A 56,879-nucleotide genomic window follows, 5' to 3' on the forward strand; every position below is an offset into this window, starting at 1 on the left:
ATCCCTAACCCCCGACCCCCAACTTACAAATAGCGCTCGAAAAACTCGGCCACTCGTTTAACATAGGCTGGCCGATCGGCGAAATACGCGCCACAATGCGGCATATCTTCAACGATCCACAGTTCTTTGGGGCCTTGGGCGGCAGCATGCAAATCGTAGGCATCGATCAGCGGAATCACGGTGTCGCCAGTGCAGTGAATAACCAGCAAAGGCCGTTGACCATAGCGAATCAAGGCCTCGATTGGCCGCACCGCTTCAAAGCGATAACCATAGCGTTGCGCTGTAATCTGGTCGGCCAACGCGCGCAAGGGACGACGGGGCAAACGTCGATTAGCAAAGGCAAAATCAACCAAATTAGCCATTTCAGCAAAGCTGCTATCGGCAACCACTGCCTTAACTGCCGGTTGATCGGCGCTGCCCAACAGGCTCACAGCCGCACCCATCGAATAGCCAATTACCCCAATTTGGGCCGCTGGCATGCGCTCTTGCACATAGTTGATCGCGCCGTGCAAATCGCCAACTTCGTGGTAGGCCAACGAACAAATCGAATCATCGCTATCGCCACGCCCGCGAAAATCGAAAATTAATACATTCATGCCAGCGCGCCACAAGCCCGAGCCAATGCCCAGCAACTCATCTTTGCGCCCGCGATGGCCGTGGCAGCCAATTACAACGCGCTTGCTTTCAGGCCGCGCCAGCCACCAAGCCCGAATTTGCAGGCCATCGACCGAAGCAAATCGCACTTCTTCCCAATCAACGCCAGTTTCAAACGGCGTGAAGGCAAACAATGTTTCGCGTTTGAGCGCAGCGGTTGGGCCGCTCAAGCGATGGGCAGCATAGGCGGCAATGCCTGCAAGCGTACTAGCGGCGGCACTTAGGCCAGCTCCAAGCAATAATTTACGTTTCATACTTACTCGATACTAAAGACCATCTCAACATCGCCAATCCGAATGCGGTCGCCTGGCCGCAGATGGTGTGGTTGATAGGCGGTCATCGGCACGCCGTTGATGCTTGTACCATTAATGCTGCCCAAATCAATTAATAAATGATGATCGCCCTGTTGCTCAATCACAGCATGGCGACGGGAAGCTACGCCACGATCATGCTCAGCCAAATCGATCTCAGGATGATGATTTTGGGCTGGATCGCGTCGCCCAATGCGACATGGAAAATGAGTTAATGCCAATTCCCAAACCGCACGCGGCGAGGTAATCACCAGCTTTGGCACAGCCCGCTTGATTGCAGCACCACAACCAGCGCAAAATCGGGCATTCGGCTTATTCATCCGCCCACATTGATCGCAAATTGGGCCATTGGCCTGCGGTGGCGGCGACCAAGCTGGAGTCTGGACTGGTGGAGCCCACGATGGCACTGATTGCTGTGGCACTGGTTGCGGCACAGGCTGCGCCATCGGTTGCTGATAATTTGGCTGCTGCGGCGCACCCCACGCTGGCGCAGGATTTGGATTCTGGCTGCCCCACGCTGGCGCAGGGTTTGGATTACCCCAGGCTGGCGCTGGATTTGGATTCGGATTGCCCCACGCAGGATCAGGATTGTTAAACACTGGCGCTGGCGTTGGCATCATCGTTGGATCATCAAGCTTATCGGGCACAATAACGCCACGATCGACCGCCAACAAGGCTTGCTCAAATGAAGCCATCGTTTGAAAGCGCTTATCGCGATCCATCGCCATGGCCTTGATAATCACCTGTTCCATCTCCGGCGTAACCGATTGATTATGTCGAATTAACGAGCCATCTTTGGGCGTTTGCAGCGGCACAGGCGGCAAGTTGGTGAGCATATGCAGCAAGGTCGCGCCCAAAGCATAAATATCGGCGCGGGCATCAGTTTGGCCCTTGCCATACTGCTCTGGCGGCGCATAGCCTGCCGAACCCATCGCCACCGTATCTTTGCTTTTATTGGTTTTGTAAGTACGCGCCACGCCAAAATCAATCAGTTTAATAATGCCCTCAGGCGTAAGCATCACATTTGGTGGCTTCATATCGCGGAAGATAATTGGTGGATTTTGGGTGTGCAAATAATTCAACACCCGCGCAATTTGAATCCCCCAATTGACCACATCGCGTTGAAAAAATGGCGCATTGGTTTCACGCTGCTTATCTTCAAGCGTTTTGCCTTGCACAAACTCCATCACCAGCGTCGGGCGACCAGCCTGATCAAAAGAATCGATCACTTTGGGCAAGTTTGGATGATCGAGCGTTTGCAACAATTGCGATTCTTGGTCGAAAAGCTTGCGATTTTCGGCAATCTCCTCTGGGGCAGCCTCAACTGGTGGACGCATCTCTTTAAGTGCCCAAGTCGAGCCATCACTCATGCGCTCGCAGCGATAGACCGCGCCCATGCCGCCGCGCCCGATGAGGCCGAGAATCCGATATTGATCACGTTGTCCTTGAACTATCGTGCCATCAGGCAGCAAATCAGCAAACACAGTTTCTCCCGCCGCTACATGATTGCGTAGCTTGTATTATCAACGATTGATACGTCAAAAGTCAAAGGGTGGTGGCAATCATTAATCAAGAATTAAGCATTAAATTGCTCAAAAAGCATGCAAGAAATCATTTTAAATTGCACCTATATCTAAGTAAAGGCTCATGCTTAGCCCTGCTTGCGAGCCTACAACTTAACTTCCAGCATTGTGCCAAGCCACTTCAACTATACCACGCTCTTTCACTCGTTAGCTCTCTGAGGAGTTGTGATGACGAATTCTTTACTACTTATCTCGATTGGCCCAGTTCAAGATTTCATTGCGAGTGCACGTCGGACTCGCGACCTCTGGTTTGGTTCATGGTTGCTTAGCGAAATGGCCAAAGCGGCAGCGAAAAGTATTTATGAAACGCAGGGGAAAGAAGCACTAATCTTTCCCTATCCAACCAATCTACCTCAAGATTTAGAGCCAAACAGTGCATTCAATGTGCCCAACAAAATTCTCGTCAAAATTAAAGACGATCCCAAAGTCCAAGCAGTTTTAGCCCACCAAGCTTTAACCACTCGTTTAAATGAGATTCGTGAGGGAGCATTCGCCAAAGTAACAGGTAGGTTTGAGCAAACACAAGCCGAAGAACAAATTGATGCCTTAGTTGAATTCAATTGGGTTTCCCTACCCTTATCAAGCGATGCTAAATATGGCGAAACCCGCAAGCAGCTTGAGCACTTGATGGCGGCGCGCAAAAATACCCGTAACTTTGGCAAGGTAACGTGGGGTGATAACGTGCCAAAATCCTCAATCGACGGCGAACGCGAATCGGTGATTAATGAACGATTCTATCCACCTGCTGGTTTAGTCAATACCTCACCAGAATACGCCAAAATCGTTGCCAATCTCTATCGCAATTATGGAATCAACGTTGGCGAACGTTTATCAGGCGTAGATATTCTCAAACGTCATGGTTATACGACTATAAATAGTGACCAAACTCGATTTTTAAGCACTTCGCATATGGCAGCAGGTTCATTTTTTGAACGCCTAGAACTGGTAAATAAACAATTATTTCGCAAAGCATTTAATGAATATCTCCGAAAACTTCCCTGGAGAACAAGAAAATCTGAAAGGTTAATGCATAAAGAACCCCAATCACTGCTTGGCTATTACGACGGATCACTATTATTTACTGAAAGATTCAACGATACATTAGAAGGTGATGATTTATCTGATGCCCAAAAAGCACTCGAGACATTTTATCGAGATCTAGGAATTAAACAACGCCCCATTCCCTACTATGCCATTTTGCATGCTGATGGCGATGCGATGGGGAGTGTAATTAATTTTCAATCGGATCTAATTAAACATCAAGCTATTTCTAAGCAACTAACGCTGTTTGCAGGAGCTGTTAAAACAATAGTTGATTCTGAATTTCAAGGAGCCTTAGTTTATTCAGGTGGCGATGATGTTTTAGCATTTTTACCATTACATACAGTGTTAGCCTGCGCAAAACAATTAGCTACTACATTTGCAGAGTTGCTAGGTGAATTTAAAAATGAAGAAGGATGTTCGCCAACGCTCTCGGTTGGCATTGCAATTGTTCACCACTTGGAGCCATTATCCGATGCCTTGGAGTTGGCACGCGCCGCCGAGAAAAAAGCCAAAGGTATTGCAGGCAAAAATGCGCTGGCTATCAACCTGAGCAAACGTGGCGGCGCAGACAGAATTATCGCAGGATCATGGGTTAATGCTGAGGGAAAACTTCCGCTCTATGAACGGCTCAAAAAGTTAATTGAATGGCATCAAGTAGATCAGATTCCTCTTGGCTTTGCTTTTGAACTGCATGATTTATCCATCCGATTAAAAGACTTGCCTGCCGAAATTTTTCGCGCCGAAGCCAAACGAATTATCGAGCGCAAACATACCAGCAACGGGGTAAAAGTTGCTGATGGGATTGCTGAACAATTACTTAAAATAGTTAATGATTTATTGGAAGATGAAAATACCAAGCCGCATTCCATTATTCAGCAATTTGCTGATGAAGTAATTATTGCGGAATTTATTGACAAAGCCAACAAATTGACTACAGGCGAATAATATTCGGATCAACAGGATTTCAAGGAGTTAATTGATGTCACGAAATAAACAACGTCGTGGTTCATCCACAAGAAACCAAGAATCAGAGTCATCAAAACCCAGCACTGGTCAATGGCTGATCGAGCCACGCGACCCGTTGATTGTGCGCGATGGCCGACCATTTAACAACACGCCTGGAGCACGCGCTTATACCCAGTCGTTTCCGCCGCCATCGGTTTTAGCAGGGGTTATTCGTACCCAAGCCGGAAAAAATGACCGTGGTGAATTTAATTTATCCAAAATAGAACTTGTTAAGCAAATACAAATTTATGGGCCTTTATTATTCAAATTACCCAATCCAAATCAAGCAAAAGATGAGCCTGAATTCCTATGCCCTGCACCTGCTGATGCATTGTTATTTGAGCCTGATGTCAAAACCGCAGCCCAAGCAACAGACGATCAACTATCAAAACCTGCGACTGAATCATGGCTCCGCCGATTAGTGCCAATTCAGGCTCATACTGGGTTTAGCAGCGATTTCGATGAACTTGGCTTGGTTGGTTTAGTCGAGGCCGATCCGCGTAAGCCTGCCAAAGAGCAACCTCAATTTTGGTATTGGAAGTATTTTCTGCAATGGTTGCACCATCCAGAAGGGTTGATTGATCAAACCCAAACTTGCTCTGTTCAAAAAAGCACTGATTTGGGCATTAAAGGCTTGTCAATTGATCAACGGACGCATACCCAAATTGATCCTAATCGTCAGAGCGCTGAAGATGGTCGCTTATTTCAAACTCGCGGGCTAACTTTTACCCAAGCGAATGATGGTCAACTTGCCGAGGCCCAACGCCTAGCGTTATTCGTCAAAGCCGATTACAACCAAACCCAGCTTGCAGTCCCAGCAATCAAGCTAGCACCACTTGGCGGTGAACGCCGTTTGGCTACTTGGCATAACGTTCCAACAACCAATTGTTCTCCCTATGATCAAGCAACAATCGATGAAATTGCTACAAAAATTGGGCAAACAGGATTTTGTCGCCTGATTTTGCTCACCCCAGCGATGTTTAGCGAAGGCTATCGACCAACGTGGCTATGCCGTGATGTTGATGGCGTACAGCCAAAACTTGAGGCAATTGCAATCAAACGCGCTCAAGTTATTTCAGGCTGGGATTTAGCAATTCGTAAGGCCAAACCAACTCGCCGCCTAGCTCCCGCTGGCACGGTCTTTTTTCTAGATTTAGATGGGACTTCAACAGCAATTGAAACTTGGGTTCGCAAGCTTTGGATGCAATGCATTAGTGATGATGTACCGAAACCAAATGGATCTGCCAATACAGATAACCAAGAAAAAGAAGTGCATCCAGAGCAAGATCGCCGCGATGGCTTTGGCTTGGCTGTATTTGGAACTTGGGATGGTGAATTTGTTAAACTTAAGGAGCTATTCGATGAATCGTAAACCAACTATTTCCGCACCAGATCCTATAGAGTATCAAGCGCCAAGCGAATTTACCGTTGGCGCACACACCTATATCACCGAAACCCGCAGCTACAAGCTGATCACTCCATTATTTGGTGGTGGCGTTAAGGCTGGTGTAAACGATCCAATCACACCAATTCGCGCTAGTGGGATTCGTGGCCAGCTCCGCTTTTGGTGGCGGGCGATTCGTGGTGGTGGTTATAGCACCATCGATGAATTACGTGCAAAAGAAGCCGAGATTTGGGGTAGTGCCAGCTCGAATAGTGATTCCATCGAATATCAACACCTTTTAAGATCTGTACAAATTAACGTTACTGAGGTTATTCACAGCCAAAACAGGGAAGGAAAGTATCAAATTACTCCGTATAAAGTTATCCCAACCAATCAAGACCCTAATAAATTCATGCCCAGATTTAATCAAAAAACGCCCATCCCTGTCCCTGAATATGCCACATTTCCTCTACAACCAACAACCGATGAAGCACAAGAGATTGGAGAAACAGGTAATTATGATCAAATTAAAAACCTTACCCATAACATCCATTTCGATTTAGAGATTACATATCACAAATGTTTTGAACTTGAAATTCTAGCAGCATTGTGGGCTTGGGAAATGTTTGGCGGCGTTGGTGGTCGTACACGACGTGGATTTGGTTCAATCACCCGAATTGACGGTAGTGAGAAACCGTCATCTGTAGAATCAGCTGAAGGTTGGTTAAAAGAGAAGATCGATGGTTATGCTTTAAAAACCTCCGAATGGATCGAGTATGTACCAAATATTGTTGAAAGTTTTCGTAATAATCAAGTCTTTTTATCTAAAGAGAAATCATTCGATATAAATATATGGATTTCATTAATTGATAAATTGAAGAAATTCCGACATCAACGAATTCAGGATGGAAGAAAATTTGGTAGAAACTATTGGCCTGAGCCAGATTATATACGGAGAATTACTAAGAAAAGATCGTTTACTCATAAAAAAGATATTGTTACAATTAGTAAATTCCCACGTGCTACCTTTGGTTTACCAATAATATTTCACTTTGGAACAAATGGCGATCCTGATGATACAACATTAAATCCTAAAGATTTTGAACGATTTTCAAGTCCTTTAATCATAAAAATAATTCAATGTGCTGATAAAAGTTATCTTGGAATTGTCTTAGTTTTGAGCAAAACTAGAGTTCCTAACCAATTAAAGTTAACACAAGGAACTCAAGAGCTTGCAGATCCAGACAATAATACCAAGACATTTCAACAAAGGTTAACTATTAACGAGGCAACACAAATTAAAAAAATTGAAAATAATCAAGCAGCAGGTTCATTGCTAAATCACCAAACCGATATCCTTGAAGCATTTTTAGCCTATCTTAAGGAAAAGATGCCGAAAGAAAAATAATTACTATCCTTCAAAAATTCTTACTTAAATTAGGAGCATAAATCATGAATCTCACCAAACTTGTTTTTGTCCATGCCCTTTCACCACTTCATGCTGGCACTGGCCAAGGCGCTGGGGTCATCGATTTGCCGATTGCCCGCGAAAAAGCCACCAACTTGCCCTATTTGCCAGGTTCATCACTCAAAGGCCCGTTGCGTGATCGTGCGACTGATATACTGGAAAATAATGTAACACACCGAATTTTTGGGCATTCAGAAGCTGAGAATTTGACCATGGGAGCGGTGCAATTCTCCGATTTACATCTGCTTTGTCTGCCTGTGCGCAGCTTGTATGGCACGTTCGCATGGGTTAGCTCGCCCTACATTCTCAATCGATTTGCGCGCGGGTTAGCCGATACTAATCATTCTCAGCTGAGAGAGTTAGCGCCTATCCAGCTTGATGAAGCAACTCAATGTCTTGTAACCCAAAAATCAAGTCTCACTGCAAATACCAAAGTGTATCTTGAAGATCTTGATTTTATTGCAAAAGATCGACCTGAAGTTAATCAATGGGGATCATTCATCGCTAAGAATCTTTTTGACTCAAATAAAAAAGACGAAAAATATTGGAACGACCTTTTTCTGCAACGCCTGTGCATCGTTCATGATAATGTTTTGAGCTTTTTACTCAACACTGCAACTGAAATAACCGCCCGCATTAGCCTTGATGATAATAAAAAAACTGTTAAGCAAGGCGCTTTATGGTATGAAGAAGCATTGCCAGCAGAATCGATTTTGACTGGTTTGATGTTGATTGCGCCGCCAAAAGCAAACCAAACATATTTGGATGCAATGGCCAGCGATCTTGAGAAGCTTTGCGAAAAACCAATTCAGCTTGGCGGCAAAGCAACCGTCGGGCGCGGTATTTGTCGCGTAATTGTGAAATAGGAGCAATAGCATGAGTAATTCAGTTTTTCAAACCCGCGATCAGAAATTTGCATCAGTAATTTATCAACAAATTCAAGAAATTAAGCAACAACCTGTAGCTAATCAGAAACGTTATGGTGTAATAGCCCATCAATTACCTATATTAATTAGAACTGCTGGTCTTGCTCAAACTTTAGTATTTATTAGTTCAAGGAGTAAGAAAAAGGAAACTGGCAAAGAAGATGAATTTAGTTTATTCCTAAGTCATCTTACAAAAACAATAAATCTAGATACGCCAGATATCGTTCAATATACCATTCAGGTAGATCTATCAAGTTATATGTACATAACACAACAGTTGCTTGATGCGTTGTTATGGTATAAACGCTTTGCCCAAAGCATACTTGGGGTTGATCCAACCGATCAACTCGATGAAAAGCAGGGAGATGAAGAATGAGAAGTAGTTTAAAGATTAAATATGAGCACCTTTCAATCGAAAATAAGCCTATTGATTGTAATGCAGGCTTATGGCTTGATCGGTATTTGCCCCAACAAGACGGAAAATCTTCAATTAAACCTGATGAATGCACATCGGATAATCCATTAACTGAACATTTTTGTAGAGTTGCCAACATCGCCAATAAACAAGACCAAACTGGAATCTATGAACGGTTTTTTAAGCGCTGGAAGGCTAGTTTACGCGCCATAGATGGAATTTGTTTGCTAGAAGCAACCGTACTTGGCCGGATGGTGGTTGGGCTAGGGGCCGAAAGTGTGCTCGAAAACTCAATTGCTTTGCAGCACACCTATGGCATGCCTTACATTCCAGGCAGCGCCTTGAAGGGATTGGCATCAAGTTTTGCTCACCAACGCCTTGGCCAAGGAGCTGCCAATGCTGATAGCCTCAACGATTGGGCGAAGGGTGGCAAATTTCATCGCGAATTATTTGGCACAACCGAGCTAAGTGGCTGTGTAAGCTTTTACGATGCCTTGTATATTCCCAACTCTGCCAAAGAACATGGCGGCCCCTTGCATCCTGATGTGATTACGGTGCATCATCCTGAGTATTATCAAGGCAAGAAAAAGCTTAATCCCGGTAATGATGAGGCCCAAAGTATTCCGCCAGCCGATTGGGATAGCCCGACAATTATTTCGTTTCTCAGTGCCACAGGTAAATATTTGGTAGCACTCAGCGGAGCAGAAGGTTGGCGTGATGCCGCCCGAACTATCCTAGCCAATGGCCTCACGCATATGGGTGTTGGCGCAAAAACCTCAAGTGGCTATGGACGGATGAAACTTGCAGACTATCAAGGTTAATTAGGTTATTGAAAGGAATCAATCATGGCAAAAATTAAGGCAATTAGCTTCTTAGGGATAAATAATTATCAATACACGAACTATACACTCAATACACAAATTGCAACAACCCATAAATTCTTTGGCGCAACACTAACCGAGTTCTTCCCTGAGATCGATGAAATCTATATTGTTATGACAAAAGAAGCAAGAGCAAAACATTGGGATAGTCCTGAAGCAGATAATTTACAAAAAACACTCGCTAAACAAACAATTATTGCCACACCAATCGACATCAAGTCAGGCCAAAATGAAGCCGAGTTATGGGAAATATTCGGCAAAACTATTAAAAGAATTAATTCCGATGATCAAATTATTTTTGATATTACCAATGCTTTTCGCTCACAACCTGTTTTAGTCTTGATTATGGCAGCATTTTTGAAAGTCGTTCGCAATGTAGAGATAAAAGCGTTAGTTTATGGTGCATTTGAGGCCAAAGAATCTATTATTCTTCCTAATGGAGAAATTAAATTCCCCAATGATGATCCAGCAACGAAAACTCCGGTTTTCGACTTGACTCCATTTTTAACCCTGCTTGACTGGACGACCGCCACCAATACCTTTCTCCAAACTGGCCGCGCAGAGCAATTGACCAAGCTGGCAGAATCGTTTGAAAATCAAGCCGTCAAAGATTTTGCTGAGCAAATGCAAACCCTCTCCCAGGAATTGCTAACCACTCGCCCAGTTGGCGTGATTCAAGCTGCCTCGGGCTTTGAGCAAGCCTTAGCCAAGGTTGATGTCGCTGTTCAACAAGACCCAGCAATGCAGCCATATCAACAATTGTTGGAACGCATCAAGGCTGAATATAGCTCGTTTGCGATTGTCGATGAACCAGTTGCAGCATTAACTGACGCTTATACGGCAGCTCGCCATCAACAACGAGCTTTTTTAGCAGTTCAACTTGATATGATTAAGTGGTATCTCGAAAAGGGATTGCCAATTCAAGCCATGACTTTAGCCCGTGAGTGGTTGGTTTCGCTAGCTATGTATTATCAAGGTTGCGACGGATTATTTGAGCATTCACAACGTGATACGATCAAATCTTGGATTAGTAATGCTCGCCATTCCACTAACCGATCTATTCAAGGTAAGCTTAAGATCTATGTCGCCGAAATACATGAGATTTGGAAAAATTTTATCTTTGATGCCTCAAGTGACGGAAGTTTAGTAATTAATATCCCTAATCTTAGAAATGATATAGCCCATTGTGGAATGGATGAACCTAAGGCTCAGACAGCAAAGTTTATCATTGAAAAAAGTCAAGTTTTATATGATAAATTGAAAAGTATTCTTCATTAATTATTATTTTAACTCAAGGAGTCTTATATGAAAATTCTTTTATCTCTAGTCGGAGCGCAACCCTTGCCGAATCTTATCCCTATCTATCACCTTAAACCAGATTTAGCAATGCTGATTTATACTAATGAAACAGTTAAAAAAGCGAATAACACCGTAGATCTTTTAAAATCAAAAAATATTGAAACTGAAATTGTATCTACGAATTCTTATGATATACCGATGATCACCCAGCAGATAGAAGAAAGCATTTCTAAGCTGAAAGAAGGTAATGAAATTTATTTCAATGTTACTGGAGGAACTAAACCCATGTCTTTTGCCGCTTCTCAAGTGGCACGGAAACATAACTTTCCTGTGGTTTATCTTGAGAGTGAAGCAGGAAAAAGTAAATTGTATACATATGATTGGAAAGATTTTGAATTTCATCTAGTGCAAGAAACTTCTATACCACCTTATATAACCCTAGAGGATTGGCTAGATGTTCATTTAGGTTTAGGAAATTGGTCTATAGAGCAAGCAAAAGAGCCTTTTGAACAAGCAGTTATCGCTATATTAGAGAAAAATAATATTGAAATATTATCGGCTATAAGTTCTTTGTCTGGACAACTTGAGCTAGATGTCATTTATCGTAATGGTAATCACTTCGGCATTATTGAGATTAAACATGGTAAAAAAGGTACAAAAATTGAAGGTACGAGACAGCTTAATACAACGGGTTTACAATTAGGTATTTATTCGAATAAAATACTGATTATTACGGAAAAACCCGGCAAATCCCAATTAGCACTAGCAGATGCATCAAATGTAAAAATTATTTCAATCAATTTTGATGGTTCAACTATTGATGAAGAGTCTGAAGCAAAAATATTAAATACTATTAAGAGATAATGTTTGAGTGGAATTTACCAAAGGAAAGCCTATGCTCCTGATTAACTTTGCCCACCCATTGACTGATGCGCAGTTTAGCCAAGTAGTAACAATCGTTGATGAAACGCCGCAACTGTGTTTTGTCGATACCCAAGTTAGCCGGATGCGGCCTTTGGCTGAGGTTGCTTACGATTTAGTCGAAAGCGTTGGCTTGAAAACCGCCGATTGGCAAACTGTGCCGATTATTATCAACCCTCCAGGTTTGGCTCCGCTGGCCTTGGCGGTTATCGCTGAGCTGCATGGGCGTTCAGGCTATTTTCTGCCAATTATCAATATGCGGCCTGTACCAAACACAACTCCCACAGTGTTTGAGGTGGCTGAAATTTGCAATTTGGATGCGATTCGCCAAGTTGCGCGCACACGGCGCATTCCCAAACTATAGTACCAATGTAGGGCATAGATGAGTTTGATTCTATGCCCTGCGCTTGAACTTAGCTAAAGCGCCCAACATAGACCGTTGTGGTGTATAAAAAGGCGACGTTGCCCGCAACTTGATGCTGTTCCCATGCGTCGATGAGGCCTTGACGCAAGGCTTGGTAGCTTGGTTGCTCAGGCGTTGGCGTGTACGACGACGAAAATGCGCGGCCAAGCAAGCCAGCTTGATCAAAATATTGGGCATTTTGGGCGGTGTAGCAGGCTGGTTGCTGGCCAAAAAAGTCGCTAATCAATTGCGGCTCGATATTGGTGTGTTTGACGCTCGAATAATCGGTGCCAAATTGGTGTAAGAGCGCTTCGTATTGACGCAAAAATGGCGTAGCATCAAGCGCGCGTTGGTTCCAAATTAGCGCAACCCAGCCTTCAGGCCGCAAAATTCGCTGCCATTCGCGGCGCGTAGCATTTGGCTCAAACCAGTGAAACGCTTGGGCTGCCGTAATCCAATTGACGCTCTGATCAGCTAAACCAGTGGCTTCAGCACTACCATCAAGCGCCTGAAATTGCGGATAACGCGCTGCAAGTTGTAAGCTGGCTTCGCGCATCGGCGCGTTTGGCTCAATGGCATACACCGTTGCGCCATGCTCTAATAATTGCTCGCTCCAAATGCCCGTGCCAGCCCCAATATCGGCCACGATTGAGCTTGAGCCAAAGCCATGCTGCTGGTGCAATGGCCCAAAAATTTCGCTCGGGTAGTTCGGGCGAAATTGCACATAATCGGCAACCCGATTGCTAAACCGTTGACGGTTATCGCTCATTGTCGGTCTCCTTCACACTACACTTAGCTGCGAAAGCTATACCACCATTCAACCACCAGCAACGCCAACGCCAAGCCAATCAAAATTGGCCATAATGGCGTGCCTTGGGGTGCTAAGCGGTCGCCCTCAGGCTGAGCAATTTGACTGATTGTTGGTTGGCTTTGTTGCTGAAGATTCGATTCTTGGGGATCGCCAAAATTAACCGCTATCCCGCCGCGATTGCTGCCAACCACCCGATATAAACCAGCTTGGTTCAGCCGTTGATCGAGCGCTTGCGTCTGGCCATCAGGGCGAGTTAATGGTGTATTCGGGGCAAAACTGCCAGCGGCCAGCTGCTCAGGCAACGATCCGCCCGTGAGGTTGGCAATGCTCGCTGCGGTCAACAAGGGGAAGGCCAATTTGGCGCTGAGATTAGCATTATCCAAATTAAACAACCAAACAATGGTTGCTTGCTCTTGCCACGTGCCACGCAACACCAAGGGCAGTTGGGTATCGGTTTCGATCACACTGGTCAGACCAGTTGGAATATTCTCGCGGGTCATTGGGCGGCGACCGCCCCATTGCACACTCGACAGATCGATGCCAGCAAAATCGGCATCAAGCACCGCACTGCTTGCCTGTTCGCCTAAAATGCTATCCTCGGTGAGCAAACGCTCGTCGCGCGGTGGATTGACAATCAACAGCGCACTGCTGGGCAATTGCGCAGGCAATACACCATTCAGCACGGTCAAATCAACCCGCTGATTGCTAACACCCGTGCCAACACTCAGCTCGATATTCGGCAAACTGCGCAGCATACGTTCCAGCGGCGATGGCGTTAATGTTGCCAAATGCACCCGCAACGAGCCAGAGCGATCAAGCGACACCAGCGCCCGATCATCAACCGCATAATCGTCGTTGGGGCTAAGTTGCAATTCGGCCAATTCGCCAGCGACCACTTCCCATGTACGTTCTTCACTACCACCAGGCTGAATCACGATATTTTGCTCGGATTCAAGCTCGCCATCAAGCAATAAGGTTAATGTGCGGGCTGCTGGCAAATCGCTAAAATTAGTCACACGGGCATAGAGTGCATTGCGTTGGTTGGGCAAGCGGCGGCTAGCAAAGGTCACAATCCCGCTGTTGGCAGTGCTTTCGCCCAGCGTGCGCCACTCCAATTCGGCGGTAACCGAGAGCGCTGCACTACTGGCAGGCAAGACTCCATCGCTCAAAACTAGCATTTGATTTTGGCGATCGTTGGCGAGCGTGGCGTTGGCAATGCTCAGCGCTTGAGCCAGATTGGCGTTATTGCCAGCAGGCGCAAGCTCGGCCACAATTTGGCGCAATTGTTGGCGCTCTGCATAGCCACCATAACCGAGTAAGCGGGCTTCGTGGTTCAGCTCAACCAAAGCCACACTATCGTCACGGCCCAAATCGCCAAGCAAAGCTTGGGTTTGTTGCTGGGCTTGCGCAAAGGTGCCATTCGCCAGCATGCTCGACGTGGTATCGAGGATAATTACGACATGGCGCGGATCGTTGACTCCAAAAATCCAGCTTGGTTGGGTCAAGCCCAAGGCCAAACATGCGGCAACCAAGAGGTGTAACGCCAATAAGAGGGTTAATGGCAATTTGCGTTGCTGGCGCTCAGGTGGTGGTTTGAGCGCCGCCCACAGCCGAATTGTGGGAATTCGCAGGCGCTGACGGCGCTGCCGCACCATATGCAAAATTGCAATGATTGGCAACGAAATTAAGCCAATTAAGCCCAATGGGACAAGCAAATTCATAAGGCTCGATGCTTCACAAGCATCTCGGTGCAGGCCCAGATGATTGCGCTGAATGAACAAACAGCATGGTGTTGATAGCACCATGCTGTCGTATTATAACGAGCTTTTGGGTCGCAGCGAAAGCAATGAAGAAGAAAATACTACAATCCCAAGGCTAGCGCTGTGGTAATTCGCGCATAAAGGTTTGTTGTTGCTCATCAATCGCGTGTTGCAATTGATTGCGCGAGAGCATGCCCGAAAGCACCAGTAACTCGCCAACCTGAAAATGCTGGCCGCGCACTTTCAAATCTGCTTGGCGGGCAATAACCTGATTCAGTTGGGTGCGCGTAATCAGGCCTTGTTCAATCAGATGGTCGCCCAAGCGATTGACTGTGCTGGCATGGCCACCTTGAGCGCGAGCCATTTTTTGCACTTCCAAAACTTTGCCAAGCGCTTGGGTGGTCAGCCAGCGGCGGCGCAGCAGAATATCGCCCAGCGGCACGATTCGGCCATAGCGGGCCTCTTGAGCTTGCTCACTCAACGCTGCATCTAGCTGTGCTTGCTTGATAAAACGCTGCTCAACTAAATATTCGCCTAAGCGTTTAACCACCGACACTGGTTTTTCAACCGGCGCGGCAGGTGGCGTTTGATCAACCACAACTTGCAAGCGCAAGAATTCTAAGCCCATGAGCGCAGCTTCGTTCGTTGGGTCAAGCTCTAGCACCCGCTGCAAACAATCGCGGCGTTTTTCTGGCTCCTCCAAAACCCCGCTGAGCCACAGCCAAGCTGGCGCAAAATCGGGATCGTCATGAATAATTGAAATTAATAAGCTGCGCCCCTCCTCCTTCCGGCCAGTGCTAATCGCAGCACGGGCGTGGGCAAAAAGCGTTTCGATGCTCACAGAATGTCCTTTCAAGCTTAGCCTTTAGCCAATGCTTGGGCAGCAACCAAGAGTGGGTCCCACACCGATGAAAATGGGGGTGCATAACTTAGGTCTTGCCAAGCAAACTCATCTACCGTCATTCTTCCCGCGAGTGCCACCGCTACCACATCAACCCGCTTTGCTACATCGTCGTAGCCAATAATTTGGCCACCCAACAATGTGCCGTCGGCTGCATCGGCAACCAACTTAACCGTAATGGGCCGAGCATTGGGGTAATACCCCGCATGATCGGTTGAATGGATGATTTTGCTACGAACGTGGTAGCCATGGTGGAGAGCTTGCTCAACACTTAATCCGCTCGCGGCAATATGTAAATCGGCAAATTTGGTCACCGATGTGCCAACAACGCCGCGAAATGGTCGCTCGTGGCCTGCGAGAAAGGCTCCGAGGGTTCGACCTTGTTTATTTGCAGTGGTGCCAAGCGGCAAATACACTGGTTTATTTAAGATTCGATGATCAACGGTACAGCAATCGCCAGCCGCAAACACCCTATCGATTGTAGTACGACCTAGTTGGTCAATTTTGATCGCGCCAGCTTCGCCAAGCTCAATCCCGCAGCTTGCAGCTAGTTCGCTATTTGGCTGCACGCCTGTCGCAATAATCACCAGTTCGGCAGGATAATCGACCTTGCCAGCAACCACATGGGTCACAGTATCGGCCTTGCCTTCGAGGCCTTCGAGTGCCGCGCCCAGCGCCAAATGCACACCCGCCGTCTCAAGCCGTTCGATAATTTGCTTGCTCATATCGTCATCAAGCGAGCTTAAAACTGTTTTGCTCCGGTTGATTAAGGTCACGCTAATGCCCAAATCAAGCAAAGCCTCGGCCATTTCTAGCCCGATATAGCCAGCACCAACCACCACCGCATGCTTGGGCTGTTGCTCGTTGATATAGGCTTGAATTGCTAAACCGTCATGCATTGAGCGTAACCGAAAGACACCCTGTAGTTCAATCCCTCGTACTGGTGGACAATTGACCCGCGCGCCAGTTGCCAGCACCAATCGATCAAAATGATCGTGGAATGTTGTATTCGTGGCCAAATTGCGTACTGTCACCCGCCCAGCTGCCACATCAAGATCGGTCACTTCATGTTCGGTTTTCACCGTCACGCCATCGCGGGCAAATTGGGCTGGAGTACGGGCGATTAAGGCTTGATAATCGCTCACCGCGCCACTAATAAGGTAGGGCAAGCCACACGCCGAGTAGGAAACATGCGCTTCGCGGCCATACACACAAATATCCAAATCTGGATTGGTGCGCTTGGCCTTGGCCGCAGCACTCGTTCCGGCGGCGACGGCTCCAATCACGATCACGCGCTCGCTAGCCATTGCAGGCTCCTTTAGCTATGCTACTATTTGGACAGATTGTCACTAGCATGAGACCTTGATTATGCCACTAAGCTCAGCCAATAATCAACCACGTTTGCCAGCCCAACCCAATCGTTTGGGCGCATGGTTGGTGTATCGGGCACTCATTCGGCCAGCTTTGCGCAAAACCTTCGATCAAGTATTGTTCAACGTTGGGTCAGCCAGTGACATCTTGCGCAGCCGCGAGCCAATTTTGTGCTATGTGACCCACACAAGCTGGTGGGATGGTCATCTTGCCTTTGAGTTATTTCGCAACGTCTACCCACGCCGCCATTTTTTGATGATGGAAGAAGCGCAACTCGCCCGTTATTTCTTCTTCCGCTGGTGTGGTTGCTTCTCGGTTAACCGCCAAGAACCGCGTGAGGCCCTGCGCTCAATACGCTACGCCAGCACCCAGCTTCAACACCACAGCCACGCCTTAGTTTGGATCTTTCCGCAGGGCCAAATTATACCGCCAGATCGCCGTCCGCTCCAACTTTTTCGCGGAGTCGCCGATATTGCCACGCGCACTGGTAATGTGTGGTGCTTGCCAGTTGCTTTGCGCTATGAATTTAGCGGCGAACAACGCCCAGTTGCCCTAATTCGTTGCGGCGAGCCAACTTGGGTTGATGCAGGCACACCTCGCGAGCAACTACAACCCCAACTGGAACGCAATTTAACCAGCGCCGCCGACCAACTCCGTGACGAGTGGAATCAACAAGATCTTGCCAATTTTCAGCCAATTATGCAGGGCACATCCTCAGTTAACCATCGCTTCGACCAAATTTTGGGGCCAATCGTGCGCTGGTGGCAACAGTAAGGATTGGGGATCGGTTGTTGGGGGCTGGGGATCGGTTATTAGGGAGCAAACCAGCAAGATTCCTTAACGCAGAGGCGCAGAGCAACGATGGCTATTGGCTTTGGGCTATCGGAGATTTGTTGGAGAAGCTAAAAGCCAATAGCCAATAGCCATTTCCCCTTCGTGCTCTTCGTGGCTAAAAATTTAGGCGATTGGTTGTCGGGGGCTGGGGATCGGACGCTCATCGTAGGCCCAAAGCCAATAGTCAATAGCCAATAGCCATACCCCCTTCGTGCTCTTCGTGGATCAATTTATTAACGCAGAGGCGCAGAGCAGCTTTGGCTATTGGCTGAAGGCTTTGGGCTAGCAGAAACCAAATCCTAAACATCTGTGTCATCTGTGGCTAAAAAATAATCCTTCGTGTAATTCGTGTAATTCGTGGCTAAAAACCTTCGTGGGTTCATTAAAGCCAAACTGCCTCAATCAATCGAGGCAACACCACATCGGCACTGCCCGCCAACGAATAACTTGCAATCCCGCGCAACGGAATATCAGGGTTAATTTCAATCACCGTCTTTTTGCGCCGCAAGGCCCGATGCGGCAACGAAGCAATTGGCTCAACAATCGCCGATGTGCCAATCACCAACGCCACATCACTCGTATCAAACGCATCCTTTGCTGCTTGTAGCATCGCCGCATCCAACAACTCGCCAAACCAAACAATATCAGGCCGCAACGGCGCACCACAAATAGGGCACATTGGCTGCTCAGCATCCCACATTTCAACCAAGCGTCGTTCACGCGAGCAGATTGTGCGCGCCAAACTGCCATGCACCTCGAAAACATTGTTTGAGCCAGCCCGTTGATGCAAACTATCAATATTTTGGGTAAACAGCTTAAATTGTGGCACCAAGCGTTCAAGCTGCGCCACTGCATAATGCCCAGCGTTTGGTTGAGCCGCTTCACATTGGCGCTGCATCGTTTGATACACCTGAAAAACGCCAATTGGATCGCGCTCGAAGCCCGCCAAGGTTGCAACTTTATCAGGATCATAGGCCGTCCAACGAGCATCGGCGGCAGCACTGCGATAGGTTGGGATACCGCTGGGTGCAGAAATACCTGAACCAGTTAATACCACCAATGCTTGGGCCTGACGCAAATGTTGAATTAACTCAGCAGCAAATTCACTCATTGATCACAATCCTTATAACTCAATTAAAAGCACGCTTGTGCTATTTACTACGTGGGATTGTAATAGTAAATTGCACGTGGATAATCAAATTTTATTAACAGTTTATTATTTGCATAATAATTTAGGCCAAAATCTATTGAAATTCGGCTGCGAATGTTTTACTATCATTAAGAGACAGATTTAGGATCGTTGATGCTCTTTAGCAACGCTTCACTTTTGCATTCGACTACTTGAGCAAATGGGTTGTATTTGTGCCTAGCTGTACGTAATTATCATTGCGTGCCGCTATTTTTATGATTTTTGCGCATACCCACTGTGGTATTTGCCGATAAACGTCCTATCAATCCTTCATGCCAAAGGATCGCAAACCATGCAAACCGAACGCGTTAAAAGCCGTGGGGTCTTGCTCAAATTAGCAAGCCATATAGTCCAATTAGCCGTCATTGTCCGCGAAGCCGAAGGTATCAACGATAACGATGCCTACATGGTTGCTGAACAAATTATTGATCATGTGAGTGCCTCGCATCAAGTGCCAAGCCAAGATTGCTGGCCGGTTCAGGTTGTCTGTCGCGCATGGCAAGTGGTTGTGCAACATCAACCAAGCTGCCGTTGCCGCGGAGCCGATATGAATACGGTTGCCGATAAATTGGTTAAACTCGATTGGGTTGCCGTCAACTAACTTCGGCTAATTTCCTCAATTGCTCCAACTCCATGCCAAAAATCGCCAACATGTGGCTCTAGCTCCCGATAGCGTTTTGTTACGGGAGGTATCATCATGTTGGCGAAAGTTTGGAGTTGCGCCGTGGTTGGCCTCGATGGCGCGTTAGTCGAAGTCGAAGTTGATCTCAGTCGTGGTTTGCCGACCTTCACGATTGTAGGCTTGCCCGATACCGCCGTCCAAGAGGCCAAAGAGCGAGTGCGCGCCGCCGTGCGCAATAGTGGCGGCTCCTTCCCCGATAAACGGCTAACCGTCAATTTGGCTCCTGCTGATTTACGCAAAGCAGGCCCAGCCTACGATCTGCCAATTGCTGTCGGTATTTTGCTTGCTTCAGGCCAAATTGCTGCCGATGTCAGCCAAGCAATGTTTGTCGGCGAGCTATCGCTTGATGGAGCCTTGCGCCATACCGATGGAATCTTGCCAATGGTCACGATTGCCCGCCGCGAAGGCTTGCAAACTGTTTACGTGCCGCATTGCGATGCTGCCGAAGCTGCTTTGCTTAGCGATATTACGATAATTCCTGTGCGTTCAATCGTCGATATTGCTGCTCATCTCAATGGCGAGCACTATATCGCAGCCTACGAAGGCCAGCCGCCAGCCCCCGAAAGCCTCAGCTATAACGTCGATTTTGCCGATGTCAAAGGCCAAGAACACGTTAAGCGGGCCTTGGAAGTCGCTGCTGCTGGTGGTCATAATGTCTTGATGAGCGGCCCACCTGGCTCGGGCAAAACCTTACTAGCCCGCTGCGTACCTTCAATTTTGCCGCCGCTAAGCCTCGACGAAGCCTTGGATGTAACCAAAATTTATTCAGTCAAAGGCCTATTGCCCAGCGATCTGCCCTTTATTCGTACTCGCCCATTTCGCTCGCCGCATCACACAATTTCCAATGCTGGCCTCGTTGGCGGTGGCCGCACCCCGCAACCAGGCGAGATTTCGCTGGCCCATCGCGGCGTGCTGTTTCTCGATGAGATGCCCGAATTCAGCCAACAAGTGCTCGAAGTCTTGCGCCAACCGCTCGAAGATCATACGGTGGTGCTGAGTCGCGCGGCAGGAACACTGACATTCCCGGCAAACTTCGTGCTAATAGGAGCTATGAACCCTTGCCCTTGTGGCTATTTAAGTGATCCTACTCGCCAATGCGTCTGCCCACCAGCCGCAATTGCCCGCTATCAAAAACGTATTTCTGGGCCATTACTCGATCGCATCGATATTCATATTGAGGTGCCACGGCTTGAATATGAAAAGCTTGCGAGTGTGCGTACTAGCGAATCATCGGAGCAGATTCGCGAGCGCGTCGTGCTAGCGCGCCAACGTCAAGCTGAACGCTTTTGCAAGCAGCCAATCTTGACCAATAGCGATATGGGGCCAGCCCAATTACGCCAAGCCTGCGAGCTTGATGCCGCCAGCCAAAGCCTGATGAAAGCGGCCATGCGCCAATTACAACTCTCTGCACGCAGTTATCATCGCGTGCTCAAATTGGCCCGTACAATTGCTGATTTGGCTAATCTTGAGCACATTCAACCAGCGCATTTGGCCGAAGCGCTGCAATATCGACCCCGCCGAACTGAATAACGGCTGGTGGTAACATCTGCTAACCAACACAGCGATTGACATCACCCATCAGCCACGTACAATCATCATGAACCGATCGATTGATCAATACGGCGCTTGCTGGTTGCTGGGCAAGCGTGTATATACGTGCCAATGATGCTATTGTTGGCTGAAGGATGGACACGATGCTGGCACAAGCCCCGAAACAATTAAGTAACTTGCGTCATTTAGAGCTACGACGCATGTTTCAGTATGTATATCCGTATCGATGGCGCTTAGCCGTGGCGCTGCTCTGTTTGGCAATTTCTAGTGGCATCGGCCTGATTATGCCGCTGGCAATTCGCAATTTGGTCGAAACCGTCAAAGATGCCTCAAGCACCAGTGCCTTGGATAAGGTTGCGCTGGGCTTGATGGGCGTGTTTATCGCTCAAATGGTGTTTAACTATATTCAAGGCTATTTTCTGACCTACGTTGGTGAACGGGCGGTTGCCGATTTGCGCATTGAGGTTTATTCGCATTTGCAGCGGCTCTCGTTGGCCTTCTTCAGCGAACGCCGCGTTGGCGAATTAACCTCGCGCGTCACCAACGATGTAACGGTGATTCAGGGCATCGGCACAAATGCGGTCGCAGCGTTTTTGCAAAATGGCATTACCTTCATCGGCAGCTTCATTATGATGATCAATCTCAGCTGGCAGCTAACCGCAATTACGCTGCTACTGATTCCATTAATGATTGTACTAGCGATTATTTATGGTCGGCGTATTCGCAATATGTCAACTGAAGTTCAAGATCGCATGGCTGAAGCATCATCAGTGCTTGAAGAAACCATCTCCGGCGTGCGCATTGTGCAATCATTTGCCCGCGAGCCCTATGAAGTTGAGCGATTTAGCGGAGCAATTGAACATGCCTTTTCAGCCTCGATGCGACGAACCAAAACCCGCGCCCAATTTGTGCCAATCGTTTCGTTTTCGGGCTTTGGAGCTTTGGTGTTTGTACTTTGGTTTGGTGGTCGCCAAGTTTTGAATGGCACAATGCAGCTTGGCGATTTAATTGCCTTCTTATTGTATGCAGCGGTAATTGCTGGCTCACTCGGCACATTTACCAGCTTGTATAGCCAGTTGCAAGAGGCGCTTGGCTCGACCGCACGGGTGTTTGGCATTTTGGATACTGCACCTTCCATCGCCAGCAAAACCAACGCGATTACACTGCCGCCAATCGAAGGCGAAATTTACCTTGAAGATGTTTCGTTCAACTACAGCGAAGGCAGCATGCCCGTTTTGAGCAACATTAATCTGCGGGTCGAGCCAGGCGAGGTGATGGCGATTGTTGGGCCAAGTGGCTCTGGCAAATCAACCTTAGTTAACTTGATTCCGCGTTTTTATGATGTTACCAAAGGGCGAATTACGGTTGATGGCTTTGATATTCGCGATGTTGATTTGCCTTCGTTGCGCTCGCAAATTGGCATTGTGCCGCAAGAAACCTTGCTATTTAGCGGCACGATTGCCGATAATATTCGCTACGGTAACCTCGATGCGCCGATGGAAGCAGTCATCGAAGCGGCCAAAGCAGCCAACGCTCACGACTTTATTAGCAATTTCGAGGGTGGATACGAATCAGTTGTTGGCGAGCGAGGGATCAAGCTGTCTGGTGGTCAACGCCAGCGCGTTGCCATTGCCCGAGCTTTGCTCAAAAACCCACGCATCTTAATTTTGGATGAAGCAACCTCGGCCATGGATAGCGAATCGGAAGGCTTGGTGCAAGAGGCCTTAGAACGCTTGATGCAAGGCCGCACGACCTTCGTGATTGCCCATCGGCTTTCAACCGTCAAAAATGCTACCCGCATTGCCGTGATTGAGCATGGCCGCGTGACTGAACTTGGCAGCCATAGCGAACTTTTGGCCCAAGCAGGCACCTACGCTCGGTTGTATCATTTACAATTTGAAAACAACGAAGCAGCAGCAGCTGTGCTAACAGAGTATTAAAATTAAAAGGATTAGACCAAAACAGGACGATCGAGGCTTGCCGTTAAGATAAGTTAGCGTATACTATAAAGACGTATTATGATGCTTTTAACCCACTCTGTGTGGCCATTCTGCCACAGCCAAATGAGGGATTTTTGATATGACCCGAGAAAAAGACCGCCCTCGTACAGGAACCGAGCGCACTTTACCACTGGTGGTATTGGGCGAAATTGTGATCATGCCGCACATGACTGTGCCGCTCCAGGTTGGGCAGGGCAAGTCTTATCGGGCCATGGAACAAGCGATGGAAGATGATCAACACGTGTTGTTGATCTTTGTTTCCGAGGCCGAAATTGAAGCCTATAAAGGCCACGAACCCCAACAATTACCCAAAGTTGGCGTGGTCGCTCGCTTGGAAGATTTCTCCCAATTGCCCGATGGCACGGTAAAAATTGTGCTCGAAGGGATTACCCGCGCTGAGATTGTTGATTGTGTTCAGAGCGATCCCTTCTATCGTGTAGCATGCCGCTACTTGCCAGATCAAGAACCAAAAGGCATCGAAGTCGATGCATTAATGGATACGGTCAAACAGCAAATTACTGAATTTGTCGATTATTTAGGCGAAATTCCCCAAGAAGCTGTTGCTTTTGTGCATCGCATTAACACGCCTGGCCACTTGGCCGACCTCGTGACCTACGGCCCAGCCTTCTCGTTCCAAGATCGCTTGGAATTGTTGAACGAGGCCGAACCATTAGCACGCTTGAATCGGGTCCAAGTTATTTTGGCCCGCCAATTAGAGCTGTTGCGGCTGCGAGCCAAAATTCAATCAGACACCAAAGAAGTGCTTGATCAAGGCCAAAAAGAGTATTTCTTGCGCGAACAAATGCGGGTTATCCGCCGTGAACTCGGCGAAGATGACGATGGCGATGATCCAATTGATGAATTGCGCCGCAAAGTCAACGAACTGAATGCGCCGCAATATGTCAAAGATCAAGCCTTGCACGAAATTAAGCGCTTGGCCCAACAAGGCATGAATTCGCCAGAAGCAGGCGTAATTCGCACCTACCTCGATTGGATTATTGCCCTGCCATGGAATGCCGATCAAGTTGCGGCGATTTCGTTGGTGCAATCGCGCCAAGTGCTCGACGAAGATCATTATGGCTTGGAAAAAGTTAAAGAGCGGATTTTGGAATATCTGGCGGTGCGCAAGCTCGCTGGCAGCAAAATGCGTTCGCCAATCTTGTGCTTCGTTGGCCCTCCTGGCGTGGGTAAAACCAGCCTTGGCCGCTCGATTGCCCGCGCCTTGGATCGGCCATTCGTGCGCCAATCGTTGGGTGGCGTGCACGATGAAGCCGAAATTCGCGGCCACCGCCGCACCTATATCGGTGCAATGCCAGGCCGAATTGTTCAGGGCATGAAAACCGCTAAGTCGCGCCAAGCTGTCTTTATGCTTGACGAAATCGACAAGATTGGCAATGACTTCCGTGGCGACCCAACCTCGGCGCTGCTGGAAGTACTTGATCCTGAGCAAAACAACACCTTCTCAGACCACTATCTGGAAATTCCATTTGATCTGAGCCAAGTAGTGTTTGTCGCAACCGCCAACCAACTTGAGCCAATTCCAGCGCCGCTGCGCGACCGCATGGAAATTATCGAGATTGGCGGCTATACCGAGGATGAAAAACTGGCGATTGCCCAAGGCTTCTTGTTGCCGAAGCAACGCGAGTTCCATGGCCTCGAAACCAGCCAATTAGAAGTAACCGATGCTGCTATTTTGAAGCTGATTCGCGAATATACTCGCGAAGCTGGGGTGCGTAACCTTGAGCGCGAAGTTGCAGCATTATGTCGCAAGATTGCCCGCAAGGTAGCCGAATCGCAGGACGAGGAAGCACCACAAGAAGGCAAGAAGCGCCGCAAGAAGGCTAAAAAAGCTGAGCCAATTAAATTCTTGATTGATGGCGCTGATGTGCCAACCTACCTTGGCCCCGAACACTTCAGCTTTGGCATGGCCGAAGTTGCCGATCAAGTGGGCGTAGCAACCGGCGTTGCATGGACTCCAACCGGCGGCGATATTCTCTCATTCGAAGTCTTGCCATTGACTGGCAAAGGCGAATTACGCCTGACTGGTCAATTGGGCGACGTGATGAAGGAATCGGCGCAAGCAGCAATGTCGTATGTGCGCTATCGCGCCAAAGAATTGGGCATCGAGCCAAATTACTTTGACGAGCATTCGATTCACATTCACGTTCCTGAAGGGGCAGTGCCCAAGGATGGCCCTTCGGCAGGGATTACCTTGACGATTGCCTTGATTTCGGCCATGACTGGGCGAGCTGTACGCCGCGACGTTGCCATGACTGGCGAAGTTACGCTGCGTGGCCGAGTGTTGCCAATTGGTGGCTTGAAAGAAAAAACCTTGGCAGCCCATCGCGCAGGCATCAAAACCTTCATTTTGCCCAAGGAAAACGCCAAAGATATTGTCGATCTGCCTGAAAAAGTGCGCCAAGATCTACAATTGATTCCGGTCGAAACCATGGACGAAGTGCTGACAATCGCGTTGATGCCCTTTATTCGCCAAGATGTGATCGCGAGCTAAATCAGGCTTGCGCTCATCTCAACGCCCCTTTCCTCGCACTGAGGAGAGGGGTGTTTTTTGTGAAATTATGAAGGATGAAGGATGAAGAACAAAACCACGAAGCGCACGAAGAGTACGAAGAACGATTTTTTAGCCACAGATTCCACAGATTTTTTGATTAGGGTCTACTCCCTCACCCCCCAGCCCCCTCTCCCACGAAAACGCGGGCGAGGGAGAGCACTTGCTTTCACCAAGAATCATGGACGAACCACAGGGTAAAAGCCCCGCGCACGGGCGAGAGGTTGGGGTGAGGGGATCAAGCCGTGGTTAACCTGATGTATCAGTACCTCTCTGTTCTATGCTCTCATCCTTCATCCTTCATCCTTTTCTCTGTTCTATGCTCTTTGCTCTCTGTTCTCTGTTCTTTTTTGCCTTCTGCCTTTTGACTTTTGCATTCATCCTTCATCCCTCATATTTCATCCTTTAAAAAGCGCTTCCCCCACAAACCGATTGGCTCATGAGGGAAGCAAGGGTTAGAAAAGTGAATTATTGGGCGACGGTCAGCACCAAGGCTTTGGCCAAATCGGTGAAGATGTTTGGCAAAAGCCCAACCGCGACAATCCCAATTACTGCGACGAGCACGCCCAACGAGAGCGAAGCCGTGGCATAGGTTGGTTGTGGCTCGGTGGCTTCTGCATCGCGCATCCACATCGTCACAATTACCCGCAAGTAGAAGAAGGCTGAGACGACGCTGGTAATTACCCCGATAATCGCCAGATAATCGAGGTTAGCATCCCACGCAGCACGGAAAATACCAAACTTGCTGGCAAAACCTGCTGTTGGTGGCACGCCTGCCAACGAGAACATAAACACGGTCATCGAGACCGCCAGCCATGGGCTGCGCTTGCCCAACCCGCGCAGATCCTTCAGTTCAAACACGGGCATGCCGCGATTTTCCAAGGCAATCAGCACCGCAAACGCGCCAAGGTTGGTCAAGGTGTAGGCCAACAGATAAACCGTAAAGGCGCTGATGCCTTTTTCGCTGGCAGCCAACACGCCGAGCAACATATAGCCAGCGTGCGCAATCGACGAATAGGCCAACATGCGCTTGAGGTTGCTTTGAGCAACCGCCACGATATTGCCATAGATCATGGTTGCCGCTGCAAACAGGCCAAACAGCAATTGCCACTCTGGCTTGAGCGCAGGGAAGGCCACGTTCAAAAAGCGCAACATGGCGGCAAAGGCCGCGCCCTTGGTCGCAACCGACATATAGGCGGTTACTGGCGTAGGCGCACCTTCGTACACATCAGGAGTCCAAGCGTGGAAGGGGAACATTGAAACCTTGAAGCCCAAGGCAATCAAGACAAAGCCCACCCCAGCCAACAAAATTGGATCATCAAGCGCCTTGCCAGTGCTTTGCCATGTGCTCAATTCAGTTGCAATTTGCGCCAAGTTGGTTTTACCAGTCATGCCATAGATCAAGGCGATGCCATAGACCAAGAAGCCTGCTGCAAAACCACCAAGCAACAGATATTTAATCGCTGCTTCGCCCGATTTGAACTGGGGCACGGCAAAGCCCGTCAGCACATACAACGCAATCGAAAGCGTTTCAACCCCAATAAAGATTGTTACAAGGTCGGTTGCTTGAACCAAGAACAACATCCCAGAGGTTGCAAACAGCACCAAGGGATAAAACTCGCCTTGGTTGAGATTTTGGCGTGGCATATAATCAAAGGCAATCAGCAAGGTCAATGCTGTACCTGCCAGCAAAATCCAATTTACTAACACCCCAAACTGATCAAACACCAACATGTCTGAAAAGCCTGAGACAGTTAAGCCATAATCCAGCGCACCAAGCGCCGCAGTCACGCCCAGCCCAATCAGGCTTAACGTGATCAGAACCCGCCGATCCGAGGTGAACATATCGACAATCAATACCAACATCGCCCAAATCATCAGGAATGCTGGCATGCCTAAGACTGTCCAGTTAATCTCCGGCGTGATAAATGTTAAATCATTCATTCGAACTCACGCTCCGTCTTATTGGCCAGCAATCAGTGGCGCAGCATTGGCAACGAAGGCTTCAAGTGCCTTGATCGTTGTTTCCATTGGGCGAGTAAAGTATGGTGAGTAGAGACCAATTACCAACATCAAAATACAGAGTGGCAACAAAATCGCTACTTCACGCCGAGTCAAGTCGCTCAGGTGTGGCGTACGGCGTTCGCTAAATGGCCCCGAAGCAATGCCTTGGAACATTTTGAGCAAATAGACCGCTGCCAAAATCACGCCAACTGCGGCAAACGCGGTAAACGTCCAGCCAATTGGCGAATCGAATGCGCCGAGCATAATCAAGAATTCGCCAACGAAGCCGTTCAAGCCGGGCAAGCCGACTGAGGCCATCGTGGCAAATAACAGGAAGTAGACAAACACCGGCACAACTTTCCACAAACCGCCGTAATCGGCCAATTCGCGGGTGTGAGTGCGTTCGTAAACCATCCCGATCAGCAAGAACAATGCGCCAGTGCTCAACCCGTGGTTGATCATTTGCAACACTGCGCCTTGCAAACCAACTTCATTCAGCGCGAAAATCCCCAACACGATAAAGCCCATGTGGCTAACTGATGAATAGGCAACCAGCTTTTTAATATCGCTTTGGGCATACGAAAGCACTGCGCCATAGATGATCCCGATCACTGCCAGCAAGGCAATAGGTCGTGCCCATTCTTGGGCAACTTGCGGGAACAACTGCACGCAGAAGCGAATCATGCCGTAGCCACCCATCTTTAGCAGCACTGCCGCCAGAATCACTGAGCCAGCGGTTGGTGCTTCAACGTGCGCATCAGGCAACCACGTGTGGACAGGCCACAATGGCACTTTGACCGCAAACGCCACGAAGAACGAGAGGAACAGCAATTTCAATTCGGTATCCGACAAGCCAAATTGATTGATATTGGCCATCAAGGTTTGCACCTGGAAGGCCGTATCGGTTGGCAAGCCTTGTTGCGCCAAATATTTGTAATTGAGCAAGCCCAAGGCAATAATGCCGATCAACATAAACACCGAGGCAGCGAAGGTATACAAGAAGAACTTCACTGTGGCGTAAATGCGGCGCTTGCCACCCCAAATCCCAATCAAGAAATACATTGGAATCAGGGTAAATTCCCAGAAGATATAGAACAAGAACAGGTCTTGGGCGAGAAACACGCCCAACATACCAGTTTCTTGCAACAGAATCAGCATCAAGAAGTTGTTGGTTTTGTCTTCAACATTCCAGGCACTCCAAATTGCCAATGGCGTGATGAAGGTTGTTAGCAACACCAACCACAAACTAATCCCATCAAGACCCAACTCGTAGCGCACGCCCCAATCCGGAATCCAGCTGAAATATTCGTAGAACTGGAGGCCGGCGGCATCGTACTTGAAATTGAACAAAAGTGGCAATGACACGGCGAAAACGAGTGTGCTCCAGCCCAAGGCAAAAATTCGGGCTGCTCCGCGTTGGCCGCGCATAAACGCCAGGATGATCGCACCGACGGCGGGTAAAAACACCACCAACGATAAGATCGTAAAACCTAAGTCGTTTGTATTCGTCAAGGGTTACTCCTTGTGAAGAAACAAGCCGTAGCCTGCGCTTCACGTCCTAGCGCAACGCAAAGAAGCCAAGCACGATCACCACACCGATCACAAACATCAGTGCATACGAGCGTACATAGCCCGATTGGAACGTTCGCAAGCCGCGACCCGACAAGCCAACAAGCTCTGCCGTGCCATTAACGATGCCATCAATGATTTTGACATCGAAGAACTTACCAAAGAAACTGGCCAAGGCCTTGTAGGGCTTGACTAAAACAGCGTTGTACAAGGCATCAAAGCCCCATTTTTCCTCAAGGATGGCGTAAAAATCGCCGCCCCAGTGGTGCAATAGGTCGCGTTGGTTGGGTTTGATGCGCTTGTTTTTGGCTGCCCATTGATAGAGGTAGAAGCCCGCTGCAAAGGCAAGCAAACCTAAGATCGTCACAATTGCGGCGATATTAAGGTGAAACTTCGCAGCTTCTTCTTCGACGATTGGCTCAAGCCAGGTGGTCAGTGGATGCCAGCCAGGCACATTGATCAAACCACTTGCAAGCGTCAACAGGGCCAAGCCGATCAACGGTGCAGTCATCCAACGGCTGCTTTCGTGCGCATGAATGTGTTGATCGCGTTGTTCGCCAAAGAAGACCATTGAGATTTGGCGACCCATGTAGAACGAAGTTAAAACTGCGCCCACAATCAACAATATGCCAACCGTGCGATGATCGTGATCGAAAGCATGGCCAATAATTTCGTCTTTCGACCAGAAACCTGAAACCAACGGGAAGCCAATCAAGCCCATCGTGCCGACGATATACGTCCAGAAGGTAACAGGCATTTTCTTGCGCAACCCGCCCATTTTGCGCATATCTTGTTCGTTGCCAAAGCCGTGAATCACTGAGCCAGAGCCAAGGAACAAGAGCGCTTTGAAAATCCCGTGGGTCAGCAGGTGGAACATCGCGGCAACGTATGCTCCCATACCTACAGCTGCCACCATAAAGCCCAATTGCGAAACAGTCGAGAAGGCCAGCACCTTCTTGATGTCGTATTGACCGAGCGCAATCGAAGCAGCGACCAACGCCGTTGCAACCCCAATAAAGGTTACGGTGCTTTGGACAGATGGCGCTAATTCAAAGATTGGGTGGGTGCGAATCATCAAGTACACGCCAGCAGTAACCATCGTCGCGGCGTGAATCAAGGCTGAAACTGGGGTTGGGCCAGCCATTGCATCGGGCAACCAAACAAACAGCGGAATTTGCGCCGATTTACCGGTTACGCCAAGCAACAGCATAAAGGCAATCGCCCCAGCCGCCGTGTATTGCGTGCCCATAAAGAAGGTGCTGTATTGTTGCAGCGAAAAGACCGTGCCTTGATCCAAGACTTCGCGGAAGATCAATGAATGCAAGAACGTGCCATCGGGCTTGCGCGCCAAGGCATAAATTGCAAACATCGCCATCAACAAGCCAAAGTCGCCAACCCGGTTGGTGACAAACGCTTTGACTGAAGCCCACGGTGGGTCGCGTTGTTCAAACCAGAAGCCAATCAGCAAGAACGAACACAAGCCCACACCTTCCCAACCCAAGAACAGCATCACAAAGTTGTTGCCCATCACGAGCATCAACATTGCCACAATAAACAGGTTGAGGTAGACGAAAAAGCGGGTTGGGCGTTCGTCGTGGCTCATATAGCCAATCGCATAGAGGTGAATCAACGTCCCTACGCCAGTGACCAAGAGCATCATGGTGACTGAAAGTTGGTCGATCAAGAAGCCGAAGGGAATTTTCAGATCGCCAAAGGCCATCCAGTTCCAATAGGTTACGTCAAACCAACGATTATTTTCGCCCAACGTGGTTGGGGCAGGCATGCCCAGCAACTCAATCAGCGTTACGAGGGTTAGCACAAAGCCCAAACCAACCATCAGGCTGGCAATCAAGCCAGAGCGTTTTGCGGTTGGGTTATCGCCATGGCCGTGGTGCGCGTCAGCGTGGCCATGCCCGTGATCATGCCCGTGGTCGTGGTGAGCGTTGGCACGGCTACGCCGCAAATCGTTCAACCCCAACAGGGTATTGATCACGACACCGAGCAGTGGCAGCAACGGCACAAGCCAAATTAATTCCGCCATAAGTTCTCCAGTAGACACTTCGGCAAGGTGCAAGGCCGTTGCCTAGCCCTTGAGCGTATTCACGTCATCAATATTGGTGGTCTTTTTGGCACGGAAAATCGACACCAACAGCGCCAAACCAACTGCGACTTCTGCCGCAGCGACTGCAATCACGAAAAATGTCATAATTTGGCCATCGCTCTCAGCACGCGCGCGGCTAAAAGCAATTAACGCCAAATTGGCCGAATTGAGCATCAACTCAACCGACATAAACATGATGATTACATTGCGGCGCACCAAGACCCCAACAACTCCAATCGTAAACAGAATTGCACTCAGCAATACATAGGCATTGGTTGAAATCACGATTGGCGCTCCTCGCGGGCAACCACCCGCCGACGGGTCAGCACAACTGTCCCGACTACTGCAATCAAGAGCAGAATAGAAATGACTTCAAAGGGCAAGAGATAGGTGCTAAACAATTTGGCGCTGATCGTGGTTGGTGCGCCAATATTGGTCGCATCAGCAACTGGTGCGTCGATCAGCTTGGTGCCACGATAGGCCACATAGCCAATCTCGGCCAACAATGCCACCCCAAGGATGAGGCCAGCTGGCTTTTGCCAACCAATCTTCTCCTCGCCAAGCTCAGCATTTTCAGCGCCTAAGAGCATGATCACGAATAGGAAGAGCACCATAATCGCGCCAGCATAAACCGTCACTTGAACTGCACCGAGAAACGGCGCGCGCAGCAAAAAATATAAAATGGCGACCGAGCAGAAATTCAAAATCAAAAACAGCGCACTATGCACTGCATTGCTGCTCAGCACCATTGCCAAGGCTGCCCCCACCGCCACAATGGCCGTGGTGATAAACAAAAATGTTTCCATGGACACTCCCAGATAAAGGATGAAGGATGAAGGATGAAATTCAAACCCCGTTGGCACGCCCTTCACACTTTGAACCGTTGGCTACCCTAAGCTATAAAGTAGAAGCTTGGGCGCAGAGGAAGCAAATTCAGCCTCGATTAGCCCATCCTTCATACTTCATCCTTCATACTTCATACCTTTTATAGGTCTATTTGGGCCGGTGGGTTAAGTTGTTTGCCAGTTTGTTGCAAGACTGGTGGCACTTCGCCGTGGCCTTTATCGACCGGCACCAACAACATATCTTGGGTATAGATCGAGGCGCGGCGGTCGTAGAAGGCTAATTCATATTGGTGCTCAAGCACAATTGCGTTGGTTGGGCAGGCATCTTCGCAGTAGCCACAAAAAATACAACGCAACATATTAATTTCATACACCGCAGCATGACGCTCGCCTGCAGAACGTGGATTAGCCGGATCGTTCTGGCCAGGCACAACATAAATTGCATCAGCAGGACAAGCTGCCGCACACAGCGAACACCCAATACACCGCTCTAAACCATTAGCAAAACGCTTCAGTTCATGCCGCCCCCGGAAGCGCTCGCGGACAGGCCGTTTGACCTCAGGATATTCAACGGTCACAGGCTTTTTGAAGAGATATTTCGCCGTGGTTTTGAGACCCTTAAAATAGGCCATCGTTCCTTTCAGCATTGGCGATTCCTTTCTCGGTGCGTGACTCCCATGGCGTTCACGCCAAAACCGCCACTGTGCGTCAAGCGGCGGTGCAATGTTTTTCGAATCGGTGCCGTCGCGGGCGTGTTTATTTTATCACAATCTCTTGATAAGCCAAACAGGCAGGGGAAGGGATGAAAAGAAGAACATAGAACAGAGAGCATAGAACATAGGGCTAAGGATGAAGTATGAAGGATGAGGGATGAAAACAAAAGTCAAAAGTCAAAAGTCAGAAATCAGAAATCAGAACAGAGAGCATAGAAAAGGATGAGGGATGAAATATCAAATCAAAGGTCAAAACTCAAAAATCAAAAGCGGGAGCAAAAAAAGCTATTAGCTGGGCTATCGGAATGTTTTTTAGGATGAAATTCATTCGCAATAGCCTACAGCCTATAGCCTATAGCCTCATACTTCGTGTCCTTCGTGGATCAAAATTAATATGCTCTATGCTCTCTGTTCTATGTTCTCTACTCTACAGTTCATTCCAACCAGCGAATGGATCATCGATGTGCCAACATTCGGCTGGTTGCTGCCATTCTTGATCGCTGACCAAACAGGCATCTAATTGCGGTTGCAACCAGCTTTGATCAAAATCTTGGCCAATAAAGACTAATTCTTGGCGACGATCACCAACCTGTGCATCCCACAAGGCCTCGATTTCGGCGCGCTCCTCGGCGGTTTCTGGCCACTCGCTTTGCTCGCTATCGGCCCACCATTCGCCAGCTGGCTCGACGCGACAATTTTGACCCGCCTGCGAGAGCAAGCCAGCAGTCGTTGGCTGCGAAATAACCCAAAAGAAGCCTTTGGCCCGAATCACGCCAGGCCAATCGCTATTCACAAATTCCCAAAAACGTTGGGCCGAAAATGGCCGTCGTGCCCGATAAACCCAGCTGCGAATGCCATATTCCTCAGTTTCGGGCGTGTGCTCACCACGCAATTCGGCTAGCCAGCCAGGCGCAGCGCTCGCTTGATCAAAATCAAACAAGCCAGTATTGAGAATTTCATGCAGTGGCACGTTGCCATTGGTTGCATGCACAATTTTAGCCTGCGGATTAAGCGTGGTCAATAATTCGTGCAAATGCGTTAGCTCTGCGGCACTAATCAAATCAGTTTTGTTAATTACCAGCACATTGCAAAACTCAACTTGATCGATCAATAAATCAACCAAGGTGCGTTCGTCAGCTTCATCAATTGCCAAATCGCGGTCGCGCAAATCGTGGGCAGCATTGAAATCGTGCAAAAAATTAAGTGCATCAACCACCGTCACTAACGTATCGAGCTTGGCAATTTCGCCCAAACTTACCCCAGATTCATCCTCGAAGGTAAAGGTTTCGGCCACAGGCAAGGGTTCGGAGATGCCTGTTGATTCAATGAGCAGATAATCGAAACGCCCAGCGCGAGCCAATTTGCCAACTTCCAGCAACAAATCTTCGCGCAGCGTGCAGCAAATACAGCCATTGCTGAGCTCGACCAATTGTTCTTCAACCCGATTGAGCGCCAGATCGCCTTGGCCCACCAAGCGAGCATCGATATTGACTTCGCTCATATCATTCACGATAACTGCAACCCGCAGCCCCTCGCGATTGGCCAAAATATGATTTAATAACGTGGTTTTTCCAGCCCCGAGAAACCCAGAAAGCACAGTAACCGGAAGCGGCAACTTCGACATGGAATATAATCCTTACGTAATTATTGATACCATGTATCATTATAATCGATTTTTGAATTCGTCAAGCACCATTTGACAAAACCAGCGAATTAGGCTATACTTCAGCACTGTTGAACGGCGTTTGCGTCGTAACTGAATAATCCCTGATAGCTCAGTTGGTAGAGCAATTGACTGTTAATCAATGGGTCCTAGGTTCGAGTCCTAGTCAGGGAGCCACTTCTTTTTACAAATGCATAATCCCTGATAGCTCAGTTGGTAGAGCGGTTGACTGTTAATCAGCATGTCCTAGGTTCGAGTCCTAGTCAGGGAGCCACAATCGACAAGCGTCCATCTGAGCAATCATTTGGGCGTTTGTCAATTAAGCACAAAAAATAAAGCACTGCGTGAAACACAGTCGCTTGGTATCAATAAATAATCAGGGATAACCACCTTATTCCTGATTCGGTCAACTGGCAGCGGTAGCATGAATAGCTACCATTCATAAAACTGTCTCAGCTTGCCAAGAATCTTGTCCCCTTTATCTATTCAATTGGTAAGGTGCGTTGCTCTTATAGGGGTAACTAGCTTATCGTGGTAAGACTGGTGAGTGTCGGCAAAACAACTACAGTTTTTACCACAAATAGAACTAGCTCATCTAGCAGGTTTTTAGGCGGCTGCAAGATGAGCTAGTTCTATTTTAGATTCTGGATTTTCCTCAATTTCAACCAAGTCACCAAAATCGGCCAGCGAGATCCCTAACGCCTCACAAAAACGAGCAATTGTATCGCTTGTTAGATTGATATAGGGATTGTTTTTGATAGCCGATATTCGAGATTGAGAGATATTTGTAAGCTTGGACAAATCTGTGACTTGGATTTTTCTCCGCCACATAATTTCATCCAAGTTGTTGCGAAATATCCGTTTGCTCATGGCTACCCCCTAATGGAATAGCTGAGATGATAGACTATAGTTGAGATATTGTCAATATAATGGATGAATAGTTACTATGAAAGGCCGTCAATAACTTCCACAAGTTCATCAGGTTTCACACCTAAAACTTTGCCAATAGCAAGCAGTGTCGAGTAGTTTGCATCATGGCGATCATTATTCCAGAGAGAGTACGCAGTTGCTTGGCCAATCTTTGCCTCGCGAGCCAGCTCGGCAGCCGTTTTGATACCTTGTTGCGGGGCTAATTCATTAATTCTAAATCGTAATAGCATTAGCATTCTCCTCATATAAATAATGATGTAAACAATCTCTTATTCATGGATGATTAAATCATCAATCTTAACACCTAATGCATCAGCTATTGCTATTAAGGTATCGATATTTGGTTGATATGTTGATCCGTCCCATAACTTATAGGCAGTTGTTTGGCCTATTTTAGCCTCACGGGCTAATTCTGCGGCAGTTGTTATGCCATGTTGCTGCGCAAGTTCTTTGATTCTTAACTTGGCCATAGTTTGATACCCTGCATGTATGTCATCATCGGCTATCTGAGTTAATAGATCTCCTGGAGAAACCCCGAGGATTGTGCAAACCTTATCCAAAATAGGAAGATCTATGCGTGTTGTATAGCCGCGATAGAGACCTTTGGCAGTATTATAGGAAATCTCAGCTTTATCTGCGAGATCTTGGATTGATAATCCCTTAGCTTTAGCCAGTACCCCTATATTCAATATAATCATTCATCCTCCGCTACTCCACAGGCTCCTTTGTGCTTGGCTAGCGTACAAAAACTTCACCAGGCTCGATACCCAATGCTTCGCAAATACTATCAAGAGTTTTTAAGTCTATTCTGTTTATTCTACCTTTATACAAGCCGTATGCTGTTGGATAGGATAAATGAGTTTCATCAGCAAATCGTTGTATATTCCATCCTCGCTCGTCCACAATTTCTCCGATGCGTAGATATATCATTCTTATCTCCCCGTTGCATTATGAAATCTCTGTGACTCATAACTTTATATTCATACAAAAAAAATTTATTAGACTCTACGCATCCTGCTCCAGCTCACCAGTATTTATAAGATCCATTAGTTCAACATCAAGGACTTTTGCGATGGCATTTAAAAGTAGAATATCTACTAATTCTATGGGTGAACCCGACTCTTTTCCATCTTTGGTGCTATACCAATAACGCCGAATTGTTCCCATTGCAATGGGACTATCCCTGTTTAAGCGTTGATTTACAGCTGCTAAGAGTTGGGACATATTGAACCCTTTCTCAATAGCATAATCGCGAACCCTTAGTCTTGTCATTTCAACTCCTTCGATGATTAATTCCGTTTATTATATTCATCATTATATAGAAGTCAATATATTGCTCATTGACATATAGAGTTTTATATATTATTGTATATACACAAAGAGTAGTATCCAAATAGGAGTCACAACAATGGCACACACGAAAGAAGTTACCTATAACTTCAAGAATCGGGATTTCGACGCTTATGTGAACGGCGAATATGTTGGATCATTTCCTACTGATCTGGATGCACGGATGGTCTGCAATCGCTTGGTATTGGAATTGATTGAACTGGATAATCGGGTAGTTGAGGAAGCCGAAGAAACAATGGTTGTAGCAACTGCACCAGTTATCGAAGCAATCACTCCTCCGAATAATGAATCTCCTACCTTATTAAATAAGGATGGCGCTCACACTCCTACAACTCTTTTTGAAGTTGTTGATTTCATTCCCATGCCTGTGGTCACGGCTGCCACCTATGTCAATACGCCAATTGATGCGCTTGCTCGCACCATGGTGATTTTGAGCCGCAACTGGCAACGCGCCATTCTCACAGGCCGCTATGCTGATGCCGAACGAATCGAGGCCCATGAACAGGCCGTCCGCAGTCAATTTCGTTCCCTCTCCTGTCCCCCACTCCCAATAACACCTACTGCTCAGCAGCGGCCAACGACCACCCGCCGGATTAACTATTAAACCCTTTACTGCTTTGAAGAGCAGCAAAGGGCAAAAGCATGACCGAGGTACAGATTCGACCCCTATGCCTCGGTCACGAAAAGGATGATACCTGATGGCACAGAACTATGTCAATTCCGATCGCTGCCACCGCTTGGCGCGTGCCAGCGCCATCGTGCAACTCGCGACGATTATTCAGGAAGAAGAAGGCATCGACGATAACACTGCCTACACCTTGGCCGAACACGAACTGGATGCTATCGCCGCCATCGAAGCAGCTTGGCGTGAACCGCAAGCCGTTGCAACGCTCCGCATTCTGCCAACGGCTTGGGGTGTCGTGCTCGTGCGCAACGGCTCGCGCTTGGTGGTGCATCGTGCCGATGTTCCGGCTATTCTGGAAATCTTGACCCGTTGGGTTGCATCCTAATTAATAGAGAGGATTATCGTTATGGCTGATACGGCACCAACCCAAGCAACCATTAAAGTTGAACACCAGATTCACTTCACACTTGATGGCTTTCCCTGCACGACCTCGGTCGCCGGAGCAACCGCCGATCAACTGAAGGTAGTTATTGATCGGTTGAAAGCGATCGGTGCACAACCACCAACCGCACATCCATCCCAACCAACGGCAACGGTTGCATCGACGAGCGCTCCCGCTCAACGAACGTGCCCTATTCACGGGACAGCCTTGCAGCTGCGCCAAGGTACACGACGCGGTGGAAAGCCCTACAAATTTTGGAGCTGCAACCATACCGATGCGGATGGTAACTGGTGCGATCATACCGAGAAACCATAAGCTGATCGCGAAACTGATATCATGGGTATCGCGATTGACTGACCGATGATAGATGAACCGCCAGCAGTCCAAATCAGGCTGTTGGCGGATGTTTTTTTAGCGCGAAACGGTTATGATAATGCACATTATACAAACCGCTGGAGAGTCGAGCATGCACGATGATTTATCAATCACATTAACTACCCTTGCCGCAACTACACCAACGTCAATCCAATCAACCACCAATCCCTTCATTACCTATATCGCTAGTCTGCAAAGTGCCAATAGCCAACGCACGATGGAGAAGCAGCTGCATAGGTTGGCAACAATGATGGGCTTTGCCGATGCCCATGTGGTTCCGTGGTCACAGTTGCGGGTTGAACACACCCAAGCCCTATGGGCCAAGCTTGCCAGCAGCAAATCAGCAGCAACCGCCAACCTCATGCTCTCGGCGTTACGCGGGGTGCTGAAAATGGCCTGGCGCATGGGCTTAATGAGTGGCGAGGACTACACGCGAGCGGTTGATCTCAAAACGGTCAAAGGGAATACCCCTGATGCCGCTGCGGGCCGATCGCTTACCGCTGCCGAACTCCGTGCCTTGTTCGCCGCGTGTGCTGCTGATCTATCACCCGTTGGGCGACGCGATGCAGCGATTCTAGCATTGGCCTATGCAGCTGGTGGCTTGCGGCGCGCTGAGATCGTCAATCTCGATCTGGCAGACTTTAATTCTGAAACGGCGATGCTGACCATTCGTGGCAAGGGCAATAAAGTACGAACCGCCTATGTGCGGGGTGGTGCACGTGATGCCCTCGACGAGTGGCTGGCAGTACGTGGCGATGAAACAGGACCACTGTTTTGGCGCTTACAAGCTGGTGGTGTGGCAGGCCAGATGTATGAACGACTCAGTGATCAGTCGATTTATATGTTGTGCCAGCGGCGGGGGAAGGAGGCCAATGTTAGGCACTTCAGCCCACATGATATTCGCCGAACCTTTATTAGTGATCAACTCGATGCAGGAACCGATGTGTTGACGGTTGCTCGGTTGGCTGGCCACAGTAATGCCAACACCACCAGCCGCTATGATCGGCGGGGTGAGCGAGCGAAACAAGTTGCGGCTGATGCATTGCACGTGCCGTTTATTTCGAATACTCAATAACATATAATTTTGGTTTAATCAGTCGGTATTGTTTTTTGGTACTCTACCAATTCAATATATTGTCTCTTGATATCTTGAATCATATTTCTCCTTTGTAATTTATTATTTATCAATAATTTATATATATATTTATATAAATTATATGATTCTTTGTATCCATTAATAGTTAAATGATAATTGCTTCTCCTTGTAGCTTTTCTTATAAATTTCTTTATTTTCATAATTTTCTCATTACTTGTTTCATAACTATTATTGTTATGCAAAATATCATGATTCTTTATTGTATTAATTTCCTTTTTCTCAATAGCTTTTATAATTTTTTTATAAACAGATAAGTTATAGTTATCTTCATTCGCATAAATATTAATTAATAATCTATCACATTTATATTCCTGATTATTATATATAACCTTATTTACAGCACTCAGTACTATATATTTCATAATCTTTTTATTATTTATATCATAATCACTATAAAATGATATCTTTTCGATAATATTAATAAATTCCTCTAAAAAGTCATGTATAATTTCCATTTCAGAATGAGAAGGATTCATAGCATTCTGTTCTGTAAGTTTACTTCTAATTAAATTATGATATGCAATTACCAAACTAGGATTAGCTATATCAATATTTTCTTTTATGTGATATAGAATTTTATCTTTCTTACTTATCAATAAATCATTATTATGGTAAGAATCTGGATAAAACAAGATATCTATCGTTAAAAAAATATCTGAAATCATTGGTAAGAATAAAACTTTATATATATTATCATGATATTTTAGAGACTCTTGTCTTTTTAATTGATTCATTGAGTTCTTTGCTTGAAGAAAATTCAGAAGTGCAACTATTATAGTTGCTGAAATTGTTGCTATGGCAATTAATGCAGTTTCACTCATAACAATCCTTATGCAAATAGTTTATTTAAACTATAAGTCAGTATAGCATATAGCTTTAGAAGGCTGCTTGACAACTCTTCATGACTACTGGTATAGTATTCGTACCGTAAGGACGGATGACCGCCTACGATGTGTGCAACACATCGGGGCGTTTTTTATTTCCCCACTGAGGAGGGGATATGCTTCCAGAGACGCTACGCACCATCTATGGCGATCCGGATGCGGATGCAACAGAATTTGGCACCAAGTACTTTGTCTGGGGAACACCGCTCGACACCAATCCAGCGACACCCAGCACACCCACGCAGCGGCGGCTCTGTGGCGCACGCTTTACCTATCGGATTCGCCCAGGCGAAAGCAATCATGAGTTCGAAGCCCGAATTCATACAGTAGCGTTGAAATTCCTGAGCGGCAGCGGCACGCTGTATATCGAAGGCGAGATGACCTTTAGTCGCCATCGCTATACCGAAGCAGCCCTGATTCTGTATCATCCGCCCATTGTTGCGCCGATCGAGGTGCCAAAAATGCTCCGTCGTCCATCCGCTGCGGCCTAAAGCGTCACAGCCGGAACAATCGAATCATCTGGATAGTCAGTAGTTACGAGACGCGGCTATCAACCCTCACCTGAGGGTTGGTGGCCGCTTTTTTTATGTCCGTTGGAGGAATCACCCATGACCGAAGGAGACTTGCTCAAAGTGTATGGCCCCAGCCTCTTTTTGGTGGGGTGGTTCCTCTACCGCGAAGTCTGGCCATTACTCAAAGAACGGCTACGGCCCGACCTGGTGGCCCAACGTCGCAAGGCAGAAGCCCAAGCCGAAGCCAAGGTTTTGACCGCCTTTATCGACAACACCGTTGCCATGACCGGGCTGAAGCACACCTTAGAAGTCGTGTCGGATGAAATGAGTCGCCTGCGCGAAGGCCAAGAAGTCCATACCCAGTTACTGGCCGAGCTGTTTGGCTTTTTACGCCATCCACGCCCAAGTCCGAAACCCAGTACCCAACGCCAACCTAGCAAAAAAGGAGAGTCCGTATGACCACTGCTGTTTCACCATCGCTCGTGACCACTCTCGTGCAGCTGCTCCTCGCCGTGCTTGTCCCACTGGCGCTCGCCGTCGCCGCGCGGATCGGTCGCCGCATCGCCCGCGCGCTCGAAGATAAAGCGACGGCCCTGCTTAGTCGTGAAGAGCGTGACACGCTCTATGGGGCGATCAAGGTTGGCCTGCGAGTAGCCCAAAGCTATGGCATTACGCCCGAGGGTGTGCGCCACCAGATCGAAGAAAAGGGTGTGGATGCGGCACGCCGCTACTTGGGTGAGCTGGGCCTACGCTTTGATCCGAAATTTCTCGTTGACTTGCTGCATGCCGAGTATCAGAAGCAATTTGGAGCACCCACGTCATGACCTTCGTGATCGATCTGCGCTGGCGGAAGCATTATCGTCCGGTGGGTACGGGCTGGGACTATCGCCCCAAAGGTATCAAGCCCAGCTCCGTCGTGATTCACACGACCAATGGCAATCGCGGCAGCAGCTTTGACGGAGAAGCCGACTACTTAGAAGCCAGTAGCGGCGTGGGTGCGCATTATTTGGTTGGCCAACGTGGCCAGATTGCCGAGATTCTGCCGCCGATCTATCGCGCCTGGCATGCGGGTGCGGCGAAGGATGACTGGATCAACAGTCGCTCGATTGGGATCGAATGTCATCACGCCGTCGGCGAAGCATGGACTCCCGAACAACGCGCGGCGCTCGCATGGCTCTGCCAACGCCTAATGGCCGACTGGTCGATGGTGCTTGGCGCGATTGAAACCCATCGCTTTGTCGCGCTCCCTGCTGGACGCAAGCCCGATCCGTCCGACTGGACCGATCGCAGCTTCTATGCCTGGCGTGATGGCTTGATCGATCCGGTGCAACCAGCCGGAACCTATCCGGTAGCCCTAGAACTCAAGGTGGCATGGCAAAGTAGCGGTGGTCTGTGGCATCCGTCCCAGTTTGCCCCGGGCTATGCCCTCACTCCCTTCTTCCGCCATCCCGATGGCCATCAGTATCAACTCTTCGAGCGCAGTGGCGCACGCTTTACGCCGCACGGCAGCATCGAATGGTTGTTTACCGAGGAAGTCGAACGTTTCAAACAGTGGTGGCGAACCCACCCATAATGTCGCCTTGGCGACGATCAGCGGCGGTGCGGCTGCGCCGTGGGCGGGGCTAGAGCAGCAACTTGGCTGTGTTCCCCCGCCCCACCGCATCATTTTTTCAAGGAGTATTCATGCCACGTCGCCTTCCAGCTGACCAAATCACGCTGTTTTGGCAGGCCTATGATGCCAGTGGCAATGCAAGTGCAGCGGGTCGCATTGCGGGCCTGAGTAAAGATCAAGCCCATCGCCTGCTCAAGAAACGGGGTGAGCGGCCCGTGGCCACCGTGACCCGTGCCCAGCTCGAAGCGGTGCTCCAGCAGGTCGACACGCTGGCGACCGATGTACAGACTATCCGCCAACGGCTGCTGCGGTTAGTGGCCCTCGTGCCCGCCGCACCCATTTCGGGTCACGACCGCCCTATTTCGCATCACTAACGCATCATTTCGAATCAATTTCGGATCACCCTGAGGCTGCCATGGGACGCAAAAGCACGATTACCGATGACCTTGCCAACCAGCTGCTCGCCGCTGCCAAAGCGGGATCGAGCCAACGCCAAATCGCGCGGGACTTCGGGTTATCGGTCAGTACCGTGCAGCGCTTTTTCGAATCACTGCCGACGGCGACCGCGCCGACGCTCGTGCAGCATGCGGCGGTCGTCGAGCGGGCTGGCTCATCCCTCTGGGATAGTCGCTCGGCATTAAGTGAGAACTACCAACGGGTGCTTGATCTGGTGAACAAGCTCGAAATGGGCATTGTCGAAGTCGATGGCGAGTACACCAGTCGCACACCCATTGCCGTGCATGTTGCGGCGCTGCGGGAAGTGCGCGAGCACATCAAAACCAGCCTAGCCATTCTCAAGTTATTGATCGATGTCGACGAAGTGCGGCGGTTTCAGCAAGCAGTGATCGATGCCATTGGAGAGGCGGATGAATCGACCAAACAACGCATCCTTGCCATCCTCCAGGCGCGACACGCTCTGGAATTCACTCTTTTCCGATCTTAGTCTCGCCTTTGGCGGCAAACGCACGGTCTTGCCCTATGCCCATGATCCCGTGGCCTATGCCCGCGAGGTGTTAGGGGAAGTCTGGTGGACAAAGCAGGAGCTGATCGCGCGGTCGTTGCTCACGCCGCCGTATCGCACGCTGGTCAAAGCCTGCCATAAGGTTGGCAAAACCCACCTTGGCGGTGGCTTAGTCAACTGGTGGTACGACAGTTTTGATCCGGGACTGGTGCTGACAACCGCCCCCACCGATCGCCAAGTGCGTGACCTACTCTGGAAAGAAGTGCGGATGCAGCGGCGCGGACGATCAGGCTTTACCGGCCCTAAGTCCCCGCGCTTGGAGAGTACGCCCGACCATTTCGCTCATGGCTTCACCGCCAAAGATGGTGACTCGTTTCAAGGCCATCACTCGCCGCATACCTTGTTCATCTTTGACGAAGCCGTTGGCGTAGCGAGTGTGTTTTGGGAAACTGCCGAGTCGATGTTCAACGAAGGCGGCGCATGGCTAGCGATTTTCAATCCGACTGATACCAGCTCGCAAGCGTATGCCGAGGAATTGAGTGGCGGCTGGCATGTCATTTCGATGAGTGTGCTGGAGCATCCCAACATTCTAGCCGAATTGCAGGGCTTTCCGCCGCCGTTTCCCTCGGCGATTCGCCTGAGCCGCGTCGATACCTTACTCAAGAAATGGTGTCGGGCACTCAGTCCCGAAGAGCCAAAACGGGCCACGGATATTCTGTGGCGGGATGCATGGTATCGCCCTGGACCGATCGCGGAAGCGCGGCTCTTGGGGCGCTGGCCATCGCAGGCGACCAACAATGTCTGGAGTGATGGCGCGTTTCAGGTGGCGGAAAGCCTGATCCTGCCCGCGAGTGATGAACCGTGCGAACTGGGCTGTGATGTGGCCCGCTATGGCGATGACTTTACCGAGATTCATGTGCGGCGGGGTGGCCATAGTCTCTATCACGAAGCGGCCAATGGCTGGAGTACGGTCGAAACCGCTGGCCGCTTGAAACAGTTGGCCAACGAATATGGACGGATCTGTGGGGTCGATGGACGGGCCATCGCGGTCAAAATCGACGATGACGGCATCGGCGGCGGCGTGATCGATCTCGCCGACGGCTACACCTTCCTCGGTGTCAGTGGGGCACGCACGGCCTACGACCCCGAGAAGTATCCCAATCGTCGGAGCGAGTTGTGGTTCAGCGTGGCCGATCGGGCCATGGAGCAGCGCCTCAGTTTCGTCGCGCTCGATGCGGAAACGCGCCGCGAGTTACGTCGCCAGGCGATGGCTCCCACGTGGAAGCAGGATAGTCAAGGACGGCGGGTCGTCGAGCCAAAAGCCGACACCAAGAAACGCATTAAGCGCAGTCCCGATGGTATGGATGCCGTCAATCTGGCCTACGCACCAGCACTGATTGTCAGTTTTGGCCCAACGTTATGGTAAGAAAGCAGCAGGAATAGGTATGTTTCCACCAACCGCGACTAGTAGCATCATTAGCCAGCATCTGCATGGGCAGCGTTTGGCGGATGATTTTCAACGCCTGCAGCAGTTTCGCGCGGCGTGGGAAGCCTATCGCAAGCAGGATACCCCGCCGCTGCCGATCGAAGCGGGGCGGCCCAACGACAACGTGCGGGTCAATCTGATTAAGCTGATTGTCCAAACCTCGGTCTCATTCTTGTTTGGCGATCAGGTTGCCTTTACCGTGCCTGATGCACCGCCCGATGATGCCCGTATCCAGTATCTTGAGCGTGTCTGGACCGCCGCCAAAAAGATGACATGGCTCTACAAGCAAGGCATCAATGGCGGCTTGTGTGGCCATATCTTCGCCCGCATCTACCCCGATCAGCCCATCCCGCGCATCGTGATTCTCGATCCGGCGACCGTGACTGTACGCTGGGCGGCGGACGATCTAGATCGCGTGGAATGCTACCTCATTGACTACACCGCCTACGAATGGCAGGGCAATCGCGAAGTGCTCGTCAGCATTCGCCAACGCATCGAGCGTACTGATACCGGCTGGCGCATTCTTGACCAACGGAGCCAGCCTGACAAACACGCCTTTGATACTTTGCATGAAGCGCCATGGCCCTATCCCTTCCCGCCAATCGTCGATAGCCAGAACCTCGCCGCCCCGAATGAATACTGGGGTGAAGCGGATATCACGCCTGACCTGATTGCCCTGGTCAACGCCGGTGATTTCACCTTATCCAACCAACAACGGATTGTGCGCTTCTATGCCCAGCCGCTCACGGTGGCCAAGGGTATGGACCCCGCCCAACTCAAGCATGGGCGTGACCGCACGGTCTTCATTCCAGCGAATGCCGATTTAGGCATTGTCGAGATGCAAAGCGAGTTAGCGGGCAGCCTTGAGCATCATAGCCGGATCAAAAGCAGTATTCACGAGGTGGCCCAAACCCCCGAGATTGCCACGGGCAAGGTCGATGACTTGGGCAATCTGAGCGGTTTAGCTTTGAACATCCTCTATGGCCCCTTGCTCCAAAAGACCGTGCAAAAGCGCATGCTGTATGGCGATTTCCTGAGCGAACTCAATCGCCGCCTGCTGATCATTGGTGGGTTTCCTGAGACTACCACCACCGTGGTCTGGGATTCCATGCTGCCGACCGACCCACAAGCCGAACGCGCCGTTGCGCAGGCCGATCGTGCGCTCGGCGTAAGTGAAGCCACAATCTTGACCCAACTGGGCTATGACCCCGCCCATGAACGAGAACAACGCCAGGCCGAAACGCCAGCGGACAACGACCCAACACCACCCAAAGGAGATGATGATGCGACGAATCCTGATTCCGAATCGCCTGCTGAACGCTGATGATGGTGGCGGCGGTGGTGGTGATCCCACGCCACCCGCTGCACCGCCAAGTCCCGCGCCAGCACCAGTGCCTGTGCCTGCTCCAGCGCTGCACCCTACCGCGTCACCAGCTGCACCACCTGCTGCGGATACCGGGGTGGCAACTCTGCAAGCACGCTTGGCCACGCTGGAAACACAACTCGAAGCCGACCGCGCGGCGTTACGCACCGAGCGCGGCGCACGCCTGATTGAGCAAACGGCTGCGGCCCATGGCCTCGATGCCGGCTTGCTGGGCCGCCTCGTTACCCCCGAATTTGATGAGCATGGGCAACCAAAACCGCTCGATACGGCCATTGCCAGCCTGCTCACGACCTATCCCTACTTGGCCAAGCAATCAGGCCCTGGTGGTGCGACGACACCGGCATCGGCAGGAACCAGTCCCGCCAATCCGGCGCGGCCACCAGCGTTGACCAAGGCCGCGATTGAACGCATGACTCCTGAGCAAATCAATACCAACTGGGAGGCGATTCAAGCCTTCTTAGCCCGCCAAAGCTAGGCACGAGCTGCACGTATTCCGTGCGAGAAAGGACCCACCATGGCCCTGAGTAATTTCATTCCGGTAGTCTGGAGTGCGCGGATTCTCTCGAATCTGCATCGCGCCCATGTCTACGGGCAAGCAGGCGTAGTCAATCGCGATTATGAAGGCGAGATTCGCGATGTTGGCGATACCGTCAAGATCAATAGCATTGGCCCCGTCACGATCGGGAATTACACCAAGAATACCAACATTGGTGATCCCGAAACCTTGACCGATGCCCAAATGACCTTGCTGATCAACCAAGCCAAATACTTCAACTTCCAAGTCGACGATATTGATCGCGCGCAGCAAAAGCCGAGTGTGATGGATGAAGCCATGAAGGAAGCGAGCTATGGCTTGCGCGATGTCAGCGATACCTTCATTGCCTCGCTCTATACCGGCGTTGCCGCTGGCAACGTGATTGGCAATGACACCACGCCAGTGACTCCCACCAGTGCCAATGCCTACGACTACCTCGTCGATTTGGGCACGCTGCTCGATGAGGCCAATGTCCCAACCGAAGGCCGCTGGTCGATTGTCCCACCATGGTTTCACGGCTTATTGCTCAAAGATGATCGCTTCGTCGGCGTTGGCTCGGCGAGCAGCGATCAGGTGTTGCGCAATGGCGAAATTGGCACCGCAGCGGGCTTTCGCGTGTTGAAGTCGAATAGTGTGCCCAACGTGGCCGGAGCCAAATACAAGATTATGGCGGGTCACCCCATGGCTATTTCCTTTGCCGAACAAATCGTCAAGGTCGAAGGCTATCGCCCAGAAAAGCGCTTTGCCGATGCCGTGAAGGGCTTGCATGTCTATGGCGCAAAGGTCGTGCGGCCCACCGCCTTCGCCGTCATGACCGCAAATCGCAGCTAGCTACGCGCACGTGCGCAGCCCAAGGAGGTTTAGATGTGGGTCTTAAATACCGAAACTGGTGTGACATGGGAAGTCGAAGGTGAACTGGCCGAGCGGCTCGCCGCCGATCCGGTCTATCGCGTCGTCGATGCGCCGATCGATGAGGCCGCTGCGGACGAAGGGAAGCAGACCAAGAAAGCTTCCACAAAATAAGGATAGGCTGCCATGCTGTATGTGAGCGTTGCTGACGTTCAAGCCCAATTAGATGATGCACCCGCCGATCCCGACCTTATCGAACCCTATGTGGTGCGGGCCTCGGATATTGTGCGCTCGGCATTACGCGCCATGCTGCGTGATCCATCCTTTGAGTTTGTCCCGAATCCGGTCGCCACGATGCGCGTCGTGACTGGCCTGCCATTGCCCACCTTGACGCTCGAGGCGCATGTGATTGGCAGTATTAGCCTGATTGAGCAACGCATCCATGGCGCATGGCAGCCACTGCCCGTTGCTGCATGGCTCGAAGATGGGGTTGATCACAGCGCGCCCCGGTTAAGGCCTGTGAACATTTGTTCTCTACGCCAGGGTAGGATGATCATGCCGCTGGTTCGCGCACCATCGCCCCGGACGGATGATCGGCAGCATCGATCCGCTGGCTCGCTGCGATCACGCGACGAAAACCATAGCTTGCTCGCGATTGTTCATAGCCCAGACGCACATAGAAGGCATGGGCCCAGGTGCGGTGTACTCCCGAGCGGAGCCGTACCTCGGGATACCCCACCTGTGCAGCCCAGTGTTCACATGCCTGAATCAGCTGCGTGCCAATCCCCTGCTGCCGCCGCGTCGGCGTGACGACAATGCCGCCAATCTCGGCATACCCCTCCGTCTCCAGCAGGCGCACGCCATAGACATGGACCCAGCCCACGATCACCTGCGCATCCTCGGCCACAAACAGCCCGGTATCCGGCCAGTCCCGCAGCCGCTCCAGGCGACGCACCACATCAGCCGGTGTCGTAGGATAGCCCAGATCAGCACTGAGCGCAGCGACGGTCACCGCATCGGACTGGATCATTGGGCGAAGCAGCATGAGGAGTCCTCGTGAACAGGTCGAGCGGGTGATCGCGCTGGACCTACGGAATCAATAAATAGAGGCTGGTGAACAGCAAAATGCTGGCAAGCAGCTGCTGGACCCGCCTGGCAGAGAGGTACTGACTGCCAACGCGGGCACCAAGCCAGCCGCTTAGCACCACGCCCACGCCCCAGAGTGGCAGCGCCAGCGGCATCTGCATGAGTGCCACGGGCCGGGCCAGCAAGGCAGCCAGTGAGTTAACCAAAATGAAGGGCGCGGCCAGGCCGGCGGCTTCCTGGGCCGTGGCCCACCCGCGCATCACCAGGACCGGCGTCAGGAAAATCCCGCCGCCAATCCCGGTCAGCCCGGAGATGAACCCAATGATCCCGCCGGTTGCCATTGCCGCCAGCGCGGGTGGCGGTGTGGATGGACCCGGATCAGCGACGGCGGACTGGCCAAGCAGGCGGGCCGTCGCCCAGAGCAAGCACAAGGCGACGAGGACATGATAGGTGTATCCCGTCAGCACCAGGCGGCCGCCGAGCAGCGCCGCTGGGACGGCAAGAATGGTCACTGGCCAAAAGCGCTGCCAGCGAAACCAGCCGGCGCGGGCGTAGGTGGCGGTCGTCATGACGGCAACGACGCAGTTCAAGATCAGGGCAGTGGGGCGGATGACCACGGCCGCGAGGCCAAACCAACTCAAGACCGCAATATAGCCCGAGCCACCGGCCTGGCCCGTGGTCGCGTAGAGAAAGGCAATGCTGGCTAAAGCCAGCCCAATCGCCCATGCCATGCTGCCTCCGTCCGTAATTCAGCATCCAGGCCCGTCCATCGTCGTTGAATCACGAGCGGTACACCGTATTCTACCCTAGTTGGACCCGTTCCTTACCCCTTGGTCTGCTTCGTGCGTCGCCACTGCCGAATCTCGGCATCACTGGTGGCATCGGCTTGCTCCGCATACCGCAGGGTGGTCTGGATGTTCGCGTGGCCTAAGCGTTTGCGCACGGTGGCCAAACTCACCCCATCGGTGACCAGTTCGCTGGCATGGGTGTGGCGGAGCTGATGGAGCGTGCAGACCACCCCGGCCGCAGCGCAATACCGCGCCCAGCGTTCCTGGATCGACTGGTAGCGCAGCGGCCCGCCATCGCCGTTCTTGGCCGCGCGAAAGAGCAGTCCATGCCGATAGCCGGTCTGCTGGAGGTAGGTGGTCAGGCGTTTCACCAGTTTTGGATCATCGAGCAGGAGTGTGCGCCGTTTCCCCCCCTTGCCCAGCACGGTGATGCGCTCGTTGTCCCGCTCCAGGCTGACGTCCTCGACCGCCAGAGTCAAGACCTCACTGACGCGCAGACCCAGCTCCAGCAGCAGCCGGAAGAGCAGCTGATCGCGCCAGTTCGTCGCCGGAATACCAGCGAGGACCGCCTCGACATCCGCGCGTGGTCGCGGTCGGGGCAGGGGAGTCTCCACCCGCACTGCCTCAATCCGCGTCATCGGGTTGCCTGTAATCAGGTCATGGTGCTCCGCCCAGGAGAAGAAGCGGGTGAGGGCGGCCTGCATCCGGGCGCGGCTGGCAGGTTTGAGCTGGCTGTGCTGCGCCAGGAACGTGCGGAGGATGGCCGGCGTGATCGTGGTGATCGGACCGACGTGGAATGCCGCCAGCCGGCGGAGTTCGGTGGCGTAGGCCCGCTGGGTATGGATCGAGCGATCGGCGTTGGCCAGGTCGGTCAGAAAGGCCGCGATCAGATCGGTCAGCGGATGGGATTCCGGGATTCGCGTGGGTGGCATCAGCAGCTCCATCTATTCCTGTGATAACGATAGATTTTACATGCGACGATACGATCGGTGCGACGCTCAAATTAATGCAGAGTATAGCATAAATCCTGCGATAATCGCTCTTATCACAGGATTGATCCATCTCCGTAGTGGTCTCAGTCATGCATCTCCTCCGCACACTCCCATGATGATTTGACAAACGAGCATTAATACATCACCATGTGTTAATATGATGATGTATTATGCTCATGTCTGGCGCGGCATGCTCGTGCTGTGGATGCTGCTCGGCCTCCTTGCTGGGTGTTCCGCAGCGACTCATCCTGCATCAGGGCTGACCCAAACGGTTGATGGTCTCACCGTAACATTGACGGCCACGACCCAACCCATCGTCGCGATGCCGCAATCATGGCAGATCATGGTTACCGATGCCGTCGGCCAGCCGGTTGACATGGCCGAGGTGTACCTTGATCTGGTGATGCCAGGCATGGCAATGGGCCAGCAGAAGCCCTGGGCAACGCCCCAGGGCAAGGGTCTCTATACCGCTGAAGGCGCGTATACGATGGACGGACCGTGGCAGGTGATCGTGCATGTTGAGATTGATCGGGTTGATCATGCCGTGCCCTTCCGCATTGATGTACGCCCCTAACCATGCAGGAGGTTTGGATGTTAACCGCCGCCCCAACCCTGACCACGCTCAAAGCCAAGCTCTTTCGCGGTTTGGCTGATCCGTCGCGCCTTGCCCTGCTGGAAGCCCTGTGTGCTGGTCCCCAGACCGTCACGGACCTCTGTGCGGCGACGGGCCTGCGCCAGTCCAATGCCTCAAATCATCTTGCCTGTTTGTGGGACTGTGGCCTCGTCGCCAAAGACCAGGATGGGCGGTTTGTCCACTATCGCCTGAGCGATGATCGGATTGTCACGCTGCTTCAGGTCACAGAACAGATCCTCACCGACGTGGCGCGGGGCGTGTATGCCTGTACCACCTATGCGACACCGGATGACGCTGCTCCTGCTGACGCCTAGAGGGAGATTCCCATGTTTACTACGACCTTTCGGGTTGCGCACATGGATTGTGCCGCCGAAGAACAGATGGTTCGGATGCAGCTGGAACCCCATGCGGAAATCCAGCACCTCGCCTTTAATCTTGGTGAACGTACGCTGGTTGTGACGCATACCGGCGCACCAACCGCGATCACCCAGAGCCTTGAAGCACTCCAGTTGGGCGCACAGCTGGTTGATCACGAGGCTGCGACCACGGTTCCGGTGGCCGAAGACACCACAGGGCAGCGCCGGCTGCTGACGATTGTGCTCGTGATTAATGCCGCCTTGTTCGGGCTTGAAGTGGTGATGGGCGTGATCGCCCACTCGCTGGGCCTTATTGCGGACTCGCTGGACATGCTCGCGGATGCCCTGGTCTATGGGTTGAGCCTGTATGCCGTCGGCCGCGCCGTCACGACCAAGCGCCAGATCGCCCGCATGAGCGGGTACGTCCAGTTTGGCCTGGCCTTTTTCGGGATCGCGGAAGTACTCCGGCGGGTGCTGATGCCGACGGAAGAACCCGCCTTTGGCCTGATGATCGGCATCTCGGTGGTGGCCTTGATTGGCAACGTGATCTCGCTCATCATCATCCAGCGCAATCAGGACCAGGAAGCGCATATGCAAGCCAGCCGCATCTTTACTGCCAATGATGTGGTGGTCAATCTTGGCGTCATCACGGCGGGGCTGTTGGTCTGGCTGACCGATTCGTCGCTGCCCGATTTGGTCGTTGGCGCCATCATCTTTGTGGTTGTCGCGCGGGGTGCGTGGCGCATTGTCCGCTTGTCACGGCAGCCATGACCGCTCTGGCGGCGGCAGTGCACTGCGTTCTCGGAGGATGCCATGTTCGAGACCATCTATAGCGGGGGCGTGGCGCTGGCCTTTGGGATGCGCCTGTGGTATCGCTGGATGACGCGGCAGCGTGTGGTCACGCGCAGCGCCGTCACCTGGCGGGAATACGTGGTCCTGGGCCTTGGATTCGTGGGAATCCTGGTCATTCCCCTGGTGCACGTCACCACCCCGATCTTTGACCGTGCGACGTATCACCTGCCGGCGTGGGCGGGCTGGCTTGGCACCGGGCTGTTTGGCATCGCACTGGGCGTGTTGTGGCGGTCGCATGCGGATCTGGGTCGAAACTGGTCGCAGACCCTGCACGTTCGTCAGGGGCATGACCTCGTGACACACGGGGTCTATACCCATATTCGGCACCCGATGTATGCTGCCTTCCTGCTTTGGGGGATGGCCCAGCCGCTCCTGCTCCAGAATTGGATTGCCGGCTGGTCCCATCTTGCGGGCATGCTCGTCCTCTACCGCGTCCGCGTACCCTCCGAGGAAGCACTCATGATGGAGACGTTTGGCGTGGCCTATCGCACCTATATGCAGCGGACCGGGCGGATTCTTCCCCGGCTCCGTCGCCCATTGTGACGCACGGGGAGAGACACACCATGGTCCGTTCCGCTCGCTCGACGGCGGCGCTGCCGCTCCTGATCGGCCTCAGCATCGTTCTGGTTGATCAAGGATTGAAACGCTGGGTGCTGCACACACTGGTCGATGGACCACCTCTGAACCCCATTCCTGGTATGCTGCGCCTGGTGTTTGTGCGTAATAGCGGCATGGCCTTTGGCCTCTTCCATGGCTATTCCGCCCTGATCGGGGTCCTCGCCGGCCTCATCATTGGAGGCATGCTCTGGTGGACCCGCCACTGGTTCCGCACCACGAGCCGGCTGGCCCAGATCAGCACCGCCACGCTAGCAGCCGGTGGTGTTGGCAATGTGCTTGATCGCATCCAGCATGGCTATGTTGTCGATTTTCTCCACCTGCCAATCCTCCCGATCTTCCAGGTCTTTAATAGTGCTGATGTGGCGGTGTCTTTAGGGGCCATTGGCCTCTTCGTCGTGCTGTGGCAGGAGGATCAGCGCACCAGATCGTCGGCTGCGGAAGCACCCCGCACGCCTTCCTCCCCGCACGCTCCCGCCCTGTCGGACCATGGCATGCACGACAAGGAGATCTCATGAAACTCAACGGGATTGAAAAAGCGCTCATGAACAACCCCATCCGGGCGGCGCTCCAACGGTGGTATGAAGCGCCGTTGCTGGAACGCCTGGGTGGGCGTCTGGATGGACTCCAGGTGCTTGAAATTGGGTGTGGACGCGGCGTGGGAACTGCGCTGCTCTTTGAGCATTTTGGTGCCCACCGGGTGGTCGCCTGTGATCTTGACCCGACTATGGTCGTCCTCGCACGCCAGCGGTTAGCCGCGTATGGATCGGATCGCCTGGTGCTGGCTGTCGCCGATGCCGCCGCGATCGCTGCACCCGATGCCAGCTTCGATGCGGTCGTCGATTTTGGGATTATTCATCATATTCCGGAGTGGCCCGCAGCCCTGCGCGAGATTTGCCGGGTGCTGCGGCCTGGTGGACGGTTCTTCTTTGAGGAAGTCACCGATCATGCCTTGCGCCGCTGGTCCTATCGCACCTTCCTGGATCACCCCCGCGACAACCGGTTTAGTGCGCAGGCGTTTGTTGCGGAGGTTGAACGGCATGGAATGCCTGTAACGCAGACGGTCGAGCGATTTTTTGGCGACTTTGTGATTGGCGTCGGCCGCCGCGCCGGTAGCTTGGCCGCCATACCCGTTTCCCAGGATTCCTAAGGTGCTGACACAGAAGGACCACGTTTAATGACGGCACCACCATCCGCGCGAACCAAACGGCTCCACCTGCTTGATGCCGCCGATGTGGCCGCGCTCTACGACCGCCCGGTCTTGACTGATGAGGAGCGAACCGAATACTTCACGCCGGTGCCGATGGAGCTGGCGCTGATGCAGACCTTCACCGATCCTGCGGTGCAGGCCTTCTTCGTCCTCCAACTCGGCTATTTCAAGGCCAAACAACGCTTTTTTACCGTCACCCTCGCCGATGTCCGCGACGACCTCCAGTTCATCAGCGCCCAGCTCGACCTGGGCATGGCTCCGGACGACCTGCGCGTCATGGGCAAGAACACGCTCCTCACCCAACGCACGCTCATCCTGGAACGCTTTGGCTATCGGCGCCCCCGCGCAGCGGATCGGGCGCAGGCCGTCCAGGTGGCCCTCCAGGCCGCCCGCATCAGCCCGAAGCCCCAGTATCTCCTCCGCATGATCCTCCAGCATTGTACGACCCAGCAGTGCATCCTCCCCGGCTACACCACCCTCCAGGAAACCATCATCGGCAAAGCCCTCACCGCCGAAGAGGAGCGCCTGATCGCCCTGCTTCAGACCCACCTCAGCACCGCAGACGGCGCGGCCCTCGCGGACCTTTTGACCATCACCGATGGCCGCTATCGTCTCACCCTGCTCCGCCGCGCGCCCAAGACCCTCAGTCATAGCGCCCTACGGCAGGAACGCGACCGCGCAGCGGCCCTCCTGCCGCTCGCCACCCTGGCCGCGCGGCTGCTCCCCCTCCTGGCCATCTCGCCGGAGGCCATCAGCTACTATGCCTCCCTCGTCGGCTACTATTCCGCCGCCCGGCTCAAGGATCTCGAAACCAAGATGGTGCCGATCTACCTCCTGTGCTTCGTCCACCACCGCTACCAGCGGGTCCACGATCATCTGCTGAGTGGCGTCATGCATGCGGTCAAGGACTATTGGGATGCCGCCAAAACGGCGGCCAAGGAGCAGGTCTACGCCTACCGCACCGCGCTCACCACGGATCTGGTCCAGGCCGGCCGCGTGCTCCAGTTGGTCGCCGACGGACCGCTCCCGCCGACCACACCCTTGAGTCACGTCCAAGCGGCGGCGTTCGGCCTGCTGGACCGCGCCGCCCTCACCCGGACGGCGGCCTACCTCGTCACCGGCGCCGGCTGTGACGAAACCGCCTTTATCTGGGAGTACATTGACACGCTGGCGCTCCGCTTTAAAGGCCGGCTGCGCCCCTTGCTCAAGGCGATCCCGCTGGAGGCCAGCACCGCGACGAGTCCCCTCCTGGAGGCCGTCCACTTCCTCCAGGATCTGGCCACCCGTGGGCGGCCCCTGTCCCAGGTGTCTGCCGCCACCATCCCAACCCAGTGTCTGCCGGTCCGCCTGAAGCGCTATCTGTACACCAAAGCCGCGGATGGCACGCCCCAGCTCATCCGCGATCGCTATGAGTTCTATGTGTACACCGCCCTGCGCGCGGCCCTGGAATCCGGCGATCTCGTCTGCCCGCAGAGTATCCGCTTCCGCAGCCTCGACGATGACCTGATCCCGCTCGACGACTGGCATGCCCACCGCGACGCCTTGATCGCTGACATCGAGTCGCCCATCCTCCAGCAGCCGATTGCCGAGCATCTGGCCGAGCTGGAACAGGCGCTCGAAGCCCAGTTCGTGGCGGTCAATAGCCGGATCGCCCGGGGTGAAAATCCAGGAATTACCATCAAGAAGCACGGTAAAACGCGAACCTGGACGCTCCAGACGCCGAAAGGGCGCGAACGGCCGAATCACGCACTGTTTGAAACCCTGCCGCAAGTGACCCTCAATGCGATCCTGGCCTATGTGGAGCGTGAATGTGGCTTCATGAGCGCGATTGAACACATCTTGGGGCGCGGCCATCACCACACCCGCGACGATCGTGTCCTCCGCGCCTGCCTGATTGCCTGGGGGACCAATCTCAGTCTCCATCGCATGGGCGAGTCGTGTGATCTGCCGACCGGGTGGCTGATCCGGGCCTCGGAGAACTATCTGCGCCTGGAAACGGTGCAGGCCGCGACCACCATCATCAGCAACGCCATTGCCGCCCTGCCGCTCTTTCGCGCCTATGATCTCGGCGGGGTCATCCACTCCAGCAGCGATGGCCAGAAATTCGCCACCGACCACGACACCCTCAAAGCGCAGCACTCCCCCAAATACTATGGCTTGGGGAAAGGGGTCGTCTCCATCAGCCTGGTGGCCAGCAATATCCCCGTGGCGGCCCGCATGGTGAGCGCCCATGATGCGGAAAGTCAGTGGGTCTTCGACCTCTTGTACAACAATCCGACGGACATCCGCCCAGCCATCCATTCAACGGATACCCATGGCACCAACCATGTCAATTTTGCGCTGTTGAAGGTGTTTGGCGTGGAGTTTGCCCCGCGCTATGCCGATCTG

At 51.2% G+C, this 56,879-nt stretch carries 59 protein-coding genes and 2 tRNA genes (1 of these 61 running past the window's edge); 38 read left to right on the top strand and 23 right to left on the bottom strand.

Annotated features, from left to right (window positions below; all coding sequences use genetic code 11):
- Positions 1–23 precede the first annotated feature (23 nt).
- Both C5S61_RS00280 and C5S61_RS00285 read right to left on the bottom strand, forming a co-directional pair.
- The gene (locus C5S61_RS00280) at positions 24–908 is read right to left on the bottom strand and encodes an alpha/beta hydrolase (protein ID WP_110513127.1); all 885 of its coding nucleotides are present in this window, start codon (positions 906–908) and stop codon (positions 24–26) included.
- 2 nt (positions 909–910) lie between these two features.
- On the bottom strand, positions 911–2,449 hold the full coding sequence (locus tag C5S61_RS00285) for a protein kinase domain-containing protein (protein ID WP_110513129.1): 1,539 nt from the start codon (positions 2,447–2,449) through the stop codon (positions 911–913).
- A gap of 267 nt (positions 2,450–2,716) precedes the next feature.
- On the opposite strand from C5S61_RS00285, the gene cas10 reads away from it, so the two are divergent.
- The 9 genes from cas10 to csx15 are packed head-to-tail and all read left to right on the top strand — an operon-like array spanning position 2,717 to position 12,255.
- Complete coding sequence (gene cas10, locus C5S61_RS00290; protein ID WP_110513131.1) at positions 2,717–4,537, top strand: type III-B CRISPR-associated protein Cas10/Cmr2; 1,821 nt, start codon at positions 2,717–2,719, stop codon at positions 4,535–4,537.
- A 34-nt stretch (positions 4,538–4,571) separates the two neighbouring features.
- Positions 4,572–5,969, top strand: coding sequence for a type III-B CRISPR module-associated protein Cmr3 (locus C5S61_RS00295; protein ID WP_110513133.1), 1,398 nt, complete (start codon positions 4,572–4,574; stop codon positions 5,967–5,969).
- Positions 5,959–7,389, top strand: coding sequence for a type III-B CRISPR module RAMP protein Cmr1 (gene cmr1, locus C5S61_RS00300; protein WP_110513135.1), 1,431 nt, complete (start codon positions 5,959–5,961; stop codon positions 7,387–7,389). The genes C5S61_RS00295 and cmr1 overlap by 11 nt, the downstream gene beginning before the upstream one ends.
- Before the next feature lie 44 nt (positions 7,390–7,433).
- Positions 7,434–8,315 (top strand): type III-B CRISPR module RAMP protein Cmr4, encoded by an 882-nt coding sequence (gene cmr4 / locus C5S61_RS00305; RefSeq protein ID WP_110513137.1) that lies wholly within the window; start codon positions 7,434–7,436, stop codon positions 8,313–8,315.
- A 10-nt stretch (positions 8,316–8,325) separates the two neighbouring features.
- Positions 8,326–8,751, top strand: a complete 426-nt coding sequence (gene cmr5 / locus C5S61_RS00310) for a type III-B CRISPR module-associated protein Cmr5 (RefSeq protein WP_110513139.1) — start codon at positions 8,326–8,328, stop codon at positions 8,749–8,751.
- Positions 8,748–9,611, top strand: a complete 864-nt coding sequence (gene cmr6 / locus C5S61_RS00315) for a type III-B CRISPR module RAMP protein Cmr6 (RefSeq protein ID WP_110513141.1) — start codon at positions 8,748–8,750, stop codon at positions 9,609–9,611. The genes cmr5 and cmr6 overlap by 4 nt, the downstream gene beginning before the upstream one ends.
- Before the next feature lie 24 nt (positions 9,612–9,635).
- Positions 9,636–10,949, top strand: a complete 1,314-nt coding sequence (gene csx2, locus C5S61_RS00320; RefSeq protein WP_110513143.1) for a TIGR02221 family CRISPR-associated protein — start codon at positions 9,636–9,638, stop codon at positions 10,947–10,949.
- A gap of 27 nt (positions 10,950–10,976) precedes the next feature.
- Positions 10,977–11,834, top strand: coding sequence for an HFX_2341 family transcriptional regulator domain-containing protein (locus C5S61_RS00325; protein WP_110513145.1), 858 nt, complete (start codon positions 10,977–10,979; stop codon positions 11,832–11,834).
- A 31-nt stretch (positions 11,835–11,865) separates the two neighbouring features.
- The gene (gene csx15 / locus C5S61_RS00330) at positions 11,866–12,255 is read left to right on the top strand and encodes a CRISPR-associated protein Csx15 (RefSeq protein WP_110513148.1); all 390 of its coding nucleotides are present in this window, start codon (positions 11,866–11,868) and stop codon (positions 12,253–12,255) included.
- Positions 12,256–12,304: 49 nt separating this feature from the next.
- Here the strand turns inward: csx15 and C5S61_RS00335 are convergent, their stop codons facing one another.
- The 4 genes from C5S61_RS00335 to C5S61_RS00350 form a co-directional block, all read right to left on the bottom strand.
- Positions 12,305–13,063 carry a class I SAM-dependent methyltransferase gene (locus C5S61_RS00335; RefSeq protein ID WP_110513150.1) on the bottom strand — a complete coding sequence of 253 codons (759 nt, stop codon included), beginning with the start codon at positions 13,061–13,063 and terminating at the stop codon, positions 12,305–12,307.
- A 23-nt stretch (positions 13,064–13,086) separates the two neighbouring features.
- Positions 13,087–14,826: a vWA domain-containing protein gene (locus C5S61_RS00340; RefSeq protein ID WP_164689138.1), complete on the bottom strand. Its 1,740-nt coding sequence runs from the start codon at positions 14,824–14,826 to the stop codon at positions 13,087–13,089.
- Positions 14,827–14,980: 154 nt separating this feature from the next.
- Positions 14,981–15,706: a cyclic di-GMP-binding domain-containing protein, MshE-related gene (locus C5S61_RS00345; RefSeq protein WP_110513154.1), complete on the bottom strand. Its 726-nt coding sequence runs from the start codon at positions 15,704–15,706 to the stop codon at positions 14,981–14,983.
- 17 nt (positions 15,707–15,723) lie between these two features.
- Positions 15,724–17,073, bottom strand: coding sequence for a CoA-disulfide reductase (locus C5S61_RS00350; protein WP_110513156.1), 1,350 nt, complete (start codon positions 17,071–17,073; stop codon positions 15,724–15,726).
- Between the two features lie 61 nt (positions 17,074–17,134).
- Here C5S61_RS00350 and C5S61_RS00355 point away from each other — a divergent pair, with 61 nt between their 5' ends.
- On the top strand, positions 17,135–17,911 hold the full coding sequence (locus C5S61_RS00355) for a lysophospholipid acyltransferase family protein (protein WP_110513158.1): 777 nt from the start codon (positions 17,135–17,137) through the stop codon (positions 17,909–17,911).
- Between the two features lie 442 nt (positions 17,912–18,353).
- Here the strand turns inward: C5S61_RS00355 and C5S61_RS00360 are convergent, their stop codons facing one another.
- Positions 18,354–19,082: an SIR2 family NAD-dependent protein deacylase gene (locus C5S61_RS00360; protein WP_110513160.1), complete on the bottom strand. Its 729-nt coding sequence runs from the start codon at positions 19,080–19,082 to the stop codon at positions 18,354–18,356.
- Positions 19,083–19,452: 370 nt separating this feature from the next.
- On the opposite strand from C5S61_RS00360, the gene C5S61_RS00365 reads away from it, so the two are divergent.
- The 4 genes from C5S61_RS00365 to lon all read left to right on the top strand — a co-directional run bounded on the left by C5S61_RS00365 (position 19,453) and on the right by lon (position 25,905).
- A complete protein-coding gene (locus C5S61_RS00365) occupies positions 19,453–19,761 on the top strand; it encodes a hypothetical protein (RefSeq protein WP_110513162.1) in 309 nt (102 codons plus the stop codon).
- A gap of 96 nt (positions 19,762–19,857) precedes the next feature.
- On the top strand, positions 19,858–21,372 hold the full coding sequence (locus tag C5S61_RS00370; protein WP_110513164.1) for a YifB family Mg chelatase-like AAA ATPase: 1,515 nt from the start codon (positions 19,858–19,860) through the stop codon (positions 21,370–21,372).
- Positions 21,373–21,536: 164 nt separating this feature from the next.
- Positions 21,537–23,333 (top strand): ABC transporter ATP-binding protein, encoded by a 1,797-nt coding sequence (locus C5S61_RS00375; protein WP_110513165.1) that lies wholly within the window; start codon positions 21,537–21,539, stop codon positions 23,331–23,333.
- A gap of 139 nt (positions 23,334–23,472) precedes the next feature.
- Positions 23,473–25,905 carry an endopeptidase La gene (gene lon, locus C5S61_RS00380; protein WP_110513166.1) on the top strand — a complete coding sequence of 811 codons (2,433 nt, stop codon included), beginning with the start codon at positions 23,473–23,475 and terminating at the stop codon, positions 25,903–25,905.
- Positions 25,906–26,430: 525 nt separating this feature from the next.
- Here the strand turns inward: lon and C5S61_RS00385 are convergent.
- The 7 genes from C5S61_RS00385 to zigA form a co-directional block, all read right to left on the bottom strand.
- Complete coding sequence (locus C5S61_RS00385) at positions 26,431–27,906, bottom strand: NADH-quinone oxidoreductase subunit N (RefSeq protein ID WP_110513167.1); 1,476 nt, start codon at positions 27,904–27,906, stop codon at positions 26,431–26,433.
- An 18-nt stretch (positions 27,907–27,924) separates the two neighbouring features.
- Positions 27,925–29,478, bottom strand: coding sequence for a complex I subunit 4 family protein (locus C5S61_RS00390; protein WP_110513168.1), 1,554 nt, complete (start codon positions 29,476–29,478; stop codon positions 27,925–27,927).
- A gap of 46 nt (positions 29,479–29,524) precedes the next feature.
- The gene (gene nuoL, locus C5S61_RS00395) at positions 29,525–31,576 is read right to left on the bottom strand and encodes an NADH-quinone oxidoreductase subunit L (RefSeq protein WP_110513169.1); all 2,052 of its coding nucleotides are present in this window, start codon (positions 31,574–31,576) and stop codon (positions 29,525–29,527) included.
- A 42-nt stretch (positions 31,577–31,618) separates the two neighbouring features.
- Positions 31,619–31,921, bottom strand: coding sequence for an NADH-quinone oxidoreductase subunit NuoK (nuoK, locus tag C5S61_RS00400; RefSeq protein ID WP_054537138.1), 303 nt, complete (start codon positions 31,919–31,921; stop codon positions 31,619–31,621).
- The gene (locus tag C5S61_RS00405) at positions 31,918–32,442 is read right to left on the bottom strand and encodes an NADH-quinone oxidoreductase subunit J family protein (RefSeq protein WP_054537139.1); all 525 of its coding nucleotides are present in this window, start codon (positions 32,440–32,442) and stop codon (positions 31,918–31,920) included. The genes nuoK and C5S61_RS00405 overlap by 4 nt, the downstream gene beginning before the upstream one ends.
- 179 nt (positions 32,443–32,621) lie before the next feature.
- Positions 32,622–33,128, bottom strand: coding sequence for an NADH-quinone oxidoreductase subunit NuoI (gene nuoI, locus C5S61_RS00410; protein ID WP_054537140.1), 507 nt, complete (start codon positions 33,126–33,128; stop codon positions 32,622–32,624).
- 493 nt (positions 33,129–33,621) lie between these two features.
- Positions 33,622–34,818, bottom strand: a complete 1,197-nt coding sequence (zigA, locus tag C5S61_RS00415) for a zinc metallochaperone GTPase ZigA (protein WP_110513170.1) — start codon at positions 34,816–34,818, stop codon at positions 33,622–33,624.
- 140 nt (positions 34,819–34,958) lie between these two features.
- Between zigA and C5S61_RS00420 the strand changes: the two genes are divergently transcribed.
- Both C5S61_RS00420 and C5S61_RS00425 read left to right on the top strand, forming a co-directional pair.
- Positions 34,959–35,034: transfer RNA gene (locus C5S61_RS00420), tRNA-Asn, on the top strand.
- Positions 35,035–35,055: 21 nt separating this feature from the next.
- Positions 35,056–35,131 (top strand) — tRNA-Asn (locus C5S61_RS00425).
- A gap of 332 nt (positions 35,132–35,463) precedes the next feature.
- Here the strand turns inward: C5S61_RS00425 and C5S61_RS00430 are convergent.
- The 5 genes from C5S61_RS00430 to C5S61_RS00450 all read right to left on the bottom strand — a co-directional run bounded on the left by C5S61_RS00430 (position 35,464) and on the right by C5S61_RS00450 (position 37,059).
- Positions 35,464–35,727 (bottom strand): helix-turn-helix domain-containing protein, encoded by a 264-nt coding sequence (locus C5S61_RS00430; RefSeq protein ID WP_110513171.1) that lies wholly within the window; start codon positions 35,725–35,727, stop codon positions 35,464–35,466.
- 74 nt (positions 35,728–35,801) lie between these two features.
- Positions 35,802–36,017 carry a helix-turn-helix domain-containing protein gene (locus C5S61_RS00435; RefSeq protein WP_164689139.1) on the bottom strand — a complete coding sequence of 72 codons (216 nt, stop codon included), beginning with the start codon at positions 36,015–36,017 and terminating at the stop codon, positions 35,802–35,804.
- 39 nt (positions 36,018–36,056) lie between these two features.
- Positions 36,057–36,485, bottom strand: a complete 429-nt coding sequence (locus tag C5S61_RS00440) for a helix-turn-helix domain-containing protein (RefSeq protein WP_110513173.1) — start codon at positions 36,483–36,485, stop codon at positions 36,057–36,059.
- A 37-nt stretch (positions 36,486–36,522) separates the two neighbouring features.
- The gene (locus C5S61_RS27520) at positions 36,523–36,717 is read right to left on the bottom strand and encodes a helix-turn-helix domain-containing protein (protein ID WP_110513174.1); all 195 of its coding nucleotides are present in this window, start codon (positions 36,715–36,717) and stop codon (positions 36,523–36,525) included.
- 75 nt (positions 36,718–36,792) lie between these two features.
- Positions 36,793–37,059 carry a hypothetical protein gene (locus C5S61_RS00450; RefSeq protein WP_110513175.1) on the bottom strand — a complete coding sequence of 89 codons (267 nt, stop codon included), beginning with the start codon at positions 37,057–37,059 and terminating at the stop codon, positions 36,793–36,795.
- Between the two features lie 136 nt (positions 37,060–37,195).
- On the opposite strand from C5S61_RS00450, the gene C5S61_RS00455 reads away from it, so the two are divergent.
- The 4 genes from C5S61_RS00455 (at position 37,196) to C5S61_RS00470 (ending at position 39,654) form a co-directional block, all read left to right on the top strand.
- Positions 37,196–37,741 carry a hypothetical protein gene (locus tag C5S61_RS00455; protein ID WP_110513176.1) on the top strand — a complete coding sequence of 182 codons (546 nt, stop codon included), beginning with the start codon at positions 37,196–37,198 and terminating at the stop codon, positions 37,739–37,741.
- A 94-nt stretch (positions 37,742–37,835) separates the two neighbouring features.
- Entirely contained in the window at positions 37,836–38,147 is a 312-nt protein-coding gene (locus C5S61_RS00460) for a hypothetical protein (protein ID WP_110513177.1), read from the top strand.
- Positions 38,148–38,168: 21 nt separating this feature from the next.
- Positions 38,169–38,519, top strand: a complete 351-nt coding sequence (locus C5S61_RS00465; protein WP_110513178.1) for a hypothetical protein — start codon at positions 38,169–38,171, stop codon at positions 38,517–38,519.
- 151 nt (positions 38,520–38,670) lie between these two features.
- Positions 38,671–39,654, top strand: a complete 984-nt coding sequence (locus C5S61_RS00470) for a tyrosine-type recombinase/integrase (protein ID WP_164689140.1) — start codon at positions 38,671–38,673, stop codon at positions 39,652–39,654.
- Between the two features lie 14 nt (positions 39,655–39,668).
- Here C5S61_RS00470 and C5S61_RS00475 read toward each other — a convergent pair whose 3' ends face one another.
- Positions 39,669–40,556 carry a hypothetical protein gene (locus tag C5S61_RS00475; protein WP_110513180.1) on the bottom strand — a complete coding sequence of 296 codons (888 nt, stop codon included), beginning with the start codon at positions 40,554–40,556 and terminating at the stop codon, positions 39,669–39,671.
- Positions 40,557–40,735: 179 nt separating this feature from the next.
- Between C5S61_RS00475 and C5S61_RS00480 the strand changes: the two genes are divergently transcribed.
- The 11 genes from C5S61_RS00480 (at position 40,736) to C5S61_RS26690 (ending at position 48,132) form a co-directional block, all read left to right on the top strand.
- Entirely contained in the window at positions 40,736–41,110 is a 375-nt protein-coding gene (locus tag C5S61_RS00480; protein ID WP_110513181.1) for a hypothetical protein, read from the top strand.
- Between the two features lie 117 nt (positions 41,111–41,227).
- Positions 41,228–41,590, top strand: a complete 363-nt coding sequence (locus C5S61_RS00485; RefSeq protein ID WP_110513182.1) for a hypothetical protein — start codon at positions 41,228–41,230, stop codon at positions 41,588–41,590.
- On the top strand, positions 41,587–41,955 hold the full coding sequence (locus C5S61_RS00490; protein ID WP_110513183.1) for a hypothetical protein: 369 nt from the start codon (positions 41,587–41,589) through the stop codon (positions 41,953–41,955). The genes C5S61_RS00485 and C5S61_RS00490 overlap by 4 nt, the downstream gene beginning before the upstream one ends.
- Positions 41,952–42,704 (top strand): peptidoglycan recognition protein family protein, encoded by a 753-nt coding sequence (locus C5S61_RS00495; protein WP_110513184.1) that lies wholly within the window; start codon positions 41,952–41,954, stop codon positions 42,702–42,704. The genes C5S61_RS00490 and C5S61_RS00495 overlap by 4 nt, the downstream gene beginning before the upstream one ends.
- A gap of 110 nt (positions 42,705–42,814) precedes the next feature.
- Positions 42,815–43,117 carry a hypothetical protein gene (locus C5S61_RS00500; protein ID WP_110513185.1) on the top strand — a complete coding sequence of 101 codons (303 nt, stop codon included), beginning with the start codon at positions 42,815–42,817 and terminating at the stop codon, positions 43,115–43,117.
- Between the two features lie 41 nt (positions 43,118–43,158).
- Positions 43,159–43,686, top strand: a complete 528-nt coding sequence (locus C5S61_RS00505; protein ID WP_110513186.1) for a helix-turn-helix domain-containing protein — start codon at positions 43,159–43,161, stop codon at positions 43,684–43,686.
- Complete coding sequence (locus C5S61_RS00510; protein ID WP_240614382.1) at positions 43,610–45,130, top strand: hypothetical protein; 1,521 nt, start codon at positions 43,610–43,612, stop codon at positions 45,128–45,130. The genes C5S61_RS00505 and C5S61_RS00510 overlap by 77 nt, the downstream gene beginning before the upstream one ends.
- A gap of 19 nt (positions 45,131–45,149) precedes the next feature.
- Positions 45,150–46,514 (top strand): phage portal protein, encoded by a 1,365-nt coding sequence (locus C5S61_RS00515; protein ID WP_110513188.1) that lies wholly within the window; start codon positions 45,150–45,152, stop codon positions 46,512–46,514.
- Positions 46,474–47,049 (top strand): hypothetical protein, encoded by a 576-nt coding sequence (locus C5S61_RS26685; protein ID WP_164689141.1) that lies wholly within the window; start codon positions 46,474–46,476, stop codon positions 47,047–47,049. Before C5S61_RS00515 ends, C5S61_RS26685 begins: the two co-directional genes overlap by 41 nt.
- 39 nt (positions 47,050–47,088) lie before the next feature.
- Positions 47,089–47,940 (top strand): phage major capsid protein, encoded by an 852-nt coding sequence (locus tag C5S61_RS00525; RefSeq protein WP_054537161.1) that lies wholly within the window; start codon positions 47,089–47,091, stop codon positions 47,938–47,940.
- A 33-nt stretch (positions 47,941–47,973) separates the two neighbouring features.
- Entirely contained in the window at positions 47,974–48,132 is a 159-nt protein-coding gene (locus tag C5S61_RS26690; RefSeq protein ID WP_164689142.1) for a hypothetical protein, read from the top strand.
- Positions 48,133–48,511: 379 nt separating this feature from the next.
- Here the strand turns inward: C5S61_RS26690 and C5S61_RS00530 are convergent, their stop codons facing one another.
- From C5S61_RS00530 to C5S61_RS00540, 3 genes are all read right to left on the bottom strand, one after another.
- Positions 48,512–49,003, bottom strand: a complete 492-nt coding sequence (locus C5S61_RS00530; protein ID WP_110513189.1) for a GNAT family N-acetyltransferase — start codon at positions 49,001–49,003, stop codon at positions 48,512–48,514.
- Positions 49,004–49,046: 43 nt separating this feature from the next.
- The gene (locus C5S61_RS00535; RefSeq protein ID WP_110513190.1) at positions 49,047–49,775 is read right to left on the bottom strand and encodes a sulfite exporter TauE/SafE family protein; all 729 of its coding nucleotides are present in this window, start codon (positions 49,773–49,775) and stop codon (positions 49,047–49,049) included.
- Between the two features lie 92 nt (positions 49,776–49,867).
- Positions 49,868–50,764, bottom strand: a complete 897-nt coding sequence (locus C5S61_RS00540; RefSeq protein ID WP_110513191.1) for a tyrosine-type recombinase/integrase — start codon at positions 50,762–50,764, stop codon at positions 49,868–49,870.
- A 217-nt stretch (positions 50,765–50,981) separates the two neighbouring features.
- On the opposite strand from C5S61_RS00540, the gene C5S61_RS00545 reads away from it, so the two are divergent.
- The 7 genes in view from C5S61_RS00545 to C5S61_RS00575 are tightly spaced (at most 42 nt apart) and all read left to right on the top strand, a layout consistent with a single transcriptional unit that may run on beyond the window.
- Positions 50,982–51,398 (top strand): FixH family protein, encoded by a 417-nt coding sequence (locus C5S61_RS00545; RefSeq protein WP_110513192.1) that lies wholly within the window; start codon positions 50,982–50,984, stop codon positions 51,396–51,398.
- 17 nt (positions 51,399–51,415) lie between these two features.
- Positions 51,416–51,772 carry an ArsR/SmtB family transcription factor gene (locus C5S61_RS00550; RefSeq protein WP_110513193.1) on the top strand — a complete coding sequence of 119 codons (357 nt, stop codon included), beginning with the start codon at positions 51,416–51,418 and terminating at the stop codon, positions 51,770–51,772.
- Positions 51,773–51,784: 12 nt separating this feature from the next.
- The gene (locus C5S61_RS00555) at positions 51,785–52,585 is read left to right on the top strand and encodes a cation efflux transmembrane domain-containing protein (protein WP_110513194.1); all 801 of its coding nucleotides are present in this window, start codon (positions 51,785–51,787) and stop codon (positions 52,583–52,585) included.
- Positions 52,586–52,627: 42 nt separating this feature from the next.
- Positions 52,628–53,209 carry a protein-S-isoprenylcysteine O-methyltransferase gene (locus C5S61_RS00560; RefSeq protein ID WP_110513195.1) on the top strand — a complete coding sequence of 194 codons (582 nt, stop codon included), beginning with the start codon at positions 52,628–52,630 and terminating at the stop codon, positions 53,207–53,209.
- Positions 53,210–53,229: 20 nt separating this feature from the next.
- Positions 53,230–53,799, top strand: a complete 570-nt coding sequence (lspA, locus tag C5S61_RS00565) for a signal peptidase II (RefSeq protein WP_110513196.1) — start codon at positions 53,230–53,232, stop codon at positions 53,797–53,799.
- Positions 53,796–54,431: a class I SAM-dependent methyltransferase gene (locus C5S61_RS00570; protein WP_110513197.1), complete on the top strand. Its 636-nt coding sequence runs from the start codon at positions 53,796–53,798 to the stop codon at positions 54,429–54,431. Before lspA ends, C5S61_RS00570 begins: the two co-directional genes overlap by 4 nt.
- A gap of 27 nt (positions 54,432–54,458) precedes the next feature.
- Positions 54,459–56,879, top strand: the 5' portion of a protein-coding gene (locus tag C5S61_RS00575; RefSeq protein WP_110513198.1) for a Tn3 family transposase. It continues 696 nt past the right edge of the window; the window shows 2,421 of its 3,117 coding nt (coding positions 1–2,421); the start codon lies at positions 54,459–54,461; its stop codon lies off the right edge, out of view.

Source organism: Herpetosiphon llansteffanensis, assembly GCF_003205875.1.
Lineage (GTDB): Bacteria > Chloroflexota > Chloroflexia > Chloroflexales > Herpetosiphonaceae > Herpetosiphon > Herpetosiphon llansteffanensis.

Coding starts and splice junctions, on each gene's coding strand:
- C5S61_RS00465 (WP_110513178.1), top strand. CDS start 38,169: ATGGCTGATACGGCACCAACCCAAGCAACCATTAAAGTTGAACACCAG.
- C5S61_RS00480 (WP_110513181.1), top strand. CDS start 40,736: ATGCTTCCAGAGACGCTACGCACCATCTATGGCGATCCGGATGCGGAT.
- C5S61_RS26685 (WP_164689141.1), top strand. CDS start 46,474: ATGCGACGAATCCTGATTCCGAATCGCCTGCTGAACGCTGATGATGGT.
- C5S61_RS00525 (WP_054537161.1), top strand. CDS start 47,089: ATGGCCCTGAGTAATTTCATTCCGGTAGTCTGGAGTGCGCGGATTCTC.
- cmr1 (WP_110513135.1), top strand. CDS start 5,959: ATGAATCGTAAACCAACTATTTCCGCACCAGATCCTATAGAGTATCAA.
- C5S61_RS00475 (WP_110513180.1), bottom strand. CDS start 40,556: ATGAGTGAAACTGCATTAATTGCCATAGCAACAATTTCAGCAACTATA.
- cmr5 (WP_110513139.1), top strand. CDS start 8,326: ATGAGTAATTCAGTTTTTCAAACCCGCGATCAGAAATTTGCATCAGTA.
- C5S61_RS00510 (WP_240614382.1), top strand. CDS start 43,610: ATGAATCGACCAAACAACGCATCCTTGCCATCCTCCAGGCGCGACACG.
- C5S61_RS00515 (WP_110513188.1), top strand. CDS start 45,150: ATGTTTCCACCAACCGCGACTAGTAGCATCATTAGCCAGCATCTGCAT.
- C5S61_RS27520 (WP_110513174.1), bottom strand. CDS start 36,717: ATGATATATCTACGCATCGGAGAAATTGTGGACGAGCGAGGATGGAAT.
- zigA (WP_110513170.1), bottom strand. CDS start 34,818: ATGTCGAAGTTGCCGCTTCCGGTTACTGTGCTTTCTGGGTTTCTCGGG.
- C5S61_RS26690 (WP_164689142.1), top strand. CDS start 47,974: ATGTGGGTCTTAAATACCGAAACTGGTGTGACATGGGAAGTCGAAGGT.
- C5S61_RS00560 (WP_110513195.1), top strand. CDS start 52,628: ATGTTCGAGACCATCTATAGCGGGGGCGTGGCGCTGGCCTTTGGGATG.
- C5S61_RS00430 (WP_110513171.1), bottom strand. CDS start 35,727: ATGAGCAAACGGATATTTCGCAACAACTTGGATGAAATTATGTGGCGG.
- C5S61_RS00540 (WP_110513191.1), bottom strand. CDS start 50,764: ATGCCACCCACGCGAATCCCGGAATCCCATCCGCTGACCGATCTGATC.
- C5S61_RS00340 (WP_164689138.1), bottom strand. CDS start 14,826: ATGAATTTGCTTGTCCCATTGGGCTTAATTGGCTTAATTTCGTTGCCA.
- C5S61_RS00295 (WP_110513133.1), top strand. CDS start 4,572: ATGTCACGAAATAAACAACGTCGTGGTTCATCCACAAGAAACCAAGAA.
- C5S61_RS00570 (WP_110513197.1), top strand. CDS start 53,796: ATGAAACTCAACGGGATTGAAAAAGCGCTCATGAACAACCCCATCCGG.
- C5S61_RS00530 (WP_110513189.1), bottom strand. CDS start 49,003: ATGCTGCTTCGCCCAATGATCCAGTCCGATGCGGTGACCGTCGCTGCG.
- C5S61_RS00360 (WP_110513160.1), bottom strand. CDS start 19,082: ATGAGTGAATTTGCTGCTGAGTTAATTCAACATTTGCGTCAGGCCCAA.
- C5S61_RS00545 (WP_110513192.1), top strand. CDS start 50,982: ATGATGATGTATTATGCTCATGTCTGGCGCGGCATGCTCGTGCTGTGG.
- C5S61_RS00405 (WP_054537139.1), bottom strand. CDS start 32,442: ATGGAAACATTTTTGTTTATCACCACGGCCATTGTGGCGGTGGGGGCA.
- C5S61_RS00470 (WP_164689140.1), top strand. CDS start 38,671: ATGCACGATGATTTATCAATCACATTAACTACCCTTGCCGCAACTACA.
- nuoI (WP_054537140.1), bottom strand. CDS start 33,128: ATGCTGAAAGGAACGATGGCCTATTTTAAGGGTCTCAAAACCACGGCG.
- C5S61_RS00325 (WP_110513145.1), top strand. CDS start 10,977: ATGAAAATTCTTTTATCTCTAGTCGGAGCGCAACCCTTGCCGAATCTT.
- C5S61_RS00365 (WP_110513162.1), top strand. CDS start 19,453: ATGCAAACCGAACGCGTTAAAAGCCGTGGGGTCTTGCTCAAATTAGCA.
- C5S61_RS00385 (WP_110513167.1), bottom strand. CDS start 27,906: ATGAATGATTTAACATTTATCACGCCGGAGATTAACTGGACAGTCTTA.
- C5S61_RS00335 (WP_110513150.1), bottom strand. CDS start 13,063: ATGAGCGATAACCGTCAACGGTTTAGCAATCGGGTTGCCGATTATGTG.
- C5S61_RS00350 (WP_110513156.1), bottom strand. CDS start 17,073: ATGGCTAGCGAGCGCGTGATCGTGATTGGAGCCGTCGCCGCCGGAACG.
- C5S61_RS00280 (WP_110513127.1), bottom strand. CDS start 908: ATGAAACGTAAATTATTGCTTGGAGCTGGCCTAAGTGCCGCCGCTAGT.
- lon (WP_110513166.1), top strand. CDS start 23,473: ATGACCCGAGAAAAAGACCGCCCTCGTACAGGAACCGAGCGCACTTTA.
- csx2 (WP_110513143.1), top strand. CDS start 9,636: ATGGCAAAAATTAAGGCAATTAGCTTCTTAGGGATAAATAATTATCAA.
- C5S61_RS00495 (WP_110513184.1), top strand. CDS start 41,952: ATGACCTTCGTGATCGATCTGCGCTGGCGGAAGCATTATCGTCCGGTG.
- C5S61_RS00355 (WP_110513158.1), top strand. CDS start 17,135: ATGCCACTAAGCTCAGCCAATAATCAACCACGTTTGCCAGCCCAACCC.
- cas10 (WP_110513131.1), top strand. CDS start 2,717: ATGACGAATTCTTTACTACTTATCTCGATTGGCCCAGTTCAAGATTTC.
- nuoL (WP_110513169.1), bottom strand. CDS start 31,576: ATGGCGGAATTAATTTGGCTTGTGCCGTTGCTGCCACTGCTCGGTGTC.
- lspA (WP_110513196.1), top strand. CDS start 53,230: ATGGTCCGTTCCGCTCGCTCGACGGCGGCGCTGCCGCTCCTGATCGGC.
- csx15 (WP_110513148.1), top strand. CDS start 11,866: ATGCTCCTGATTAACTTTGCCCACCCATTGACTGATGCGCAGTTTAGC.
- C5S61_RS00460 (WP_110513177.1), top strand. CDS start 37,836: ATGGCACAGAACTATGTCAATTCCGATCGCTGCCACCGCTTGGCGCGT.
- C5S61_RS00500 (WP_110513185.1), top strand. CDS start 42,815: ATGCCACGTCGCCTTCCAGCTGACCAAATCACGCTGTTTTGGCAGGCC.
- C5S61_RS00535 (WP_110513190.1), bottom strand. CDS start 49,775: ATGGCATGGGCGATTGGGCTGGCTTTAGCCAGCATTGCCTTTCTCTAC.
- C5S61_RS00505 (WP_110513186.1), top strand. CDS start 43,159: ATGGGACGCAAAAGCACGATTACCGATGACCTTGCCAACCAGCTGCTC.
- C5S61_RS00455 (WP_110513176.1), top strand. CDS start 37,196: ATGGCACACACGAAAGAAGTTACCTATAACTTCAAGAATCGGGATTTC.
- C5S61_RS00440 (WP_110513173.1), bottom strand. CDS start 36,485: ATGATTATATTGAATATAGGGGTACTGGCTAAAGCTAAGGGATTATCA.
- C5S61_RS00550 (WP_110513193.1), top strand. CDS start 51,416: ATGTTAACCGCCGCCCCAACCCTGACCACGCTCAAAGCCAAGCTCTTT.
- C5S61_RS00375 (WP_110513165.1), top strand. CDS start 21,537: ATGCTGGCACAAGCCCCGAAACAATTAAGTAACTTGCGTCATTTAGAG.
- cmr4 (WP_110513137.1), top strand. CDS start 7,434: ATGAATCTCACCAAACTTGTTTTTGTCCATGCCCTTTCACCACTTCAT.
- C5S61_RS00485 (WP_110513182.1), top strand. CDS start 41,228: ATGACCGAAGGAGACTTGCTCAAAGTGTATGGCCCCAGCCTCTTTTTG.
- C5S61_RS00450 (WP_110513175.1), bottom strand. CDS start 37,059: ATGACAAGACTAAGGGTTCGCGATTATGCTATTGAGAAAGGGTTCAAT.
- C5S61_RS00555 (WP_110513194.1), top strand. CDS start 51,785: ATGTTTACTACGACCTTTCGGGTTGCGCACATGGATTGTGCCGCCGAA.
- cmr6 (WP_110513141.1), top strand. CDS start 8,748: ATGAGAAGTAGTTTAAAGATTAAATATGAGCACCTTTCAATCGAAAAT.
- C5S61_RS00435 (WP_164689139.1), bottom strand. CDS start 36,017: ATGCTATTACGATTTAGAATTAATGAATTAGCCCCGCAACAAGGTATC.
- C5S61_RS00490 (WP_110513183.1), top strand. CDS start 41,587: ATGACCACTGCTGTTTCACCATCGCTCGTGACCACTCTCGTGCAGCTG.
- C5S61_RS00370 (WP_110513164.1), top strand. CDS start 19,858: ATGTTGGCGAAAGTTTGGAGTTGCGCCGTGGTTGGCCTCGATGGCGCG.